Raw genomic sequence first — 57,671 nt, 5'->3', positions numbered from 1 at the left:
GTGGGGAGGGCCGCCCCATCCGTTGGCCCCCTCATCCGTTGGTCAGGACTGGTGGCGCTTCTTGCGGAGGGCCGCGAGATTGTCGTAACCGATCTTCGCGTGCTTCAGCGACTGCCCCAGGTCGGTGGCGCTCGGGGCGTTGTCCTGCTCGACCATCGGGTTGTGGTAGTTGCGCGCGCCGACGCGTGAGAAGAACGTGGTGTAGTCGATGACACCGGTGCCGAACGGCACCATGTCGTACCCCATGCCGTTCGTGGTGTTGACGGTGCCGTCCTTGGCGTGGAAGAGCGGGTAGCGCCTGTTGTGGCGGGTGACGAGCCCCGCGGGATCGAAGACGTTCTCCTGCGTGGAGCTGTCGTGGGCCGGGTACGTATGGAACTTGTACTGGGCCACGTGCGCCCAGAAGATGTCCATCTCCAGCCAGACCACCTTCGGGTCGGTGATCGTGAGGAAGTACTCCAGCTTGCGGATGCCGGAGCTGCGGGTGGGATGGCCCTGCGCGTCCAGCGGACCGCCGTCGAGCAGGAAGCCGTACGCCGCGTCGTGGTTGTGGGTGTACAGCTTGATGCCCTCACGGCGGGCGATCTCGCCGAGTGCGTTCCACTTGTCCGCGGCCACGTCCCAGTCGGCGCGGTAGGCGCTGCCGGTGGGGTCGCCACCGGTGCCCATGTGCGCCATGCCGAGGATGTTGGCGATCTCCAGGTGCTTCTTGAAGGTGTCCAGGTCGGCGGTCGTGAAGGGCCAGGACGGCGGTATGAAGCCGTGGTTGCCCTGTGCCCGCAGCCCGTACTCGTCGAGCCAGGAGCGCAGCAGCTTGGCGCCCTCCACGGACTCCAGGTTCGCTCCGCCCGGGGCGTTGGCGTGCTGCCCGTATCCGGCGAACTCCACCTGTCGGTATCCGAATCGCGAGAGCTGCTGGAAGACCTCACGGAATCCGGAGGGCAGATCGGTGGCGAGCGGGTCGCGGCCCGTCGCGTCACGGACGGTGTAGAGGATGATGCCGCGCTTGTCCGCGGGGACGAGGACGTCGCCGCCGTGGTCGTGGCCTCTGTCCCGGTCCTGGGCCAGGGCCGGTGAGGCGCCGAGGACGGGGGCGGCGATCGCCGCGGTCGCGGCGGCCGTGCAGGTGCTGAGGAAGCGGCGACGGCTGACGCCGAGAGTGCGACGCAGGGCGTCGCCGGTTACGGATTCGTCGTTGAACGCGGTCACGGTTTCTCTCTTTCGGATCGGTGTTCAGCGGTGGCGGGTGCCGGGAGGTCTGCTGCTCGTGCCCGGGTCGGAGGCCTGCCGAACGCTCGTCGGGCGCGTTGTCAGTGGCGCGTGTTTCACTTTCTGTAGTCGCTCGTCACGGCTTGTCAGGCCTCGTCAGGTGAGGCCGGCCAGGTCGAGCAGCAGGGATTTCACTTCGGTCGCCGCGACGCGGCCGGTGACTGCGCGGGGGGTGGAGCAGATGATGAGCGGACCTTCGTCGTCGCTCAGGGGGAGGCGGCCGTGGCTGCCGCGAATAGGTGAGGGGTCCAGGGGCACGACCGCCATGCGGTAGCGCATGCCGAGCTTCTTGCGGGCCAGAGCCGTGGCCGCCTTCACCTTGACGTAGGGGTCGAGTGGATCCATGAAAAGTTCGACCGGGTCGTAGCCGGGTTTGCGGTGGATCTCGACGAGCTGCGCGAAGTCGGGCGCGTGGGCGTCGTCGAGCCAGTAGTAGTACGTGAACCAGGCGTCCGGCTCCGCGACGGCGACGAGTTCGCCGGAGCGCGGATGGTCGAGGTGATGGGTCCTCTTGCCCTCGTCGTCGAGGAGTTGCTCGATGCCGGGCAGGTCGGCGAGCGCCGCCTTCGTGGTCTCCAGGTCCTCGGGCCGTCGCACATAGACGTGGGCGATCTGGTGGTCGGCGACCGCGAAGGCACGGGAGGCCATCGGATCGAGGTACTCCATGCCGTCCTGCGTGTGCACTTCGAGGAGTCCGGCGCGGCGCAGGGCGCGGTTGATGTCGACGGGGCGGTCCGCGCGCGTGATGCCGTACTCGGACAGCGCGACGACGGTACGGCCTTCGGCCCTGGCGTCGTCGAGGAGGGGAGCCATGGCCGTGTCCAGGTCCGCGGCCGCCTGGAGGGAGCGCGGGTCGTCGGGGCCGAAGCGCTGCAGGTCGTAGTCGAGGTGAGGGAGGTAGCAGAGGGTCAGGTCCGGCCGGCGGGTGCGGTTGATGTGGCGGGTCGCGTCGATGATCCAGCGGCTGGAGACGAGGTCGGCACCGGGACCCCAGAAGTGGAAGAGGGGGAACGTGCCCAATTCCTCGGTGAGTTCGTCGTGCAGGGCCGGGGGCCGGGTGTAGCAGTCGGGTTCCTTGCGGCCGTCGGCGTAGTAGACGGGACGGGGAGTGACGGTGATGTCGGTGTCGGCGCCCATGGCGTACCACCAGCAGATATTGGCGACCGTGTAGCCGGGGTGCGCGCGCCGCGCGGCGTCCCACAGCTTGTCTCCGGACACCAGGCCGTTGTGCTGACGCCACAGGAGTACGTCGCCGAGCTCGCGGAAGTACCAGCCGTTGCCGACGATGCCGTGCTCGGCGGGATGGGTGCCGGTGAGGAAGGTGGACTGGGCCGCGCAGGTGACGGCGGGCAGGACGGTGCCGAGCGGCGCACGGGAGCCGGACTGGCCGAGGGCCTTGAGGTGCGGCATGTGGGCGAGGAGACGGGGGGTGAGGCCTACGACGTCCAGGACGAGGAGAGGGGCGGGACGGGGTTGCTCGCCGGAGTGCTCGGGTTGGGCTGTCGGGGCCGGTGGCTGGGTCACGGCAGCTCCTTGAGGCCGAGGTCGGTCAACAGATCGCGCGCGAGGGTGAGTTCGGCGGCGATGCCGTCGGCGAGCTGGGCGCGGGCGCGGGGGCGCAGCTCGGGCGGGAGCGCCTGCCAGGTGTAGGTCTCGACCTCCAGGTGGCGGGTGAGCGGGTGCGGGCCGCCGACGAGGTGGGCGAGCGCGGCCCGGAGTACGGGGAGTGTGGAGGTGAGAGGCGCGGCGGGGGCCGCGTGCAGTGGGACGTGGAAGTGGGCGCGCCATGGGGAGGCGTCGGGCAGGGCGTCGCCCGCCAGCGCTTCGCCGAGATCGTCGGTGCCACGCAGGCCGGCGGATGTCCGGTTGCGGGTCTGGTGCAGGAAGCGGGGTTCGTCGAAGGCGGCGAGGGCGGTGCGGACTTCGGGGAGATGGGGGTGTTCGGCGTGCAGGGCGGCTGAGAGCTGCGATTTGACGACGGGGACGCGGGCTTGCGCGAGCGCGTCCAGGGCGTGGTGCGGGTCTTCGAAGGAGGTGGCGAGGTGGCAGGTGTCGACACAGACACCGATGCGGTCGTGGCCGATCGCGGTGAGCGGGGCGAGGGCGTCGGTGGTGGTCTCGACGATGCAGCCGGGTTCGGGCTCGAGGCCGACGCGGATGGAGCGGCCGGTGAGTTCGTGCAGGGCGTCCAGGCGTTCGGCCAGCGTGCTCAGCGCGGTGTGGGCGGTCGCCGCCCGCTCGCCGTCGTACGCCGTGCGCCAGGCAAGGGGCAGGGTGGAGATGCTGCCCTCGGTGACGTCGTCGGGAAGGAGCTGGGCGAGGACGCGCGCCAGGGAGGTCGTGTGGGCGAGCCGCTCCGGGTCTGCCCAGTCCGGCTTGTAGACGCGGTACTTGACCTCTTCGGCGCCGAAGCCTTCGTACGGGAAGCCGTTGAGGGTGACCACCTCGAGGCCACGGCGGTCGAGTTCGGTGCGCAGGCCGCGCAGCGCGGACGGGTCGCCGACCAGGGTGCGGGCGGCGTCCTTGGCGAGCCACAGTCCGATGCCGAGGCGGTCTCGCCCCAGGCGTCGGCGGACGGGTTCGCAGTGGTCACGGAGCTGGGCGAGGACGCCGTCGAGGGTCTCGGCCGGGTGGACGTTGGTGCAATAGGCGAGGTGGACGGTGGAGCCGTCGGGGTGGCGGAAACGCATGGCTCACTCCCCGCCGCGGAGGATGGTGTTGCCTTCGTGGGTCGCGTCGGTGCCGGTCATGTCGAGAGACAGCCGTCCGCTGAGCCCGTAGAAGGCCACGGGGTTGCGCCACAGCACCCGGTCGACCTCGTCGTCGGTGAACCCGGCCTTCAGCAGGGCCTCGCCCACCAGGCGGGTCTTGAGGGGATCGCTCCTCCCCCAGTCCGCGGCCGAGTTGACGAGCAGCTGATCGGGCCCGTACTCCCGCAGGACCGCGACCATCCGCTCCTCGTCCATCTTGGTGTCCGGATAGACGGAGAAGCCCAGCCAGCAGCCGCTGTCCTTGGCCTCCTTGACGGTGGTCTCGTTGAGGTGGTCGACGAGGACACGCTCCGGGGACAGGGCGGACTCGCGGACGGCGTCCAGGGTGCGGCGCAGACCGGCCAGTTTGTCGCGGTGCGGGGTGTGGACGAGCGCGGGCAGCCCGTGATCGGCGGCGAGCTGAAGCTGGGCGGCGAGCGCGGTGTCCTCGGCGGGGGTCATCGAGTCGAAGCCGATCTCGCCCACGGCCACGACCTGGTCCTTGACGAGATAGCGGGGCAACTCGTCGAGGACCGGGACGCAGCGGGGGTCGTTCGCTTCCTTGGGATTGAGGGCGAGCGTGCAGTGGTGGGCGATGCCGTACTGGGCGGCGCGGAAGGGTTCCCAGCCGAGAAGCGAGTCGAAGTAGTCGAGGAAGGATGCGGGTGAGGTGCGGGGCTGGCCGAGCCAGAAGGAGGGCTCGACGACGGCGCGGACGCCCGCGGCGTGCATGGCCTCGTAGTCGTCGGTGGTCCGTGACGTCATATGGATGTGGGGGTCGAAGATGCGCATCAGGACTCCTTGCCGGAGGTGCCGGAGGTGCCGGACGTACCGGATGTGCCGGATGTGCCGGGGGCGCCGGGGCTTCGGGACGTGCCGGGGCTGCCGGACGTGCCGGTGGGGGTGACCGTGGGCTCGGTCAGGGCCAGGACGCGGTACAGGTCCTCGGGTACGGAACGGCCCGCGGCGGCGCGTTCGTCGGCGTAGTCGCCGAGCATGCGGGCGAGCTCGGCGTCGGCGTGGGCGCGCCCGGGCAGGTCGGCCACCTCGTCGACGGGGACGCCGGTGAACAGGCACTTCAGGACGGCGTGGCGCCAGTTGTGGGGGTCCAGGTGCAGGGCCGCGTACGGGCCGACGGCTGCCGCGACGAGTCGGGTGTCGTTGGTGCGCAGGGCGTCCTCGACGAGAGGCAGCGCGTCGGGTCCTGGCACAAGGTGGGGCAGGGCGTGCAGGACGGCTCGCCGTTCGGCGGCGGTGCCCTGGCGGTAGACGCGAGTGAGGGCGTCCTGATCGGCGCGGGCGGCGTGCAGGAGGAGTACGCGGGCGGCGTCGGCGTACTCGGGCCCGCACCGGCGCCCGGCCTCGGTGATCCGCAACTCCCAGACGGAGATGGGGCCGTGGGTGCCCGGGTGGGCCGCCGCCTCGTCGAGGGCCTGGTCGAGCCAGGCGCGAGCCGCTCCGCCGAGATGGGTGTTCAGGCGGGCACGCAGGGCGGCGAGGCCGGGCTGGGCGCGATGACCGGCCTGGCGCCGGGTGCCATGGACGTCGTGGCTGCCCTGGCTGTGCTGAGCTCGGTGCGGGTGGTTCACGGGGTTCTCCCTTCGGGGCCCTCGGGGATCGCCCGGGCCGCGCGGTGGAGGAACGGAAGGGACTGTGCGGCGAAGTGGGGGCCCGCATGGGAGTGGCGGGGCAGTTCGACGACGGTCAGGGCCTGGTAGCCGGTGGCGGCCAGGGCTTCGAGTACGGGCGGGAAGTCGATCTCCCCGTCCCCGAACGGGAGGTGTTCATGGATGCCGCGGCGCATGTCCTCGATCTGGACGTGCCGCAGCCAGGGGGCGGCGGCGCGTACGCAATCGGCGGGAGGCAGGGGTTCGAGGCACTGGCAGTGGCCGATGTCGAGGGTGAGTCCGAGCACGACCGGGTCGCCGAGTGTTCGGCGCAGGCGGTGGAAGTCGGCGAGGGTGGCGAGCAGGTGGCCGGGTTCGGGTTCGACGGCGAGGGGGACGCCGGCGCGGGTGGCGGCGTCCAGCACGGGGCCGAGCGCCTCGGCCAGCCGCTTCCACGCGGTGTCCTCGTCCGTGCCGGCCGGGGTGACTCCGCTGAAGCAGTGCACGGCGTGGGCGCCGAGGTCGGCGGCGACCTGGACGGCCCGGAGGAGCAGGCCGACGCGGCGCGCGCGGTCGTCCGGGGCGGGGTCGAGGAGCGAAGGGCCGTGTTTGCGGCGCGGGTCGAGGACATAGCGGGCACCGGTCTCGACCGTGACACCCAGACCGAGCGCCGCCAGCCTGCCGGCCACCTTCCCGGTGCGGGCGGCCAGGTCCGGGGCGAGCGGATCCAGGTGCATGTGGTCGAGGGTCAGGCCTACGCCGTCGTAGCCGAGGTCGGCGAGCAGTGCCAGGGCATCGTCGAGTCGGAGGTCGGTGAGGCCGTTGGTGCCGTAGCCGAAGCGGAGGGGCCGGGGGGCCGGGGCGGGGCGCGTGTGGGCGGCTGTGCGGGGGCTCGGGATCATGTGACGCTCACCTTCCCCGCGAACGTGCGGGCGGCTGGGGCGAGCGCGGCGGTCAGCAGGGCGGTGACGGGGGCGCCCGCGCGGGCGGCGAGGGTGGCCTGGAGAGGGATCATGGCGCGGATTCCGCCGCCGACGGCCCGTTGGGTGAGCGGAGGTGAGGGGTTCAGGACGGCGTGGAAGAGCGGGTGGGCGGAGGTCGCCGCGTAGGCGAGGGTGAGGGCTGCGCCCAGCGTGTCCGTCACGGGGTGCGGGAAGGGGCCGGGGACAGAAGCGGCACCGCGTGCTGGGCCGAGTCTCACGCCGGTGCCGACGCCCGCCTTGCCTGTACCCGTGCCCGCGCCCATGCCCGTCGCGGCATCAACATGCCCTGATTGCACCGCTGTTGGGACGTCGGCAGCGCGCCGGCCCGTGTCTGCCCGACCGTTCGACAGCCCCCAGGCCAGCGCACCCGTTGTGGCCAGCGCGGCCAGCGGTGCCACCGGCGAACCGCCCTGCGTCTCGCCGCGGGACACCGTCGTCACCGCGAGGGTGTGGGCGGCCAGGGTGAGGGCGGAGGGGAGGGCACGGCGGGCGGTGCGAGAGCCGGCCCTCGCACCGAGGGTCACGTCCTGGCCCGGCGCGGCCCGTCCGGTGGCCGCCGGGCCCAGGTGCCGGTCCCGACTGCGAGCGGTACCTGCGGTGGCCGCGGCGCCGAGGAGTACGTCAAGGCCGCGCGCGGTGGCCATCGCGACAGGTCCGGCGGGGGTTCGTTTGAGCGTGAGGTCGTACGCCCAGACGGTGGCAGCGAGGGGCGCGGCGACCGCGAGGGAGGAACGGCCCGCGCGGGCCGCCAGGGCGAGGCCCGCTGCGGTCAGGGCTCCGGCCGCAGCGAGTGCCGCGGCCGGGTGTATGCGGCCGGAGGGCAGCGGGCGATGCGGGCGTTCCACGGCGTCCTCGGCTCGGTCGGCCCAGTCGTTCAGGGCCATGCCCGCCTCGTACAGGCAGAGGGAGGAACCGATGGCGAGCAGCGTGCTGGAGTTCGGGCGGGCGCCTACGGCGGCGGCCCCCGCGAGGGCGTCTCCGGGGACGGTGAACAGGGCGGGCAGACGCAGAAGCTCAGCCCAGGCCCAGGCTTTCGCCCGCGCCCTCGGACCCAACCCGGCCGACGCGCCCGCCCTGACCGACCCGGCCGACCCAGTCGCCCCGGCCGACACGGCCGACACGGCCGACACGGCCGACACGGCCGACACGGCCGACACGGCCGACACGCTCACCCCAGCCAACCCGGCTGACCCACCAGCCCCGGCCGACGCGCTCGCCCCGGCCACCCCGACCAGCGCGCTCCTCTTGGCCAACCCGGCCAGCGCGCTCCCCTTGGCCAACCCGGCCACCGCGCTCGCCACAGTCGACGCAGCCGACGAGCCCGCCGCAACCGCCCCAGTCCTCCACAACCTCACCTGCCCTCCCCAACGAGTCCCCGAAGGCGTCCTGCGAACCCCGCGAGTGCCGCGTACTGCTCGCCCAGGGCCGAGGGGCCCTCCCCCATCGGGTCCTTGAAGTAGAAGCCGAGTTCGCTCAGCGGGCCGGTGAGGCCGGTCTCGTGGGCGCGGGTCGCCAGGCGGGCGAGGTCGAGGACGAGTGGGGCCGCGAGTGCGGAGTCGCAGCCCTGCCAGGTGGTCTGGAGGATCATGCGCGTGCCGAGGAAGCCGTCGAAGGCGATGTGATCCCAGGCGGTCTTCCAGTCGCCCAGGGAAGGGACGTCGTCGATGTGGGTCTCGCCCTCGGGGGCCGCGCCCAGGGTGTCCGCGAGTACGCGCTCCTTGCCGGCGTTCTTCGCCGCGGCGGCTGCCGGGTCGGCGAGGGCTGCTCCGTCGCCGCCGCCCAGGAGATTGGTACCGGACCAGGCACGAACCGTCAGCGCGCGCTGGGCGAACATCGGGCCGAGCACCGACCGGAGCAGCGTCTGGCCGGTCTTGCCGTCGCGCCCCGCGTAGGGCAGCCCGCTGGACTCGGCCAAGGTCGCGAGGGCCGGATGGTGCAGTCCCGTGGAGGGGGTGAAGTTCACGTACGGACAGCCCGCCCGCAGCGCCGCAGCCGCGTACAGCGAGCTGGGGGGCAGCGCGGTCCCGGCGGGAGCCGGCTCCGTGGAGGCCACGTTCACCACCACCGCCCGGGTCAGGCCACAGCGGCGTACGAGGTCCCGTATGTCCGTGGCGAAGGCGTCCACGAGGTCGGCCTGGTCGCGGGTGTCGCCGGGGACGGGCCCACCCGGGCGGATCTCCCGGTCGGCTGCCTCCAGTTCGGCCGCGATCGCAGACGGGAGGCCGTGCGAGAGCACGCCAGCGGCGACCAGGGCCTCCGCCCGCTTCGGGAGCGGGCAGCCCACCGTGTCGTGGCCGCCGAAGACGAGGGACGACAGCGCGGGCAGGCCGCAGTCGGCGAAGAGGTCGGTCTCGGTGACCATGCCCGTGGGGGCGTGCAGCCCGGCGGTGACGGCCGCGCAGCCCGCGATGACGGTGGTGGCGACGGAGCCGCGTGCTCCGATCAGCCACACCCCCACCCGGGAATCGGAAAGGGACGCGGACATGGGCAGCCTCCTTGTCGTACGTCAGTCAGGAGATTCATCAGCCGGGAGTTGCACCAGCCGGGAGACACGTCTCCCGGGAGGGGCGAGACGGCGGGCGGGAGTACGGCGCCTCCCGCCCGCCGCCGCTCAGTCGCCCGGCGAAGCCCGGTACGCCATGGGCTTCGAGGGCAGTTCCTTGATCCGCACGTCACGGAAGGACACCTGGTCGTCGGCTCCGTGGTTCTGGATGCCGACGTGCCCGTCGCGCAGGCTCCGTGCCGGATCGGTGTTGGTGAAATCGTTGATCTTCACGCCGTTGAGCCAGACGCGGAGCCGTTCGCCCTCCACGCGGATCTCGTACGTGTTCCACTCCCCCGGCGGGTTCAGCGCGCGGTCGCGCTTGTCGATGTCGGCGGACTGGAAGCTGTACACGGCTCCCGTGGTGCGATCGGGGGTGTCGGTCGCGTCGATCTGGATCTCGTAGCCGTTGTTCACGGCCGACCAGGGGTCGTCGGAGGCCGGGAAGCCCACGAAGACACCGGAGTTGTCGTCCCCGGCCACCTTCCAGTCCAGCTTCAGCGAGTACGAGCCGAAGCCCGCAGCGGAGCCGGAGTCCACAGCGGAGCCGGAACCCGCAGCAGAACCGGAGTCCACAGCGGAGCCGGAACCGGCGTACCAGAGCATCCCCAGACCGCCGTTCGACGTCAGTGTGCCGTCGTCCGACAGCGAGAACGAACCCGGTCCCGCCTGTTTCCACGCCGCCAGCGACTCGGCCGTGCCGTCGAAGAGCGGCCGGTAGCCGTTCTCCGGACGGCAGTCGGCCTGTGCGTCACCGATGGCGTACCGGATGCCGCCCAACAGGTGCTTGCGGAATGCCGGTTCGGCGTAGGACTCCTTGGTGTGACCGCCCCCGGTGTAGAAGGCGCGGCCGCCCCGGTACTCCTGGCACCAGGCGATCGGATGGTCGCCGCTCATCGTGCCGCCGGTGTACGACGACTCGTCGAGCGAGGCCAGGACGTGGGCCCGGTCCCGCGGATTGGAGCGGTAGTTGTACCACTCGTCCGTGCGGTCCCAGGCCTTCGGCAGCTCCGAGGTCGCCGGGTGCGCCCGGTCCTCGACGTCGACCGTCGCGGGCTGGATCGCGGGGTGCGACTGGAAGTACGCGCCCGCGAGCCCGCCGTAGAAGGCCCAGCCGTACTCGGTGTCGGCGGCCGCGTGGATGCCCACATAGCCGCCGCCCCGCTTGATGTACCGCTCGAAGGCGGTCTGTTGGGTGTCGTCGAGGACGTCACCGGTGGTGGAAAGGAACACCACGGCGTCGTAGCGGGCGAGGTTCTTCGTGGTGAAAGCGCCCGCGTCCTCGGTGGCGTCGACCGCGAAACCGCCGGTCGCCCCCAACTCACGTACGGCCGCGATCCCTTCCGGGATCGAGTCGTGCCGGAAGCCGGCGGTCTTGGAGAAGACCAGGACCCGGCTCTCGTCGGCTCCCTTGGAGGCCGCCGGTCCCGACACACAGCCGATCAGCAGAGCGGCCGCGGCGCCCACCGTCAGCATCTGCGCTGATGTGCGCATGCCCGTCACACCTCCCGTCAGCTCGTCGTGAAGGTGAAGTCGTCCACGTCGTAGAGCGCGCCGGTGCCGCTCCCCTTGAAGACGAGGTAGAGCGTGGTCGTGCCGCGCGGCGCACCGGAGAGATCCGCGCTCACGTCCTGGAAGGTCTCCCAGCCCCCGGTCACCGGCACGGTCGCGGTGCCCAGCAGCCGGCCGGTCGAGGAGCCCGCGCGGACCTCGAGGGTGCCGCCCGATCCGGCGGACGCGATGCGCGCCGTGATCTTCGTGGCATTGCTCAGGACGTACGGCTCGAACGAGATCCAGTCGCCGTTGTTTATGTCGCCGACCGTCTTGCCGCCGTGCGCGGTGGCCTTCGTCTGGACCGTGATGCCCGAGGCGTTGCCGTAGTGCTCGGCCTGGCGGTGCCTGGGCTGGGCGACGTGCTGGTCGTGGCTGGTCAGCGCGGCCTGGCCGCCGCCACCGCCGTCGGTGTACTCGGCGTCGAAGACTCCGAAGATGTTCGCGTCCTCGTCATGACCGCTGCCCGCCCCGGTGTTGATGGTGCCTGAGCAGCCGTTGGCGGAGGTCAGCAGGTGGCCGTGGCTGTCGTGGCCGAGGATGAAGTTGACCTTCACCTTCGAGCAGTCGATCGTCGGGTCCTCCGGGTCGGTCACCTTCACCTTGAAGGGCACGGTGTCCCCGAAGCTGAACAACTGGCCGTCCCGCGGAAGTTCGAGCGTCACCTTCGGGGCGGTGTTGCCGACCACGACCTGCACGCCGGCGCTGCCGGTGCGCCCGCTCGCGTCCTTGGCCGTCACGGTCGCCGTGTAGGTGCCGTTCTTCTTGTACTTGTACGTCGGGTTCGCCGCTGTCGACTTGCCGCCGTCGCCGAAGTCCCAGCTGTAGGTGAGGGCGTCACCGTCGGCGTCGGAGGAGCCGACGGAGGAGAAGCGGACCTTGAGCGGGGCCTGTCCCGAGGTGTGGTCGGCCGCGGCCTGGGCGACGGGGGAATGGCCGTCGGTGGCGTTCTCGATGCGGTAGAGGCCCGAGTTCTCGTCGCCGCCGAACCAGGCGGTGCCGTAGTCGAGGACGTACAGCGCTCCGTCCGGTCCGAACGCCATGTCCATCACCTGGGTGCCCGTCCACGGAACGGAGTTGATGGACTGCACGGTGCCGCTGCCGTCCGACACGATCCGCTTGATCCAGCGGCGGCCGAACTCTCCGGCGAAGAAGTTCCCGTCGTACGCCTGCGGGAACTTCACCGGCGAGTCGAGGGAGGCGTCGTAGTGGTAGACCGGGCCGCCCATCGGGGACTCCGAGCCGCTGCCGAACTCCGGGACGGACGCGCCGTCGTACGGGATCCAGGCGGGCTGAGCCGGCGGCAGGTCGGTGAGACCGGTGTTGTGCGGTGAGTTGTTCTTGGGCGCGTTGCAGTCGAAGCTCGCGCCGGAGGTCTTGGTGGCGAAGTCGTAGTCCACGTATGCGTCGTTCTTGCCCGTGCAGTACGGCCAGCCGAAGTTGCCGGCGCCGGTCACACGGGCGAACTCGACCTGGCCGCCGGGGCCGCGCGCCGGGTCGGCCGCGCCCGCGTCCGGGCCGTAGTCACCGACGTAGACGATGCCCGTCGCCTTGTCGACGCTGAAGCGGAACGGGTTGCGGAAGCCCATCGCGTAGATCTCGGGGCGGGTCTTGTCCGTGCCGGGCGGGAAGAGGTTGCCGTCGGGTATGGAGTACGAGCCGTCGGCGTTCACCTTGATGCGCAGGATCTTGCCACGCAGGTCATTGGTGTTGCCGGCCGAACGCTGGGCGTCGAAGGCCGGGTTGCGGTCGGCGCGCTCGTCGATGGGGGTGAAGCCGTCCGACTGGAAGGGGTTGGAGTCGTCCCCGGTGGAGAGGTAGAGGTTCCCCGCCGCGTCGAAGTCGATGTCGCCGCCGACGTGGCAGCAGATGCCACGCGAGGTCTGTACGTCGAGGATCTTCTTCTCGCTGGCGTTGTCCAGCGTGCCGTCGGCCTTGAGAACGAACCGCGAGAGGCGGTTGACGCCGTCGAAGGGCGCGAAGTCGGCGGCGGTGCCGGTCTCCGGGGCGTCGCCCGCCGGGGTGTTCAGGGGCGGCGCGTAGTAGAGGTAGATGTAGCGGTTGGTGGTGAAGTCGGGGTCGATGCCTACGCCTTGCAGGCCTTCCTCGTCGTGCGAGTACACGTCGAGCTTGCCCGCGATCCTGGTGTTGCCCGCCGCATCGGTGAGGCGGAGTTCGCCGTCGCGCGAGGTGTGCAGAACCGAGCGGTCGGGAAGCACGGCGAGCGACATGGGCTCGCCGACCTCGGGCTCGCCCTTGGCGAGAGTGACTTGCTGGAAGTCCTCTGCCGCAACCGCGCTCTTCGGCTCGGTGACGGCTGCGCCGGCCTGAGGTGCGGTGAGGGTGAGGGAAGCGGCCGCGAGCAGCGCGCCGCTCAGCAGGGCGAGTGCCCCGCGCAGTCTTGGACGTCTCGAGTGGCTCGTGTTCTTCCTGTTGCTGGCGTTCGGGTGCACGAAATGCCTCCATGAAGGGGCTGGTCGTACTGGGCGGGTGCGATACGCCGGGGTGCGCCGTCACCCCGGAAGCGATGAACTCTCCGACGGGGCCTGGTCGTTGCCGCCGAATGCCGCGTCGAACGAAGCCGACGGCGGCTCGAAGTCGTATGCCTTGAGGCGGGTCAGGGCCTCGGGTGCGCCCTGCAGCCGGTCCATGCCGGCGTCCTCCCACTCGACCGAGATGGGGCCCGCGTAGTCGATGGACCGCAGCATGCGGAAGACGTCTTCCCAGGGGACGTCGCCGTGGCCCGCGGAGACGAAGTCCCAGCCGCGACGCGGATCGCCCCAGGGCAGGTGCGAGCCGAGGCGGCCGTTGCGTCCGTCGAGCCGCTTGCGGGCTTCCTTGCAGTCCACGTGGTAGATCCGGTCACGGAAGTCGTAGAGGAAGCCGACCGGGTCGAGGTCCTGCCACACGAAGTGCGACGGGTCGAAGTTGAGGCCGAAGGCCGGGCGGTGGCCGACTGCCGCCAGTGCCTTGTGCGTGGTCCAGTAGTCGTACGCGATCTCGCTGGGGTGGACCTCGTGCGCGAACCGCACGCCCTGCGCGTCGAAGACGTCCAGGATCGGATTCCAGCGCGTCGCGAAGTCCTCGTAGCCGCGCTCGATCATCGACTCGGGGGCGGGCGGGAACATCGCCACCAGGTGCCAGATCGCCGAGCCGGTGAAACCGATGACGGTGTCGACGCCGAAGGCCGCCGCCGCGCGGGCGGTGTCGGCGATCTCGGCGGCGGCCCGCTGCCGTACGCCCTCGGGCTCGCCGTCGCCCCAGATCCGGGCGGGCAGGATGGCCTGGTGGCGCTCGTCGATGATGGCGTCGCAGACGGCCTGGCCGACGAGGTGGTTGGAGATCGCCCAGCACTTGAGGCCGTACTTGTCGAGGAGTGCGTGCCTGGAGTCGATGTACGCCGGGTCGGCGAGCGCCTTGTCGACCTCGAAGTGGTCGCCCCAGCAGGCGAGTTCGAGTCCGTCGTAGCCGAAGTCGCGGGCGAGGCGGCAGACCTCTTCGAGGGGCAGGTCGGCCCACTGGCCGGTGAAGAGCGTGAAGTTGCGCGGCATTCCCATGGCCTCCTCAGACCGCGATGGGTGTGTAGACGGAGTTCTTCTCGGCGCTCTCCTCCACCGCCGCCAGCACGCGCTGCACCTGCAGCCCGTCGCCGAAGGACGGCACCGGTGGGCGGCCGGCCGCGATGGCGTGCACGAGGTCGCGGGCCTGGTGCACGAACGTGTGCTCGTAGCCGAGGCCGTGGCCCGGCGGCCACCAGGCCTCCAGGTAGGGGTGGTCGGGCTCGGTGACGAGGATGCGTCGGAAGCCCGCGTGCGCGCCGGGTTCGGTGTGGTCGTGGTACGAGAGCTCGTTGAGCCGCTCCAGGTCGAAGGCCAACGAGCCGCGCTCGCCGTTGAGTTCGATGCGCAGGGAGTTCTTGCGCCCGGTCGCGAAGCGGGAGGCCTCGAAGGAGGCGAGGGCGCCGGAGGCGAAGCGGGCGCTGAAGAGCGCCGCGTCGTCGACGGTGACGACGCCCGAGCCAGGGCGGGAGCCGGAACCGGAAGCAGAACCGGAGCCCGAGCCGGAGCCGGTGTCCGTGCCGCCCGTCTCCGACACGGCGGACAGCCCGCTCGACGCACCACCGGGCAGCGGCCGCTCCCGTACGAACGTCTCGGTGAGCGCCGAAACCCCGACGAGCGGCTCCCCCGCCAGATACTGCGCGAGGTCGACGATGTGCGCGCCGAGGTCGCCGAGCGCGCCCGACCCCGCGAATTCCTTGCGCAGGCGCCAGGTCAGCGGGAACTGCGGGTCGACCAGCCAGTCCTGAAGGTACGTCACTCGGACGTGCCGCAGGGTGCCCAGGCGTCCCTCGGCGACCATCCGCCGGGCGAGCGACGTGGCGGGCACCCGCCGGTAGTTGAATCCGACCATGGCCAACTGGCCGCGTGCGAAGGCCTCTTCGGCCGCTGTCGCCATCACGAAGGCCTCCTCGACCGTGTTCGCGAGGGGCTTCTCGCACAGCACGTGCTTGCCCGCGGCCAGAGCGGCGACCGCGATCTCCGCGTGACTGTCGCCGGGGGTGCAGATGTCGACGAGGTCGACGTCGTCGCGGGCGATCAGGGCGCGCCAGTCGGTCTCGGCCGCCGCCCAGCCGTGCCGGTCCGCCATCGCTCGCACGGCCTGTCCGTCACGGCCGCAGACGGCGGCGAGGACCGGACGGCGCGGCAGGTCGAAGACGTGGCCCACGGTGCGCCAGCCCTGTGAGTGGGCGGCGCCCATGAAGGCGTAACCGACCATGCCCACGCCCAATGGCGGCTTCTCGGCCTCGTCGCCCTGGTGCGGCTGTCCCATGCGGATGTCCTCCTCGTCGTCTTGGCGCGGTGGGGGGTGGGGCCTGCACCCGGGGGACCTGGTCCGATGGAAGCTGGTCCGCCGGACAGGCCCCTGGGGCAGGGCGCATCACTTGAAGCCGGTGGCCATGTACTGCTGGACGTTGTCCTTGTCGACGACGGCCGAGTAGAGGGTGAGCGACGCCGGGATCTCGAACTCGGCGAGGCCGCCGATGCCCTTGCCCTGGCCGAGCGCGCGGGCGAGATCGATCGCCGAGGCGGCCATGGTCGGCGGGTACAGGACGGTTGCCTTCAGGACGCTGTTGTCCGCGTCGATGGCCTGGAAGGCGGAGAGCGCGCCGGCCCCGCCGACCATCAGGAAGTCGTCGCGTCCGGCCTGCTTGATGGCGCGCAGGGCTCCCACGCCCTGGTCGTCGTCGTGGTTCCACAGTGCGTCGAACTTCGACTGGGCCTGCAGGAGCTGGGCCATCTTGGCCTGGCCGGACTCGACGGTGAACTCGGCGGCCTGGCGGGCGACCTTCTTGATGTTCGGGTAGTTCTTCAGGGCCGCGTCGAAGCCCTGGGTACGCTGCTTGGTGAGCTCCAGGTTGTCGAGCCCGGCGAGTTCGATGACGCGGGCGTTCTTCTTGTCCTTGAGCTTCTCGCCGATGTAGTGGCCGGCGCTGAGGCCCATGCCGTAGTTGTCCCCGCCGATCCAACAGCGGTACGCCTGCGGCGAGTTGAAGATGCGGTCCAGGTTGACCACGGGAATTCCCGCCCGCATCGCCTTGAGCCCGACCTGGGTGAGCGCCGCCCCGTCGGCGGGCAGGACGACGAGGACGTCGACCTTCTTGTTGATCAGCGTCTCGATCTGGCCGATCTGCGCGGCCGTGTCGTTGGAGCCCTCGGTGATCTCCAGGGTGACGTCCGAGTACTTCTTGGCCCGGCTCTTGGCGTTGTCGTTGATCGCGTTGAGCCAGCCGTGGTCGGCCTGCGGGCCGGCGAAGCCGATGGTGACGTGCTTGCCGGGTTTGTCGTCGGCGGCCGGCCGGCTGTTCGCGGCCGTCTTCTCGTCCTTGGTGTCATTGCTGGTGCAGCCGACGAGGAGGGCACCGGCCGAGACGGCGGCGGTCCCGAAGAGCAGTCCTCTGCGGCTCGTGAGGCTCGTGGGTTCTGGCATGGCGGTGGACCCTTCCCGTGTCAGGTCGTGCTTGCTGTGCGCCGCTGGACCAGGACCGCGGCGACGATGATCGCGCCCTTGGCGATCTGCTGGACGTCGCTCTGGAGGTTGTTCAGCGCGAAGATGTTGGTGATCGTCGTGAAGATCAGGACACCGAGCACCGAGCCGGTGATGGTGCCGCGCCCCCCGCTGAGCAGGGTGCCGCCGATGATCGCGGCCGCGATGGCGTCGAGTTCGTACAGGTTGCCGTTGGTGTTCTGACCCGAGCCGGACAGGATGATCAGCAGGAAGGCGGCGATGCCGCAGCACAGTCCGGAGAGCAGGTAGAGGTACAGCCGCTGGCGTCGTACGTCGATGCCGGCGAGCCGTGCCGCTTCCGCGTTGCCGCCGACGGCGACCGTGCGCCGCCCGAAGGTGGTGCGGTTGAGGATCAGCCAGCCGATGATGGTGACGACGGCGAAGACGAGTACCAGGGGCGGTATGCCGAGCACGTACGAGTCGCGCTCGCCGAGTTTCAGGATCCCGTCGATGGTGACGATCTGCGTCTTACCGTCCGTGATCTGGAGGGCCAGGCCGCGCGCCGAGGCGAGCATGGCGAGCGTCGCGATGAAGGGGACCATCCCGCCGTACGCGATGAGCAGTCCGTTGACCAGGCCGCAGCCCACGCCGACGAGCACCGCGGTGAACAGGACGCCCGCGAAGCCGTACTCCTGTGTGGCGACGGTGGTGGCCCACACCGAGGAGAGCGCGACGATCGCGCCGACCGACAGATCGATGCCGCCGGAGGTGATGACGAAGGTCATGCCGACGGTGACGACGCCGATCACCGAGGCCTGGGTGAGGACGAGTTGGAGGTTGCGGGTGTCGAGGAACTCGTCGGGCTTGGTGATGCCGCCGATGACGATCAGGGCGGCGAGCACGCCGAGGAGCGAGAGGGTGCGGACGTCTGCGCGGGCCGCGAGCGTCCGCCACGGGGCGTGTTCCTTGAACGGCGACACCTTGGGGGTGTCACCCCTGGGCGGAGATACGTGCTGCGTCACGACGCCGGGCTCCCTTCACTGGCCACCGGGCTTCCTTCACCGGCCGCGGCGCTTCGTTCACCGGCCACGGGGCTTCCTTCCATGACGAGGTCGAGTACGCGGTGTTCGTCGAGCTCCTGGGCGGGTGCCGTGTGGACGACGCGCCCCTCGCGGAGCACCAGGACGCGGTCGGCGAGCCCGAGCACCTCGGGCACTTCGCTGGAGACCAGCAGTACGGCGAGGCCCTCGTCGGCGAGCCGCCGGATGACCGCGTACAGCTCGGCGCGGGCGCCGACGTCGACCCCGCGGGTCGGTTCGTCGAGGAGCAGGACACGGCAGCCGCGCAGCAGCCAGCGCGCCAGGACGGCCTTCTGCTGGTTGCCGCCCGAGAGCGTCCGGACGGGCACCGACGGGTTGTCGGGGCGCAGGGACAGCTCGCGGGTCGCCGCCCGCGCCGCACCGCGTTCGGCACGTCGGTCGATCCAGCCCCCGTGCGCGAATCGGGACATGGAGGACACCGACACATTGCGGGTGACGGACTCCAGCATCAGCAGGGCCTGCGCCTTGCGCTCCTCCGGGGCGAGCCCGAGTCCGGCACGGACGGCGGCACGTACGCTGCCGGGGCGCAACGCCCGTCCGTCGACGCCGACTCGACCGGCCGTCGGCTTCCGCGCGCCGTAGATCGTCTCCAGGATCTCGGAGCGCCCGGAGCCGACGAGCCCCGCCAGGCCGACGATCTCGCCGGGGCGCAGGTCGAGGTCGAGTGGCGCGAACTCCCCCGCACGGGCCAGACCCTCGACCTTGAGCACGGGCTCACCGGCTGGCCGTGACCGGGGCCGGTCCGGAAAGACGTACTCGACATTGCGCCCCGTCATCAGCGCCACGACCTCGCGCGTCGGCGTGGACTTCGCGGGCAGTCCGCCCGCCACCGCGCGCCCGTCCTTGAGCACGGTGACGCGGTCGCCGATGCGGCGGATCTCCTCGAGGCGGTGCGAGATGTAGACGACGGCGACGCCGTCCGCGGTCAGATCGCCCACGATGCGGAAGAGATTGTCGACCTCGTCGGGGTCGAGGGCCGCGGACGGCTCGTCCATGACGATCAGGCGTACGTCGTGGGAGAGCGCCCGGGCCATGGAGACGATCTGCTGCTGGGCCGCGGACAGCTCCCCGACGAGCCGCGCCGGATCGATCTCCGGATGCCCAAGTCGCTTGAGCAGAGCGGCAGTTGATGACCGGGCCGCCCTCCCCCGTACGACGAAACCGGCGGCCGTGGGTTCATGTCCGAGATGGACGTTCTCGGCCACCGACAGTCCCTCCACCAGGTCGAGCTCCTGGTAGATGGTGGCGATACCGAGGCGCATGGCGGCGATCGGTGACCTCAGGGTGACATGTTCGCCGCGCCAGCCGATAGTGCCCTCGCCGGGCTGGTGGGCGCCGGCCAGGACCTTGATGAGCGTGGACTTTCCGGCGCCGTTCTGGCCGAGCAGGCAGTGCACTTCGCCGGCCTGGACGTCGAGGTCGACGCCGTCGAGGGCCCGGACTCCGGGGAAGGACTTGGTGATGCCGGACATGGTGAGCAGCGGTGGTTCAGGTGCCATGACGGTTCCCCTTGGCGGGCGTGCGGGCCGGTTGCAGGGCAGGGCGCTTACACGAGCAAGCATGTTCAGGGCGCGGCAGAGCAGGGCACTGTGCTGGTGATCTACGGATGACGTGGTTACGCGGGTGAGAATAGGTGGTCGCTGATCAGCCGGGCTCCGCCGATCACGCCGGCGGTCGGGCCCAACTCCCCCAGAACGATGGGCAGGTTGCCGGTCGCCAGAGGCAGCGACTGGCGGTAGACCTGGGTGCGGATCGCGGCGAGCAGCGTGTGACCGAGGCCGGTGACACCGCCGCCGATCACCACCAGGCCGGGGTTGAAGAACGACACGAGTCCGGCGATGACCTGACCCGTCCGGTTGCCGCCCTCGCGGATCAGATCGAGCGCTGTGGCGTCTCCCGCGGCGGCCGCGGCGGCGACGTCGACGGCGCTCAGGGCGCCATTCGTCTCCAGACGCGTGGCGAGTTCCGCCGAGCGGCCCTGCTGGGCCGCCTCCATGGCGTCGCGCGCCAGTGCGGCGCCGCTGAAGTGGGCCTCCAGGCAGCCCCGGTTGCCACAGGCGCACGGACGTCCGTCGGGCACGGCCTGGATGTGCCCGATGTCGCCCGCGCTGCCCGTCGTACCGCGGTGGACCTCACCGCCGACGACGATGCCGCAGCCGATGCCCGTGCCGATCTTGACGCAGAGGAAGTCGCCCACGGAGCGTGCGACGCCCGCGTGCTGCTCCCCCATGGCCATCAGGTTCACGTCGTTGTCGACCATGACCGGGCAGCCGAGTTCCTGGCTGAGCGCCTCACGGACCGGGAAGCCGTCCCAGCCGGGCATGATCGGCGGGGCGACCGGGACGCCCTCGGGAAAGCGTACGGGTCCCGGTACGCCGATTCCGGCGCCGTCGAACCCTTCCGCGAGCCCCGAAGCCCTCAACTTGGCAGCCATGGCCAGGACTTGCTCGAAGACGGCGACCGGCCCCTCGCGTACGTCCATGGGCTGGTTGATGTGCCCCAGGACTTCCAGTTCCGCGTTGGTCACGGCCACGTCGATCGAGGTGGCGCCGATGTCGACGCCGAGGAAGCGCAGGGCGGGTGCGAGCCGGATGTTGTGGGAGCGGCGGCCGCCGCGGGAGGCGGCGAGTCCGTCGGCCACCACGAGCCCGGTCTCCAGCAGTCGGTCCACCTCGACGGCCAGCTTCGACCGCGACAGGTCGACCTGATCGCCCAGCTGGGCCCGGGAGTTGGGGCCGCCGTCACGCAACAGGCGCAGCAGTCGGGCCTGGTGCGCGTTCGCGGGTCGTGCCGTCATACGTCTCACGAGCCCCTCCCCGCCTCAATCGGCCTGCGTCCGTCAACTTCCGGCCACTGCACCGGACTTGCTTTCGAGGGGAACGTAGCAGCGGCTGCACGGAGTGGGAAGAAGTCGCGCGCGAATTGCCGCCAACTTTCTCCACTCACAGGACAAAGAGAGGTCCGCACATCGCGAGCGAGGTCACCTGCATACGATCTGCGCAGCGATCGGTTTCGGGGGGAACTCATGAGCACGGCAGAGGACGAGGCAAGACTCACGACCGCGGAAGAGGCAGCACACACGAACGCGGACACAACGCGGAACGCGGCCGCGGAAGAGGCAGCACACACGAACGCGGACACAACAGGGAACCCGGCCGCGGAAGAGGCAGCACACACGAACGCGGACACAACAGGGAACCCGGCCGCGGAAGAGGCAGCACACACGAACGCGGACACAACGCGGAACCCGGCCGCGGAAGAGGCAGCACACACGACCGCGGACACAACGCGGAACCCGGCCGTGGAAGAGGCAGCACGCACGACCGCGGAAGAGGCGGGACGCAGAGTCAGCACCCTGGAGCTCTTCTTCGACCTGGTCTTCGTCTTCACGCTCACCCAGCTCACCGTGTTGCTCGCCGCCGACCTGTCCTTCGCGACGGCGGCACGCGTCGCGCTGATCTTCGTGGTGCTGTTCTGGATGTACGGCGCCTACGCGTATCTCACCAACCAGGTGCCGCCCGACCGGCCTTCGCGGCGGCTCCTCCTGATGCTGGGCATGAGCGCGTTCCTGGTGTGCGCCCTCGCCATCCCGCACGCCTTCGACGACGGCGGAGTCGTCTTCGGCCTCGGCTTCCTGGCCGTGGTGCTCGTGCACAGCGCCCTCTACACCCGTAGCCACGGCCGCGATGTGATCTGGTACGCGGTGCCGAACTCCCTGGCCGCGCTGTCGATCACGGCGGCGGGGCTGTTCGACGGACTCGCCGCCGATGGACTGTGGCTGCTCGCGCTGGTGCTGCAGTTCGTGACGCCCTTCCTGGCGGAGCACGGTCCGCGGCGCCGGGACGGGCGTGAAGCCGCCTTTCTGCGCACGCAGTTGGGCGCTCTCGACCCGGCGCACTTCGTGGAGCGACACGGGCTGCTGCTGATCGTCGCGTTCGGCGAGTCGGTCATCGCGATCGGTATCGGCATCGGTGATCTGCCGCTGACGGCGGACCTGTTCGGCGGGGCCTTCCTCGCGCTCGCGCTGGCGATCGCCCTGTGGTGGACGTACTTCGTGCGCGACGAGCACGGTGCGGAGACCGTATTCTCGGCGACCCCGCCGGACCGACGCTGGCGCCTGGCGATGAACGCGTACTACTACGCCTTCCTGCCCATGCTGCTCGGCATCGCCTGTCTCGCGGCGGGCGTGAAGAAGACCCTCGGACATCTCACCGAGCAGCTGCACACCGGCCCCGCCCTCGCGCTCGCCGGCGGAGTCGCCCTCTTCCTCGCCGGTGACGTGGCGTTCCGCGCCGTGCTGCGGCTGTTCCCGGTGAGCTTCCGCGCGGCCGCGGTGCCCGTCACCCTGGCCGCCGCGCTGCTCGGCATCCACCTGTCGGCGGTCGCCGAACTCCTCGCGCTGGTAGGTGTGTTGGTGGCAATGCTGGGGGCGGAGGCGCGATGGTCGCCGTGCGGGGCCGGCGCGGAGGCTCCGGAGAGTCCCGATTCCCGGGCGGCCCTCGCCTGATCCGCTACCGGGTTTCATTCGCAGTGCGTCGGGCTTCAGCCCGGTGGTGAAGCGAATCCCGTGACAGCGACGCGGAACGTCGCGGCTTCTGTCCTGCGGAGCGGGACGAGGCGGTGATTGCGGCGGGTGGCACGGAGGGCCACTGCCTCGTGTCGGGCACGGTCGGTCAGGTCGGCCGGTTTTGTTGCTCGATGTACTGGCTGACGATGCTGAGGGGTGCGCCGCCGACGGTGCCGGCGAAGTAGGAACCCGCCCAGAGTTTGTTGGCCCGCCAGTAGTGTCGGGTGAGGGCGTCGAACTGGTGCAGGCGCCGGGAGGAAACGCCCTTGAGGGAATTGACGAGTTTGGTCACGGCGACCTTGGGCGGGAAGTTCACCAGCCGATGGACGTGGTTGTCCTCGCCGTTGAACTCCACGAGCTCGCACTCGAAGTCCTCGCGCACGGCTCGCATGATCTCCTCCATGCGCCGAAGATGAACGTCCTTGAACACCTTGTGCCGAAACTTAGTCACGAAAACCAAGTGGACGTGGCACACGAATGCACACTGTCTACCAGTGTGAATCTTCTCCATGTCAGCCATAGCCCAAGTGCATAGGATGCTCGTCATGCAGCTTCGGTACAGCTTTCGCCTGTACCCGGAGTCCAGCCAACGCACCGCGCTGGCACGGGCGTTCGGGTGCGCCCGTGTCGTGTTCAACGACGCGGTACGCGCCCGTGAACAGGCGCGCGTGGCCAAGGAGCCTTTCCCGACCGCTGCCGTCCTGTCTCACACACTGATTACCCGGGCCAAGGACACTCCAGAACGTTCCTGGCTGGGCGAGGTCTCCGCGGTTGTCCTGCAACAGGCGCTGCGGGACGCCGAGGCCGCGTACAAGAACTTCTTCGCCTCTCTCACGGGCGAGCGCAAGGGCAAGAAGGTGGGTGCGCCCCGGTTCAAGTCCCGCAAGGACCGAAGGCAGGCGATCCGGTTCACCGCGAACGCCCGCTGGAAGATCACCGACAACGGGCGGCTGTCGCTGCCGAAGATCGGGGAGATCAAGGCCAAGTGGTCGCGGGAACTGCCCGTGACGCCATCGAGTGTGACGGTGATCAAGGATGCGGCCGGAAGGTACTTCGCCAGCTTCGTCATCGACACCGACCCCGAAACCGACCAGGAGCGCTGGAACGAGCCGGAGCCGGATGCCGCGATCGGGGTCGACCTGGGCCTGGCCCACTTCGCCGTCCTCTCGGACGGCACGAAGATTGATTCCCCGCGGTTTCTGCGCCGCGCGGAGAAGAAGCTGAAGAAGACGCAGCGGGAGCTGTCGCGCAAGCAGAAAGGATCGAGGAACCGGGAGAAGGCTCGCCTCAAGATTGCCCGTGTCCATGCTCAAGTGGCTGACGCGCGCAAGGAGTTCCACCATCAGTTGTCCACGAAGTTGATCCGCGAGAACCAAGCGGTCGCGGTGGAGGACCTCGCGGTGTCCGGACTCGCGCGCACGAGGCTGGCCAGGAGCGTGCACGATGCGGGCTGGTCCCAGTTCGTGGCCATGCTCGACTACAAGGCGCAGCGTTACGGGCGCACCTTTGTGAAGGTCGGTCGGTTCGAGCCCACCAGCCAGGTGTGCTCCGCCTGCGGGCACCGGGACGGACCCAAGCCCCTGGACGTGCGGGAATGGACCTGCCCCGCCTGCGGCACCCAGCACGACCGGGACCACAACGCCGCAAAGAACGTGAAGACGGCCGCTGGACTGGCGGCATCAGCCTGCGGAGCGCCGATAAGACCAGAACCTGTTCTGGCACAGCGCGATGAAACAGGAAGTCACGGAATCCCGCCCGAAAACCGCGCCGCATAGCGGTGCAGCAACGAGTGGGACGGCCAGAATCTCCCTCCTTCAGGAGGGAGTACAAGTCAATTCTCCCGCTCGTGGTACATCTTCCGCGTGTGTTCCGTGTGGGCGCGCATGACCGCCGTGGCGCGCTGCTCGTCACGGTCCGCGATCGCCGCGATCAGCTCACGGTGCTCGATCCAGGACTGATGACCGCGCTGCCGGGCGACCGGTGTGTAGTACCAGCGGACCCGTCGGTCGACCTGCGCGGCCAGCTCGGCGAGCACCGTGTTGCCCGCGAGCTCCATGACCTTGGCGTGGAGCCGGGCGTTCATCGCGACCGCGCCGTCCACGTCGTCGGCGGCCACCGCACGCTCGCCCTCCTCGCAGAGCGCCTCGAGCGAGGTGATGGCTTCGGTACCCGCGTTGGCGGCGGCGAGCCGGGCGGCCTCGGCCTCCAGGAGCGTGCGGACCGTCAGGAGCTGGTCCGCCTCCTCTTCGGTCGGTTCGTGCACGAACGCGCCCTGGGCGGGCCGCAGATCGACCCAGCCCTCGGTGCTGAGACGCTGCAGTGCCTCGCGCACGGGCTGCCGGGACACCCCGAGGTGCCCGGCGAGTTCGCTCTCGACGAGGTGCTGGCCCGGCTGGAGGGCGCGGGTGGTGATGAGTTCGAGCAGCGCCTCGTAGACGCGGTCGCGCAGCGGGCCGGGCCGTTCGAGCTTGGGCACGGCACCCTGCGGCAGTCCTGTCGTCGACAACATGGCGGTCCCTCCTGGGCAGCGCCGTCGCTGCAATATGAAAGCCAATTATGAATTGTCTTTCGCCTACAGTCTACGGCGCACAAACGCCAGCAGGCACAGGAGTTGGGCTCGTCACATCAGGGCGGGCAAAGGGGCCTGCAAGCGGGCATCCCAGGACGCTTGCCAGGGAGCGTACGAGCAGATCACGGGCAGCGGACAACCTGTCCCGCGTATGACAGATTCCCGCCGAAGCCGAAGAGGAGGACAGGGTCGCCCGTGGAGATCTCCCCGCGCTCGACGAGCTTGGAGAGGGCCAGCGGGATGCTCGCGGCGGAGGTGTTCCCGGAGTCGGTGACGTCCCGCGCGACGACGGCGTTGACCGCGCCGATCTTCATGGCGAGGGGCTCGATGATGCGCAGGTTCGCCTGGTGCAGGACGACCGCGGCGAGGTCCTCGGGGGCGAGTCCGGCGCGCTCGCAGGCCTTGCGGGCGATGGGCGGGAGCTGGGTGGTGGCCCAGCGGTAGACGCTCTGCCCCTCCTGGGCGAACCGCGCGGGCGTGCCCTCGATCCGTACGGCGTGCCCCATCTCGGGCACCGAGCCCCACAGCACGGGGCCGATCCCCGGCTCGCCGGAGGCTTCGACCACCGCGGCCCCGGCCCCGTCGCCGACGAGCACACAGGTCGTACGGTCGCTCCAGTCCGTCACGTCGGACATCTTGTCGGCGCCGATGACCAGCGCCCGGCGCGCGGCACCGGCCCGCACGGCGTGGTCGGCGGTGGCCAGGGCGTGCGTGAAGCCCGCGCAGACGACGTTGACGTCCATGGCGGCCGGCGACGGGATCCCGAGGCGGGCGGCGACCCGCGCGGCCATGTTCGGGGAGCGGTCGACGGCCGTGGACGTGGCGACCAGCACGAGGTCGATGTCGCCCGGCGTCAGGCCCGCGGCCGCGAGCGCCTTGGCGGCGGCGTGCGCGGCCAGCTCGTCGACCGGCTCGTCGGGCCCCGCGATGTGGCGCGTGCGGATGCCCACCCGGCTCCTGATCCACTCGTCGCTGGTGTCGACCAGGCCCGCCAGGTCCTCGTTGGTGAGTACCTTGGCGGGCTGGTAATGGCCGACGGCGGCGATCCGTGAGCCGTTCATGAGTGGTCCCCCTCGTTGCCTTGGGTAGCGGGATCCACCAGTCTGATCAGTGACTCACGGGTACGACGGCAGGTGATGCCACAGGAATGGGACGCCAGGCTTGTCGGCTTCTGTCAGACCCTCGGACGCCCGAACACCTCCAGCACACATGCCCGGGCCTCAGCCCGTGAACAGCTGCTCGGCCTTCAGTACCAGCTCGTACAGGCCATAGCAGAGAGGCGCGCCCACCCACAGCCAGGCGAACGCGATCAGACCTCGCCTACTGGGCGGACTGCTCTCGCTGGACATCATCGACGGCCTCCCTCGGTGCGGGAATGTGGTGCCGGACATGGACGGGTCGTACCAGCTCGTTGGCGACGAAGCCGACCGCGAGCAGGCCGATCATGATCAGGAAGGAGAGGCCGTAGAGGGAGGAGCCGTGCTTGCCCGCCGACTCCTGGTGGTCGGCGATCCAGTTGACGATCAGCGGACCGAGGACGCCCGCCGTGGACCAGGCGGAGAGCAGTCGGCCGTGGATCGCACCGACCTGGTAACTGCCGAAGAGGTCCTTCAGGTACGCGGGAATCGTCGCGAATCCGCCACCGTAGAACGAGAGGATCACCAGCGCGCAGATGATGAACAGGGGCTTCGAGGAATCGCCGAACCAGGCGATGAGCGCGTACATCAGGGCGCCCACCCCGAGATAGACCCGGTAGATGTTCTTGCGCCCGATCAGGTCGGACGTCGACGACCAGCCGATCCGACCGGCCATGTTGGCCGCCGACAGCAGCGCGACGAATCCGGCGGCCGCGGAGACGGACACCGGTGTGGAGGTGTCCGCGAAGAAGTCCGTGATCATCGGCGCGGCCTTCTCCAGGATGCCGATGCCCGCGGTCACGTTCATGCAGAGCACGACCCACAGGCACCAGAACTGCGGGGTGCGGACGGCGTTCCGGGCGGAGACCTGCACACCGTCGAGCGCGCTCGGCGCGGACGCGACCGGCTTCTCGCCGCGCGGCACCCGGACCAGCAGCACACCGAGCGACATGAAGACGGCGTACGTCAGCCCGTGCACGAGGAAGGCGAGCGCGATGCCGGAGGAGTCGGAACCGAACGACTTCAGCATCTGCGTGGACCACGGCGAGGCGATCAGAGCGCCGCCACCGAAGCCCATGATCGCGATGCCGGTGGCCATGCCGGGCCTGTCCGGGAACCACTTGATCAGAGTGGAGACGGGTGAGATGTAGCCGATGCCGAGGCCGATCCCGCCGACGAAGCCGTAGCCGAGGACGATCAGCCAATACTGCTCGGTGGCGGCGCCCAGGGCGGCGATCAGGAAGCCGGAGGAGAAGCAGACGAGGGCGACCGTCATCGCCCAGCGGGGTCCGTTTCGCTCGACGAGCGTGCCGCCGAACGCGGCCGAGAGACCGAGCATGACGATACCGAGCTGGAAGGGCAGCGCGCTCTGGGTTCCGCTGAGGCCGAGCGCGGATTCGAGCGGCGGCTTGAAGACACTCCAGGCGTAGACCTGGCCGATGGAGAGGTGGACCGACAGAGCGGCAGGCGGGACGAGCCAGCGGCTCCAGCCGGGCGGTGCGACAGGGGGACTCATGATCCCGGACGATAGGAAGCGGTTGCCCGATGGGGAACCCGCGCGACCGAAACTGGTCGACCGTATGCGATGAGCGGTACCCCTGGCGCGACGAACGGTCGGCGGAGCCCGGCGAACGGTCTCCTGAACGCCGCGCGAAAGACCCCCCGAGTGCGACCCAACCCTTGCTGGAAGTCATTCCATCCTGTAGACAATATTTCGTCGACAGAGTTCGACAGTTCCTCGGTACCCTCGACCGAACGGAGCGCCACACAGTGAAAGTCGCCGTTCTCGGCGCCGGTGCGATCGGCGCCTACGTCGGCGCCGCGCTGCACCGCGCAGGCGCCGATGTGCACCTCGTCGCCCGTGGACCGCATCTGGCGGCCATGAGGCAGCACGGAGTCAGAGTCCTCAGCCCGCGCGGAGACTTCACCGCGCGCGCCCGCGCCACCGACGACCCGGCCCAGATCGGTCCGGTCGACTACGTCTTCCTGGGCCTGAAGGCCAACTCGTACGCGGCGTGCGGGCCGCTGATCGAGCCATTGCTGCACGACGCCACGGCGGTCATCGCCGCCCAGAACGGCATCCCCTGGTGGTACTTCCACCGGCACGGCGGCCCGCACGACGGCCACCGCATCGAGAGCGTGGATCCGGACGGCGCGGTCAGTGCGGTGCTCGCGCCCGAACGGGCCATCGGATGCGTGGTCTATGCCGCGACCGAGCTGGAAGGACCGGGCGTCGTACGCCATCTCGAAGGCACCCGGTTCTCCATCGGCGAGCCCGACCGCTCCCTGTCCGCGCGCTGTCAGGCGTTCAGCGGGGCCATGCAGGCGGGCGGGCTCAAGTGTCCGGTCGAGCAGGACCTGCGCAACGACATCTGGCTCAAACTGCTCGGCAACATCTCCTTCAACCCGATCAGCGCGCTGGCCCGCGCGACGATGCTGCAGATGTGCCTGCACGGCGGCACGCGCAAGGTCATCGAGATCATGATGACCGAGACGCTCGCGGTCGCCGAGGCCCTCGGCTGCAAGGTGGGCGTCTCCATCGAGCGGCGCCTGGCCGGCGCCGAGCGCGTCGGCGACCACCGCACCTCCACGCTCCAGGACCTGGAGCGCGGCAAACCGCTCGAACTCGACGTGCTGCTCGCGGCCGTCGTGGAGCTGGCGGAGATCACCGAGGTCCCGGTGTCGACGCTCCGAACCGTCCACGCCATCTCGGATCTGCTCGCGCTGCGGACCGCGGCATGAGCGGGCACACTCCGGAGGCCTACGCCCGCCTCACACAGCCCCTGGTACGGGACTCGCGCGACGAGCCCTTCCGGCAAGCCGACTGGGACGAGGCGCTGACCCGTGTCGCCCAGGGGCTGAGCCGGGCGCGCGGCGCCTTCGGAATGTTCTCCCGCGCGCATGCGACGAGTGAGATGAACTACGTGGCAGGGAAGTTCGCGCGTGCCGTCATGGGCAAGAAGCACGTGGACATCCGCGACCGGCTCGTGCTGGACGCCGGCACCGAGATCCCGATGGCCCACGCGATCGGCCGGGAGATCATCCGGGCGGGCCTCGCCGACCACGCCTCCATCGAACGGGCGACGACCGGCTTCGAGGAGTACCGGCAACTCGTCGAGCCCTGGACCCCCTCGCTCGCCGAGAAGGTGACGGGCGTACCGGCCCCCGCCATACGGGAGTTGGCGCGCGCGTACGCCCGCGGCGAGCGCGCCCTGCCGCGCTGGACGCCGGGCGGCACCGAGCACCACGAACGCACGGACACCGTGGGCGCGCTGAGCAATCTGTCCCTGCTGACCGGGCACGACCACGGGCCGGGCACGACGGAGATGTTCGAGGTCATGGAGGAGAACTCACTCAAGGCCGTCTACTGCATCGGGGAGGACCCGGTGCAGTCGGCGGCCGACAGCGAGCAGGCCATACGGCGGCTGCGCGCCCTCGACTTCCTCGTCGTGCAGGACACCTTCCTGACGAGGACGGCGGAGTCGGCGGACGTCGTGCTGCCCGGGACCGGCGGGTGGGCGGAGACGGACGGAACAGCCCACCGCGGCGAGCGCCGAGTCCAGCGGGTCGGCACGACGGTCACCCCGCCGGGCGAGGCTCGCGACGACATCGCCATCATCCGCGACCTCGCCACGCACCTCGGCCATGAATGGCAGTACGCGGACGCCGAGGCCGTCCACCACGGGCCGCGTCCGACGTCGCCGGGCGAGCGGGATCTGCGCACGCCCTTCCGACTGGTCCGGCACGATCCACCGGTCGACCTGACGGACGAGCGTTACCCGATCCGGCTCACCACGGGACGCCGCCTCGACCCGTACAACACCGGTGCGCACAGCGGCAGTTCCCCGTCGCGGCGCGGCGAGTGCGTCGAGCTGTGCCCGCAGGACGCGGAGCACTACGGCGTGGTCGTCGGCGAGGAGGTGCAGGTCTGCTCACGGCGCGGCTCGGTCGTTGCGCCCGTGTGGGTGGACACGGCGCTGCGGCCCGGGCTGGCGTTCACGACCATGTACCTCCCGAACGGGGTGGACACCGACCGGAAGAACAACGGGGCGAACTGTCCGATCGTGGAGACGGTGGAGTTCCGGGCATCGGCGATCCGGATCGAGAAGCTGCCCGTCGCGGCGGTGCGGAGCTGAGGCCGGACATGGACCCCCGCGTTTGCCGCGGAGTGGGCTGCGACCTCACCCCGCACGTGCAGGACAATGAGATCGTGAAGGTCACCTCGCCGCACGACGACCCGGTGACCGACGGCAACCTCCGCATCAAGGGCCGATTCGGCCACCAGCACGTACAGAACCGGGGCTGATCAGGACATGGGACGAGTCACGGAACGACGCAAGGTGATTCGCATCCGGGACGGGGCCGTGAACACCCGCCCGGACACGCTCGTCGCCGAGGAACCACTGGAAATCCGCCTCAACGGCAAACCCCTCGCCATCACCATGCGCACACCGGGCGACGACTTCGCGCTCGCCGCGGGCTTCCTGGTCAGCGAAGGGGTACTGGGCGAGGCCGACGAGCTGCAGAACATCGTGTACTGCGCGGGCGCCACCGGTGGGGGCACCTCCCGCTCGAGCGGAGCCGAGAGTGGGGGAGGCTCCAACACGTACAACGTCGTCGACGTGCGGACGGCGCCCGGCGTCGTCATCCCCGACATCACGCTCGAACGCAACGTGTACACCTCGTCCTCCTGCGGCCTGTGCGGCAAGGCGAGCCTGGACGCGGTCCGTACGACGGCCCGCTGGACGATCGACGACACGGCGGGCGACACCACTCCCCCGGTGCGGCTCGAACCCGAGCTCCTTGCCAGCCTCCCCGACCGGCTGCGGGCGGCTCAGCGGGTCTTCGACCGGACCGGGGGCCTGCACGCGGCGGCACTGTTCACGGAGGAGGGCGAGCTCCTCGACATACGGGAGGACGTGGGCCGGCACAACGCGGTCGACAAGCTGGTCGGCCGCGCCCTGCAGAACGGCACGCTCCCCCTCTCCCGGACGGTCCTGCTGGTCTCCGGGCGGGCCTCCTTCGAGCTGGCACAGAAGGCGGTCATGGCGGGCATTCCGATGCTCGCGGCGGTCTCCGCCCCGTCGTCCCTGGCGGTCGACCTGGCCGCGGAGACAGGCCTGACCCTGGTCGGCTTCCTGCGCGGGGCCTCCATGAACGTGTACGCGGGCGAGCACCGCATCGCCCTGCGGGCCGCGGCCACCCAGGGCTGACCGGCTCCCCGCGACACGTCGGCGGGGCCCCGAACGGCGGGGAGCGCCCCCTGCGCCGACGGGGCCCCGCCTCGGCCCCATCCCGGCCCTGTCGCGCGGGGGCCAGGCCCCCTCATCCCGCCGGTGGCTCCGTGCCGGAGATCCGCGTCGACAAGCCCATGAACTGATCCCGCTCGGCCGCCGAGAGCGGCGCCAGCAGGGTGTCGTTCGCCCGGCGGGCCGCGGTTTCGCAGCGCTCCAGCAGGCGTGCGCCGTCCTCGGTGAGGGACACCGCGTTCTTGCGGCGGTCCTTCGGATCCGGCTCGCGGACGACCAGACCCGCGGACTGAAGATCATTGAAAATCCCGACCAAATCCTTGAAGTCCCTGTCGTACGGAAAGTCACCGAGGCGGGCGAGCCGATCCCGCTCGGCGGCGAGGTCGCCGGGGAGGTCGCCGTCGGTGCGGGCGTCACCCGTTTCCGGGCGGGCGACCGCGTCACCGGGCTCTGCTTCGGGCACGGGTACGCCGACTGCGCGCCCCTGCTCGAAGCCATGGCCACGCCCGTTCCCGAGAGCGCGGGCGCCGGACCCCTCCGAGGCCGTGGACAACCTCATCGACCGGGTGCGCGTGCCCGCCGGATCGCCCGGATCTCCCGGCACGAAGGGCGAGCGGGCACGGGCGGCAAGACGGGTGCCACCGGGGAGCGCGCGCCGCGGGGCAAGCCGCGTGACCCAGGACCGTCCGGCGCGCCCGGCGCCTCGGGAGCGCCGGGTGCGGACGGCTCCCCCGGCCCGACAGGGCCGCCCGGTCCCAAGGGTGAGCAGGGCTACCAGGGCCAACCGGGGCCCTCCGGCATGTCGGGCGTGAAGGGCGACAGGGGAGACAAGGGAGATCCCGGTCCGGCCGGCCCCAAGGGCGACCGGGTCCAGCTGTCCGGACGGCTATGCGCTCCAGACGCCCGCGGACGACCCCGACGCCCTGGTCTGCCGCAGGAGTGGAGCGGTCCCGGCGCCAACTCCCCAGCCGACGGCCGTACTTCCGCTGCTGCCGCCCCCGCGGCGCCGAAGGAATCCGACATGAACACGACCGGTGCACGCTTCTTGTGGGGTGCCTGAGAGCCCAAGTAGCGTCTGCGACGCGAACGTTGGACGTGGGATGTCCAGAGTATCCGGATTGCCCAGCCGCATGAAGGGCAGGTCGCACCATGCCGTCAAGCCTCCGCGCGCATCTGAGACTCACTCCTCAACGACGTCTCAGATCCACCCTCACAGCCGTTCTCACCGCCGCTCTCACCACCGCCGCGCTGCTCGCGCTGCCGAGCCCGGCGGGAGCCGAACAGGCTTTGGCCAAAGGCGAGTTCGAGCAGCAGGTGCTCTTCAATGCCTCCCAGGATCCCGGCTACGCCTGCTTCCGCATTCCGGCCGTCGTGAAGACGACCGAGGGCACACTGCTGGCGTTCGCCGAGGGGCGCGTCCTCAACTGCGGGGACGCGGCCGACATCGACATCGTGGTCAAGCGCTCCACCGACGGCGGCCGCACCTGGGGCCCCCTCCAGGTCGTCAACGACGGCGGCGGCGACACGCACGGCAACCCCGCGCCCATCGTGGACCGCGAGACCGGCCGCATCCTGCTGGCCGAGACGTACAACACGGGCCGCACGGACAGCGCGAGTTGCTCCGTGCCCTGCGACCGCACCCCGCACCTGCAGTACAGCGACGACGACGGCCTCACCTGGTCGCAGCCGCGCGACCTGAGCGACGAGATCCTCCCGGCCACCTGGAATTCCTGGTATGCCACCGGGCCCGTGCACGGCATCCAGCTGACCCGGGGCCGACACGCGGGACGGCTCGTCTTCGGCGTCAACACCGAGACGTGGAACGGCAGTCGGGTCACCGCGAACAACGCCGCGCTCATCACCAGTGACGACGGTGGCGACCACTGGGACATCGGCGCGACCGACTCCTGGCCGATCACCGACGACGGCACCTTCCGCCAGAAGCCGTCCGAGATGGCGCTCACCGAACGCACCGACGGCTCCGTCCTCGTCAGCGGGCGCGAGCAGGACGGCACCGACCTCGGCCACCGCACGCAGGCCGTCAGCCGCGACGGGGGCGACAGCTTCGTGACGCCCTTCCGCGACCTCCCCGACCTCTACGCGCCGCAGGTCCAGGGCTCCACCCTGCGCCTCGGCGACCGGATTCTGCTGTCCTGCCCCGGCGACCCCGACCGCCGCCGGACGATGGTGATCCGCTCCTCGTACGACGGCGGGCGCACCTGGGACAGCGTGGACCGCGGCACGGTCGTCACCACCGACTGGTCCGGCTACTCGGACATGGTCCGCGTCGACGGCGACACGGTGGGTCTGATGTACGAGGGCGGCGCGGTCGACGCGCGCGACGAGATCCGCTTCGCCCGGTTCACCGAGGACTGGCTCAAGCCACGCCGTGGCCCGGACCCGACGACTGCCGACCTCGCTCCGGGCACCAAGCGGGCAGCGGTCCTCGGCGGCGCCCAGGAGACGGACGGCGTGTTGGGCGGCGCGCTCGCCTTCGACGGCGCCGACGACGCCGTACGACTGCCGTATCAGGACCGACTGCCGCTCGGGACGAAGGACTTCACGGCCTCCCTGTGGTTCCGCTACACCGCCACCTCCGGTGAGCAGCCGCTGCTGTGGATGGGCGGGATCGGGACGACACAACCGCAGGTGTGGCTGCGCGGCGAACCCGCGTCCCACCGGATCACCGGGCTGATCACCACGAGGAACGGCGCGTCGGCCCCGACAACGGCGTCCGTGCGCACCACGAGCGCGTACAACGACGGCCAGTGGCACCATCTGGCGCTGCGCAGAGGCGGCGGGCAGCTCACGCTGTTCGTCGACGGTACGACGGTCAGCACCGCAGACGTGCCCGGATCGGTCAGCCGCAACTCGCCGTTCGGGGTGCACATCGGCCAACGGATGGACAGCCGGGCGTTCTTCACCGGCGCGATCGACGACGTATGGGTCTACGACCGGGCGTTGAGCGATGACGAGCTGGCGGCGGCGCCCGAGCAGACCTCGCAGAAGGTGACCCGGGACACCGTCCTGTGGCTGCCCATGGACCATGTGAGCGCAGACCACTAACGTCCCGTCCGTGCCCGACGACGCACGAGCACGACGGCAGAACGGGACCGGGCTGGGCATCCTGCTGGCCCTGGTCTGCGCGGCCGTGCTGCTCACCGCCCTCCCGGATCACGACCGGGAGGGCGGCGGCGCGTGCACGGCTCGTACGGTCAGGTCCTGGACCGCGAACGCGAAGGTCACCGGCGAGTTCGCCCGGTACGGCGACGACGCCGGCCGCACCGACGACTGGACCGGAGGCGACGGCACCCACTCGGTGCGGCTGCCGGACGGGCGGGTGCTGTGGCTGTTCTCGGACACCTATCTGGGCCTGGTGCACGGGCCGCCGAACCCGGTCGGAGAGTCGTACGCCTGGCGCGACACGAGCGCGCCCCTCGTGCGCAACTCGGCCGTCGTGATGTCCCGCGAGGGCCGCCTGGGGACGACACTTCCCGCCCCCGTATTCCCGGACCCGGGGCCGCAGCAATGGCGCTGGCCGGTGGCGGCCCGCGTCGAGCCCCGCTCCCCCGGCTCCTCGGAGAACGTCGTACGCGTCCTGCTGTGGACCCGTACCACGGGCCAGGCCCCCTGGATCTACGGCGTGCCCACCTCGACCGAGGTCGCCACGCTCTCGCTGCCGGACCTGCGCCTCGAAGGCATCACCACGGTCCTGGACCAGCGTTCCGTCCCGGACGCCTCCCAACGGGTGCTGTTCGGTACTTCCGCGCTCGACGCGGGTGACTGGACGTACGTCTTCGGCGGCGACGACGGGCAGGCCGCCTCGCGCCCCGCCTCGAAGGCGTACGTCGCGCGGGTGCCGCGCGGCAGGCTCGCCGAGCCGGGGGCCTGGGAATACTGGGACGGCTCCGGGTGGACGGTGCGAGCGCGTCCGGCGCCGGTGCTCGGGGACGGGCAGCGCACGGGCGTGGGCAGCGCGTTCACGGTGGTGCGCGACGGCGGCACGTACGTGCTGTTCACGATGGCGACCGGCACCGCGGGCCTGACGACGATCACCTCGTACTGGGCGTGCTCGCCGACCGGCCCCTGGCACGGGCCCACCCGCAGCTTCAGCCCGTCGCTGCCCCGAGGTGACGTGGCGGCGTACAACCCGCAGGCGCACCCGGAGCTGAGCGACGGGGACCGGATCGTGCTCAGCTACGACGTCAACTGGCTGGACGCGACGGGCACCGCCGCGCAGGCGAACCTCAGTCGGAACGTGTCCCTGTACCGACCGAGATACGTGACCCTGCAACTGGGGGAACCGAGGTCGTAGCCGTCTCGGCGGCCTCGGGGTCGCGGGCACGGCGCCGGGCGATCACCGCGCACACCATGAGCTGCATCTGGTGGAAGAGCATCAGCGGCAGCACGGCGAGCGAGGCGTGCGCGCCGAACAGCACGCTGGCCATGGGAAGTCCGGAGGCGAGGGACTTCTTCGACCCGGCGAACTGGATCGCGATCCGGTCCCCCCGGTCGAAGCGCAGGACCTTGGCGCCGTACCAGGTGAACGCGAGCATCAAGGAGAGCAGCGCGGCCTCGACGATCAGGAGTCCGCCGAGCCTGACGGGGCTCACCTGGTGCCAGATGCCCTGCACCATGCCCTCGCTGAACGCGGTGTAGACGACGAGCAGTATGGAACCGCGGTCGACGTATCCGAGGACCTTCTTGTGCCGCGTGACGAATCCGCCGATCCAGCGGCGCAGCACCTGCCCGGCGACGAAGGGCACCAGCAGCTGCAGCACGATCTTGACGAGCGCGTCCGTGGAGAAGCCGCCGGCGCTGTTGCCCAGCAGGGACGCCGCGAGCAGCGGGGTGATCACGATGCCCGCGAGCGAGGAGAAGGAGCCCGCGCAGATCGCGGCGGGCACGTTGCCCCGAGCTATCGAGGTGAACGCGATCGACGACTGGATGGTCGAAGGGACGAGCGTGAGGAAGAGGAGGCCCGTGTACAGGTTGTGCGTCAGGAAGACCGGCTCGAGGCCGCGAGCCGCGAGGCCGAGCAGCGGGAAGATCACAAAGGTGCAGGCCAGGACCGTGCCGTGGAGCCGCCAGTGCCTGAGCCCTTCGACCGCCTCACGGGTGGACAGGCGCGCCCCGTAGAGGAAGAACAGGAAGGCGATGGCGGCCGTGGACGCGCCCGAGGCGACGTCGGCGCCCGTACCCCGCGCCGGGAAGAGGGCAGCGAGGCCCACCGTCCCGAGCAACAGCAGGATGTACGGATCGATCGGCATCCAACTCGGCCACTGCAGGCGTTTCAACGGTGCTCCACTGCTCGGTTCTGTGTGTCGTCGTACGAGGTCGGGTCGTGCCCTCTCCATCGTCCTCCTCCGACCCGCGATCGGGAATCCGTCATACCGCTCTGACTGTCATTGCGACTCGCGATAACGTAACCCCATGTACGACCCGGCCCAGCTGCGTACCTTCCTCGCGGTGGCCCAAACTCTGAGCTTCACCCAGGCCGCACGGCGCCTCGGGCTGCGGCAGTCCACGGTCAGCCAGCACGTACGCCGTCTCGAGGACACCGCCGGGCGGCAGCTGTTCGCCCGGGACACGCACTCCGTGGAACTCACGGAGGACGGCGAGGCCATGCTCGGCTTCGCGCGCCGGATCCTGGAGGTACAGGAGCAGGCGACGGCGTTCTTCACCGGGACGCGGCTGCGTGGCCGGCTGCGGTTCGGCGCGTCCGAGGACTTCGTCCTCACCCGGCTGCCGGAGATCCTGGAGGGCTTCCGGTACGACCATCCCGAGGTGGACCTGGAGCTGACGGTCGAGCTGTCCGGCACGCTCCACGAGCAGCTCGCGGCGGGCCGGCTCGACCTGGTGCTGGCGAAACGGCGGCCCGAGGATCCGCGCGGCGAGCTCGTCTGGCACGACCGCCTGGTGTGGATCGGTGCGGAACGGCTGCGCCTGGACCCCGACCGGCCGGTCCCCCTGATCGTCTACCCGTCCCCGGGTATCACCCGCGCCCTGGCCATGGAAGCCCTGGAACGCCAGGGCCGCCCGTGGCGCATCGCCTGCACCAGCGGCAGCCTCAACGGCCTCATCGCGGCCGCCCGCGCGGGCCTGGGCGTGATGGCCCACTCCCGCGGACTCCTCCCGCCGGGGCTGGTCCGCGTACCGGAGCGGGCGGGGCTGCCGGAACTCGGCGAGGTCGACTTCGTCCTGGTGCACGGACGGCGCCGGACGTCCGCGCAGGAGGCTGCGGACGCGCTGGCGGCGGCGATCCTGAGCGGCGGGGTCCGGTTGCACCCGGGCCCGACGGGTGCGCGAAGCTGAGGCGTTTCTCTCGGCATGGGACACCGGGCTGTCCCGCGCCGCCTCGGCACGCCCTCCACAAGGGAGGTCCTGATGCCTCGACCTCCACAAGGGAGGTCCTGATGCCTCGACCTCCACAACGGAGGTCGTGATGCTGCGACGCCGGGCGACGGGGCAACGCCCGGTGCGGTGAGAGCGGGAAGGAAGCAAAGGGGCAGGATGGGGTCATGAGCGAGATCCGCACTCCCCGTCTTCTCCTGCGCCGCTGGCTGGATGACGACCTCGTCCCCCTGTCCGAGATCCACGCCGACCCGGCGGTGATGCGGTGGATCGGTGACGGCAGCCCGCGCTCCCTGGAAGAGACCGCCGAGGACATCGAGGCGTGGGAGGAGGAGTGGGACGAGGAGGGTTTCGGGATCTTCGCCGTCGAGCTCCTCGGATCCGGAGAGCTGGCCGGAGCGGTGGGCCTGTACGTTCCCGACTCCCCGCCCGAGGTCGCCGGCCAGGTGGCGATCGCCTGGCGGCTGGGGCGGGCGTTCTGGGGGCAGGGGTACGCGTCGGAGGCGGCGCAGGCCACGCTCGAGTTCGCTCTCCAGGACCGCGGTCTCGACCGGGTCGTCGCCGTATGCCGGACGAGTGACACCGCGTCCGCGAACGTCCTGGGCAAACTCGGTATGCGGGCGGAAAGCACGGCGCAGGACCCGCGGACCGGGCACGATCTGCGGGTGTACGGGATCGATCTCACGGAGTTCCAGGCCTAGGGTTCTCCCGCACGTTCCGTCGGCGCCTGCGCGAGCGCGGCAGCGCGCCGGGCACAGGGCCTGAGCGGCCTCGGGAAGAAGCGGGTGCGTTTCCGCGTCGTCCGGTGCGGTGCATCGGCGTGCTGCCGCGCCGCCCTCGTACTGGATGTACTTGGGCGATGTGGCAGTGCGGCGAGGTGCCGGGCGGCGTGGGGGCGTGCCTCACTTCCCCGAGGCCGCTCAGCGTGTCGGCCTCGCGTAGGTGAGCTGCTTGACACGGCGCAGGAAAGGCGTCGTCTCGACGTGCTGCACGCCTTCGAGGCGGCCGAGTCCCTCGCTCAGGTAGGCGTAGAGGCCCGCCGTGTCGCGTGCGACGGCGGTGACGACGATGTTGGAGGAGCCCGCTGTCGCGGAGGCGAAGGCGACCTCGTCGTGGGTCGCGAGGGCCTGTCCGACGGAGTGGAGCGCGGCCGGGGCGGCCGTGACCCACAGGCAACCGGCGAGCGGGTAGCCGAGGATCTCGGAGTGGTACTCGACGTCGATGTACACGGCCCCTGAGGCGATCAGCCCGGCCAGCCGGCGTTTGACGGCGGACTCGGAGCGACCGGTGACCCGTTGGAGCTCGGGATAGGTGGCGCGTCCGTCCCGTTCGAGGGCGATGACCAGCGGCTCGTCCTCGGGGTCGATGCGGGCGGGGCCGGTGCTGTCGGGCGCCTCGGGGCGCAGCGCGGCGAGCTGATCGTCCGTCAGTACGGTGAACTTGCCGAGCCATCCTTGGGGCCCGCCGAAGAAGCGGTGCAGCAGCTGGTGAGCGCGGATCTCCATGATGCTCGGGGTGCGCGGGAGCTTGCCGAGCAGCAGGTCGTCGTGGTCACCGGGGCTGCGGGGGCGCGTCATGCACAGCACCTCGGTACCGCCCGAGGCGAGCCCGATCCACGCGGTGTCGGGGCGCTTGGCCAGCCCCTCCGCGATGGCCTCGGCGCTGTCGGGCGCGCAGCGCAGCCGCAGCATCCATTGGTCCTGGCCGAGCCGCTGGGCGTCGCGGACGGCGACGACGCGCAGCCCGCCCTCGGCGCACAGCCTGCGGTAGCGCCGCGCGATCGTCTGGTCGGAGACGCCCAGCACCGCCGCGATCCGGCTGAAGGGCGCGCGGCCGTCCAGCTCCAGCGCCGCCAGCAGCTGCAGATCGAGCTCGTCGAAGGTGTGGGATTTCATCTTCATGGGGCCTGCCCTTGTCGGATTCCGTCGATCAGGCGTCGGCATCCGCCGCGATCATCCGGCGCGACCTCATCGTACGGAGGCATACGCATCCGTGGCACAAGGAGTTGAGGACATGCGTACATGGGGGCCGCTCACGGCGGTGTGCCTGGGCACGTTCATGTTGTTGCTGGACGTCACGATCGGGGTCGTCGCGCTGCCGGACATGGCGCGGGCACTGCACGCGTCGTTGAGTGATCTGCAGTGGGTGATCGACGGGTACGCGCTCGCGCTCGCCGCACTGCTGCTGGGAGTTGGGGCCGCGGCCGACATCCTCGGCCGGCGCCGGGTGCATGTGGCGGGCGTCGTGCTGTTCGCGGTGGCGTCGCTGCTGTGCGGGCTGGCGTCCGGGCCCGGGATGCTGGTCGCGGCGCGCGGACTGCAGGGCGTGGGCGCGGCGGCGATGTTCGCGACGACACTTCCTCTGCTCGGCTCGGTCCACCAGGGGCGACAGCGATCGGTGGCGCTCGGGGTGTGGGGCGCGGTCAGCGGCAGTGCGGCCGCGGTCGGGCCGGTACTCGGCGGGCTGCTCACCGAGGGGCCCGGCTGGCGGTGGATCTTCTTTGTGAACCTGCCGGTGAGCGTGGCGTCGGTGTGGCTCACACTGAAGGTGGTGCCCGAGTCGCGCGGTCCGCGCGGCATGCACATCGACTGGGCGGGCACGGCGGCGTTCGCGTGCTTCGCGGGGGCGACGACGTACGGGGTGGTGCGGGCCGGGTCCGACGGCTGGACGTCGGCGGTCACGACGGGCGCGTTCGCGCTCGCGGCACTCTCGCTGGTCGGGTTCGTCCTCGTCGAGCACCGGGTGGCCCATCCGCTGCTCGATCTGTCGCTCCTGCGCAAGCCCGCGTTCGTGGGCGTGATGGTGGGCGCGCTCGCCTTCAACGGGGCGGCGTTCGGTGTCATCCCGTATCTGTCGATCTGGATGCAGACGGTGCTGGACATGAGCCCGGTGCGCGGTGGGCTCACACTGCTGCCGATGACGGGCGCCTCGGTGGGGGTCGCGATCCTGGCCGGGAAGCTGTTGCACGGGGTTCCGGCGCGGCTGACGATGGGCGGCGGGCTGCTGCTGATCGGCTCGGGAGTGTTCTGCCAGGCCGTGCTGGACGCGGCCGCGAGCTGGACTGCGCTGGTGCCGGGCCTGGTGCTGGTGGGGATCGGCACCGGGTTCGTCTCCCCCGCGATCGCGGGCGCCGCGCTCGCCGCGGTGCCACCGGAGCGGGCGGGTATGGCGGGCGGCGCGGTCAACACGGTCCGCCAGCTCGGCTACGCGCTCGGGGTCGCCGTCTTCGGCACGGTGCTGACCTCCCGCATGCAGGACACGCTGTCGCACGACGCGGCGCACACGCTGGCGGGCGGCGGCGCCGGGGCGCTGCGGGGCACTCTGTCCCAGCACACGCTGCGGGCCGCCTTCGCCTCGGGGCTCAACACAGCGTCAGTGGTAGCGGGTGTGACGGGATTGATCGCCGGCGCGCTGGTACTGATGCTGGTGCGGACACCGCGTCCTGCGGCGAGCGCGGCCGTGGCACCGGCCGAGACGGTGACGGCGTCTCGGCGGTGACGCCGCGAGGGTGCCGAGCCGGCCCCGGGTCGACCGGGACCGATTCGGCACCCTTTGCGCAGGGACTCCCGGGGCGGCACGGATCCCGGAAGCGGATGCTCCATGTCCGGTATCCGGGGGGTCGCGCACCGTCATCGGGTCGTACAGATTCCGTGGAGATTACGGGCCGGAAACCTACGGAACCGTAAGCGATTCTGTCCGGCCCTTCCCCTTGTGCGGGCATTTCCCCGACTGACCAGTGCATACACCGCGGCCCCCGGCGGGCCGACCCCCCTCCCGCGCGACGGCCCGGTGAGGTAGCTTTCACGGCGCTGTGCGGAGCGCCACTAGGAGCGGGATTGCGCGAGTTCACCAACCCTCCGTTGGCGTCGGCGCCGCCGGTGGGCGGCCTGGCCGACGTCGTCTTCGACCATGCCCTGGAGGACCCGCTGCACATCGCTCTCGGCCGCAAGGACGAGCAGGGACAGTGGCGCGACGTGACGTCCGCCGAGTTCCGCGACGAGGTGCTCGCGCTCGCCAAGGGCCTGCTCGCCCACGGGATCCGCTTCGGGGACCGGGTCGCGATCATGTGCCGTACGCGCTACGAGTGGACGCTCTTCGACTTCGCCCTGTGGACGATCGGCGCCCAGGTCGTGCCCATCTACCCCACCTCCTCCGCCGAACAGGTCTTCTGGATGCTGTACGACGCCGAGGTGTCGGCCGTCATGGTGGAGCACGAGGACCACGCGATGACGATCGCCACGGTCGTCGACCGGCTGCCGCAGCTGCACCAGCTGTGGCAGCTCGACGTGGGCGCCGTGCAGGAGCTGTACGAGGCCGGCGCGCACATCGACGACGAGGTGGTCCACCGGCACCGGCGCGCCGTCACGCCCGAGTCGACCGCGACGATCATCTACACCTCAGGCACCACCGGCCGCCCCAAGGGATGCGTGATCTCCCACGCCAACTTCATGTTCGAGGCGGACACCGTCATCGAGCGCTGGGAGCCCGTCTTCCACTCCAAGCGGGGCGACGAGGCGGCCACGCTGTTGTTCCTGCCGCTCGCACATGTCTTCGGGCGGATGGTGCAGGTCGCCGCCTTCCGCGGGAAGGTCAAGTTCGGGCACCAGCCGCAGCTGAACGCGGCGGCCCTGCTGCCCGACCTGGCCGCGTTCCAGCCGACCTTCTTCCTGGCGGTGCCGTACATCTTCGAGAAGGTCTTCAACGCGGCCCGCCGCAAGGCCGAGAAGGACGGCAAGTCGGGCCCCTTCGAGAAGGCCGTCGAGGTCGCCGTGCGCTACGCGGACGCCGTCGAGTCGAAGGCCTGGGGCATCGGGCCCGGCCCCTCCGCGAGCTTGCGCATGCAGCACCAGTTCTTCGACAAGGTCGTCTACTCCAAGGTGCGCGCCGCGATGGGCGGCCGGGTCAAGCACGCGATGTCGGGCGGCTCGGGGATGGACCGGCGGCTCGGGCTGTTCTTCGCGGGCGCCGGCGTCTCCATCTACGAGGGATACGGACTCACCGAGTCCACGGCGGCCGCGACCGCCAACCCACCCGAGCGCACCCGGTTCGGCACCGTCGGCCAGGCGATCCCCGGCACGACCGTGCACATCGCGGACGACGGCGAGATCTGGCTGCACGGCGGCAACGTCTTCCAGGGCTACCTCAACAACCAGAAGGCCACCGACGCCGCCCTGCACGACGGCTGGCTCGCCACGGGTGACCTCGGTTCCCTCGACGAGGACGGCTATCTCACCATCACCGGGCGCAAGAAGGAGATCCTGGTGACGTCCGGCGGCAAGAGCGTCTCGCCGGGGATCCTGGAGGAGCGGGTGCGCGATCATCCGCTGGTCGCCCAGTGCATCCTCGTCGGCAACGACCGGCCGTACATCGCGGCACTCGTCACCCTCGACTCCGAAGCCGTCGAACACTGGCTCCAGATGCGCGGCAAGCCGCAGCTGTCCCCCGCCCAGCTGGTGCGCGACCCCGACCTGGAGACCGAGGTGCGGCGCGCGGTGGTCGCCGCGAACACGCTGGTCTCGCAGGCCGAGTCGATCCGTACGTTCCGGATACTGGCCCACCAGTTCACCGAGGAGCACGGGCTGCTGACGCCTTCGCTGAAGCTGAAGCGGAGGGCGATCGAGAAGGCGTACTCGACAGAGGTCGAGGCGTTGTACCGGGCCTGAGCCATACCTGACGGCTCATCACTTACCGACGCGTCAGATATTGACGGTTCGTCAGATTCAACGGGACTTTCGGTCACCCGACGGAGGGGGACCGACGTGTCGCGACCGATCCGCACCATCACCGCCGCCGTGGCCGCGCTGCTGCTCGCCACGAGCGCCTGCAACTCGGCGGCCGACGGGAGGAGTTCGGACAAGGCGGGAAGTTCCGTAGGTGGCGACCGCCGTGGTCGCCATCGGGCTCTGGATCCTGATGCGCCGCACGCCCCTCGGGCTCAGACTCCGGGCGGCGGTGGACAACCGCTCGCTCGTGGAGCTGCGCGGCATGAGCGCGGACCGGCTGTCGTCGATCGCCTGGATGCTGTCGTCGGCGCTCGCCGGGCTCGCGGGAGTCCTCGCCACTCCTCTCCTCGGCTTGTCCGCACACGACTTCACGCTCTTCCTCTTCGTCTCGGCGACGGCCGCGGTCCTCGGCCGCTTCGCGTCCATTCCGCTGGCCTTCGCCGGCGGCCTGGGGCTCGGAGTGCTGCAGAACCTGGTCGCCGGCTATGCAACGTTCGCCGAGCGGATCACCGGTTTCCGTACGGCCGTTCCGTTCCTGATTCTCTTCGCCGGGCTGCTGGTGCTGACGCGGCGGCAGCGGACGGCCGGCACGGCGGCGGCCGTCGACGCGCCGCCGGTCGACTACTTGGCGGGCCGGTCGTGGGTACGGCGCTGGGGCCCCTGGACGGCCGCCGGGCTGCTGCTCGCCCTCGCCTTCTACACGGTCACGACCCCCTTCTGGAGCGGCATTCTCGCCCAAGGGCTCGCCCTCTCCCTGGTGTTCGTCTCGTTCACGGTGGTGACGGGGCTCGGCGCGATGGTGTCGCTGGCACAGGCGACGTTCGTGACCGGCGCGGCCCTGGTGGCGGGGCTGCTGATGAGCCATGGCTGGCCGTTCGTGGCGGCCACGGCGGTCGAAACCTGCGCGGCCGCCGTGCTGGGCGCGCTGGTGGCGCTCCCGGCGCTGCGGCTCGGCGGGCGTTCGCTCGCCCTCGCGACCCTCGCGCTGGCCTTTCTCGCCGACCAGGTCCTGTTCCAGATGGGCCGGCTGAGGAACGGCGACACGGGCTGGGCGATCCCGCGACCGGTCTTCGGACCGGTGGACCTGGGCGACGACCGCGCGATGGGCGTGGCGATGATCGTGCTCGTCGCGCTGGTCGTCGCGGCGCTCAGCGCGCTGCGGGACTCGCCGTCCGGGCGCGCGATGCTCGCGGTCCGCTCGGCTCCGGCGGCGGCGATGGCCTCGGGCTTGTCGGTGATCCGCACCAAGCTCATGCTGTTCACACTGTCGGCGGGGCTCGCGGGCTTCGGCGGCGTGATGTACGCGTCGTACAGCACCCGCATCACCGCGACCGACTTCACCGCGATGACCGGGCTGATCTGGCTCGCGGTCGTGGTGGCGGCCGGGGTGCGCCGCCCCCAGTACGCCGTGGTCGCGGGCCTCGTCTACGCCGTCGTACCGCATCTGCTGTCGGACTACGTCACCCGGTCCGTCCATCTGCCGGTGATCCTGTTCGGCCTGGCGGGGCTGGCGCTGGCCAATGACCCGGACGGCTACGCGGCGGCCGTCTCGACCCGCCTGCACCGCAGGCGCGCGACGACCCAACCACCTGCGACGGTCACGGCGCCCTCGGCGTCGTCCCTCGAAGCCGCCCTCGAACTGCGCGCCGTACACGCCGGATACGACGACGCCGCCGTCCTGCGCGGCGTCGACCTCGCCGTCCGCCCCGGCGAGATCCTGGCCCTCCTCGGCCCGAACGGCGCCGGCAAGTCCACCACCTGCCGCGTCGCCGCCGGACTCCTGGCCCCGCTCACCGGCCGGGTGTACGTCGCCGGGCGCGACGCCTCGCGCGAGCGGGCCGTCGGACGGTCACGGGCGGGGATCGTGCTGGCGCCCGAGGGACGCGGGATCTTCCCGTCCCTCACCATCGAGGAGAACCTCGCCCTGCATCTGCCCGCGAGGGACGAACGCGACGCCGTGTACGCGCGCTTCCCCGGCCTCGCGGCGCGCCGCGGCGTCCTCGCCGGCTCGCTGTCCGGCGGCGAACAGCAGATGCTCGCGCTGGCGCCGCTGCTTCAGCGCCCGCCGAAGGTGCTCATCGCGGACGAGCCCTCGCTCGGCCTCGCCCCGCGCGTGGTCGACGAGGTGTTCCGGCTGCTGACCGAGCTCAAGGAGGCGGGGACCGCGCTGCTGCTCGTCGAGGAGAAGGCCGCCGAAGTCCTCGGGGTCGCGGACACGGTCGCGTATCTCGCTCAAGGGCGGGTGACCTGGTGCGGTCCACGCGCCGAGGTGGAGGCGGACCGGCTGACGGAGGCGTACCTGGGGATCGCGGCCTCGCCCCGGGGGACGCCCCGGTCATCGGCCAAGGGGGTGCCCCAGTCATGAACGCACCCGTGCTCGAAGCCGCCGGCATCGGCGTCCGCTTCGGCGGCGTCCACGCCCTCGCCGGAGTGGACCTCGCGCTGCGCCCCGGCGAGGTGCGCGGACTCATCGGCCCCAACGGCGCCGGAAAGACCACCCTCTTCGACGCCCTGTCGGGCATCCGCCGGCCCGACGAGGGCCGCGTTCTCCTCGACGGGACCGACATCACGCGCCGCTCCCCCGTCTGGCGCGCCCGCCACGGTATGCGCCGTACCTTCCAGCGGCAGCAGCTGTTCGGCCAGCTCACCGTGGCCGACAACCTGGTGGTGGCCCAGGAGTGGCGGGGCGGCGGGGGCGGCCTCGCGGCGGATCTGCTGGCGGCGCCCACTCGGCGTCCCTACGAGAGGGAACGCAGGGAACGGGCGGACGCGGTGCTCAGGAGCTGCGGCCTGGAGCAGCTCGGGGGCGGCTACGCGGGAGCCCTGCCCGTCGGCCGGGCCCGGATGGTCGAACTGGCGCGCGCGGTCGCGGACCCGCCCAGGGCGCTGTTGCTGGACGAGCCCGCAAGTGGGATGACAGATGATGAGATCCGACATCTGTTGTCTGTCATCCGTCATCTGTCCGTCGAAGAGGGTTGCGCCGTCCTCCTCGTCGAACACAACGTCGCCTTCGTCATGGAACTCTGCGCCCGCGTCCTCGTTCTCGACCTCGGCCACGTCCTCGCCGAGGGCACGCCCGCCGAGATACACGCCGACCCGAAGGTCAGGGACGCGTACCTCGGCGCCGCGCCCGCCGACTAGTGCCGCGTCAGCCAGGGTTTGCCCGTCAAGGAGCGGCGTCCGGTGCGTGCTCTGGGGGTCCCCCCGGCCGAAGGCTGGGGGAGTGCCGGCCGGAAGTCCTCGTACTGGACGTACTTGGGCTTTCGGCCGGTGCGGCGAGTGGGGGCACCTCCCACGCCCTTGAGGCAGTGGGGGAGCGTGCCGGACGTCACGACGGGGCGAACCTCGGCTGACGCGGCACTAGTTGATGCTCACCCGGAAGATCTTGTCCGAGCCGTCCGCCGCACCTCCGTTGTTGTCGCAGTTGGTGGTCGAGAGCCAGAGCTGGTCGGCGCCGGGAACCTTGGTGACCGTGCGCAGACGACCGTACGTACCCACGTAGTAGGCGGTCGCCGTACCGACGTTCGCCGTGTCGCCGTTGATCGGGATGCGCCACAGGCGCTCACCGCGCAGAGACGCCATGTAGATGACATTGCGGACGATGGCGATGCCGCTGGGTGAGGCCTCGGAGACGTTCCAGGTCTTCTTGGGGTTGGTCATCCCGGAGACGCTGCATGTGCCCTCGCAGGTCGGCCAGCCGTAGTTGGCGCCCGGCTTGATGAGGTTCAGCTCGTCCTTGGAGCTGTTGCCGAACTCGGCTTCCCACAGGCGTCCGTTGCGGTCGAAGGCCAGGCCCTGCGGATTGCGGTGCCCGTAGCTGTACACGTAGTTGCCGAACGGGTTGCCGGGGGCCGCCTTGCCGTCCGTCGTCATGCGCAGGATCTTGCCGTTCAACGACGTCTTGTCCTGGGCCAGTTCGGGCGTCTGGGCCTCTCCGGTCGAGACGTACAGATAGCCGTCGGGGCCGAAGGCGAGCCGCCCGCCGTTGTGGTAGCGGTTCTTCTTGATGCCCTGGAGCAGGATCGTGTAGCCGGTCAGCGAGCTGCCGTTGTACGTCATGCGGACGACCCGGTTGCCCTCGGACGCCGTGTGCATGAAGTAGACGTAGTGGTTGGTCTCCCACTTCGGATCGATCGCCACACCCAGCAGGCCGCCCTCGCCGTTCGTCGTCACCGCGTTGGGCACGGTCCCGACCTGCGTCTTGGTGCCGTCCTTCGTGACCTTCCAGAGGCGGAAGTCGTCCCGCTCGGTGACCAGGGCACTCTGGCCGTCGGGCATCCAGTACGTGCCCCACGGGATCGTCCAGCCGCTGGAGACCGTCCCGATCGAGGACGGGACACCGCCGTCCGTGGCGCAGGCCTTCGTCGTTAAGGTGACGGTGTTGCTCTGCGGGGAGACGTTGCCTGCCGCGTCGCGCGCCACCACGTTCAGGGTGTACGGGCTGTTGCAGGCGAGTCCGGTCAGCGTGGTGGATGTACCCGTGGCGCTCCTGTAGACCGTCGCCCCGCTGCGGACGTCGTACGCCACGACCGCCTTGTCGTCCGTCGAGGCGCCCCAGCTCAGGTCGGCGGTGTTCGCGGTGACGTTGGAGACCGTGAGCGTTCCGGGTTCGGTGGGTGGGGTGGTGTCGGAGCTGGGCCTGGTCGTGCAGTCCACGACGGGACTGGCCTGCGAGGTGTTACCGGCCGCGTCCCGTGCGATGACTGTCAGGTTGTAGGTGGTGTTGGGGCTGAGACCGGTGAGAGCCTTCGAGGTCGTGGAGCCCACGGCCTCGCTGATCTTGTTTCCGTGCTCGTAGATGTCGTACGCGCTCACCCCGACGTTGTCCGTCGAGGCGCCCCAGGAGAGGGTGAGGCCGTCCTCGCCGATCGCCGAACAGCTCGGCTGCCCGGGCCTGCTGGGAGCCTGGGTGTCGGCCGCCGTGCCGATGCTGATCCGGTCCAGGTTGGGTCCCCCGTTGCCGGTGGTGGCAGTTGCGCGGATCTTGTTGGAGCCCGCGCCCAGTGGGAGGTTGACGGTCTTGGTCGCCCAGGTGTTCCAGTCGGCCGTGGCCGGGAAGGAGACACCGGAGGCGACGACCGTGCCGCCCACGGAGATGTCCATCGGGCGGTCGGTGTCGGTGCCGTTGGCGTACCGGAGCGCCAGCGACGACGTTCCCGCCGAGGCCGCGCTCACCGTGAACTCCACGTACGAGCCCGTGATGTTGGTGTAGTCGACGAACCCGGTGCCGGTGTAGCCGGTGTGGTTGGAGGCCACGGTGCCCTGGGAGATGGCGGCGTCCTCGGCCTGGTAGTCGGTGGCCGCCTGCGCCGACGAGCCGGTGAGGCCGGCGAGCGGGACAGCGAGGGCCAGGGAGAGACACCAGGGCAGTGCTCTTGTGAGTTTCATGGTTCGTCCCCTCAGCCCGTGTACTGGGCGAAGACCTTGAGGTAGTCGTAGGGCTGCTGCGACACTCCGCTGCACGCGTCTCCGTCGGAACCCGAGCCGCAGGCCCGGTCGCGGTTCACGGACCAGTAGGTGAGGCGCGCGATGTGGTGCTGCCGGGCGTAGGCGAGCATGGTCTTGAAGTCGGACACACGGACCAGTTCGCCGGAGTCGTCGGTCTTGCCGTTCATCGACGAGAGCCCGATGTGCGCGTACGCCGTGGAATCGCTGTATCCGTACGCCGACTTGACCCGCGCCTTGAGCCCTTCCATGGCCTGCTTGGTCAGGGTGCCCATATTGCTGCTGCCGCCGCCGAAGTCGAACGGCATGACGCACCACACGTCGTTCGCCAGCCCGGAGTTGGCGCCCCGCTTGATCATGTCGACGCCGGTCGAGTCCGGACCGCTGGTCGTGGTGCCGAAGGTGATGACGGTCTTCAGTCCGGGGTTGTTGGCCCTGACGATCTTCAGCGCGTCGATCACACGCTGGCGGACCGTGGCGTTGGACCACTCGGTGTTCTCGATGTCGATGTCGATGACCTTGAGGTGGTACGCGGCGATGACCTTCTGGTAGGCGCCCGCGAGCGCCGAGGCGCTGGAGCACTTCTCCCCGAGCTTCGCCCCGCTCCAGCCCCCGACGGAGACCACCACGTCACCGCCGGCAGCCCGGATCGCGTTGATCTCCGACTGGTCGTTGCCGCCGGTCAGCGGGCGTGAGCCGTCCCACTTCGGGTTGCAGGAGCCGTCGGAGAGGATGAAGGCGAGGGTGAACCACTTGACGCCGGTCGCCGACATCACGGAGGTGGGGTTCTGCGGACTGCCCCAGCCGAGGTACTCGTAGGGCGCGACGGCCGGGCCCGGGGAGGCGAGCGGTCTCGCGGTGACCGCGTGCGCGGCCGGGGGCGCGCCGAACAGCAGCGGCAGCAGCAGCCCGAGCAGGGCCGCCAGGATCACGCCGGAACGGCGTGGGGGCGCTTCGGTGTGCACGTGGATCTTCCTCCTGAGGTGAGGTGGAACGCAGCGGGGACGTGGAAGTGGTGCGTTAGGAAAGCTTCCTAATGGTCAGTGGGCAGTGGTCTTCCGAGGACGGAAGACCTTGCCCCTTCTGCCGTTCGGCCGTGGTCGCAGATGCCCGGTCAGCGGTCAGCGCACCGGCGCCACCCGGATCAGCCGGGTCTCGCCGGGGCGGAGCGTGGCGCTGTACGAGTTCGCGATGGTGCCCTTGTGGGAGCCGGACCACAGGTCGGTGACGTCACCGGAGCCCGTGAAGCCGACCTGCGACCAGTTCACACTGACCGTGGAGTTGCCGGACGTACCGGTGTTGAAGAGCGCCACGACATACCTGCCGTCGCTCTCCTTCTTTCTCCAGACCTGCTTCACGCCGCTGGTGACGATCCGCTCGGCCGCGACGCCGTCCTGGTCGACGCCGATGATCCGGTCATTCGTCAGCATCGCCTTGTCGACGGAGTCGACGTGCGTGAGGTCGGTGCCGAGCAGCAGCGGCGCGGCCGCCATCGCCCACAGGGTGAAGTGGGAGCGGCGTTGATCGGCGGTGAGTCCTGCCTGGTCGCCGTTGCCGATCTCCAGTGAGTCCAGGTCGTTCCAACCGCCAGGTCCCGCGTACTGCTGCCAGTTGGCCGCCGAGGTGAAACGGGCGGATATGTGGGACCAGTCGGTCAGCGGATAGCCGCTGCCGTTCGGGCCCGAGCCGCAGTAGCACTCGACATCGCCCTGAGTGCGCCAGCTGTTCGCCAGCGAGCGCCAGGTGGAGGCGTTCGCGATCGGGAGGTTGTTGGAGAGCGCGAAGTTGATCGGTCGGCCGGTGGCCCGCAGCGCCTTGTCCCAGGCCTGGACGTCGGGGACGTCGGCGCTGCCCACCCCGTCGATCTTCAGGTAGTCGACTCCCCAGGAGGCGAACTGCTTCGCCCACGAGTTCACGAACTCCTGAGCGCCCGGCTTCCCGTAGTCGATGTAGTACATGTTCTTGCAGTTGTAGTTCTTCTCGGTCTTCGACGTGTCCGCGATATCGGCCGCGTGATACGAAGTCCCCTCGATCGGTGTGTTCTTGGTGACCGCGTTCTTGGCGATACCCGGTGTCACATAGAAGCCGAACTTCAGTCCCTTGGAGTGGATGTAGTCGGCCAGCGCCTTGATTCCGGAGGGGAATTTGGCCGTGTCGACGGTCCAGCGGCCATAGGAGTCGACAACGAATCCGTTCGCGTCGCACTTCTGCCAGAAATCGTCGAGATTGACGTACACAAAGCCGTGGTTCCCCAGTCCGCTCGCAACCAAGGCGTCGGCCTGCGCCTTGATCTTCGCCTCGGTGGGCCGGCGTCGGACGAAGCTCCAGCTGCTCCAGCCCATCGCGGGGCGGAGGGACTGGCCGTTGTCCGAGTAGGGCCCGACCGTGGCCCCTGCCGCCGATGGGTACGAGGAGCCGGCCGTGGTCGACGGTGTGGCGTACGCCGTCCCGATCCACGCCTCGTCGATCCGCAACCGCTTGTAGCGGTTCGAGTCGGTGGACGCGGCCCAGGTGGAGTCGACTTCGAGACGTACGTAGCGGGCATTGGCCGCCGTCAGGTCGATCCCCTGGATTCCGCGGCGACTTGGCAGTTGCCCGGTCTTCACGGCACTTCCCCAGCTGGAGCCGTCGTTGCTGAGGAACACCTTGTACGCCTTGATCCGCGCCGACTGTTCGGTGTCGGAGCGCGCGTGGGCGACGGAGTCCTCACGCTGGTTCAGGCCGATGTACTGGACCTTCTTCGCCGAGCCGAGGTCGAAGGTGAGGTTGACCGGCAGAGCCTTGTTGCTGTCCCAATACGTGAGGTAGTTGCCGTCCGAGGCGGCCGAGCCCTCGTGCCCGCTCGCCGAGGAGCTCGCGCTGACCGTGACCCCGGACAGGATGCCCAGCCGCCCCGCGGTGGTGACCTTGAAGACGGTGTCGTACGGGTCCCAGTTCCCGAGGCCGCTCAACGTGAGCACACCCCCGGACTGCGACCACGAAACCGCCGCTCCCGTACGGAGATTGGTGACGGCCGCGATCCGGTAACCGTTGTCGCGGATGCGCAGCGTACTGGTGGACGGCGGGGTCAGCACGTGCACGTACTGGAGGTTGGGCTCGCTCTTGCTGATCGTCGTCACGCCGTGGGCACCGCCGTTCCAGAAGCCGGGCTTCAGGCCGCCGTACATGTAGCCGCCGCCCTCGGTGCCGTGCAGGGACTGCCAGATGGGGTCGAGGTAGGAGTCGGCGAAATTGTTGAAGGCGGCCTGGTTGCTCGGAAACCTGCCGTTGACCTGAGCGGTCTCGGCCATCAGCGCCTTCACGGACGATCCCGTGTTCGTGATCAGCCGACCGAGCGTGAGCATCTTGTCGACGGAGGGGTTCGAGCCGTCGTACCACCATGCTCCGCTCGACGGCAGCTTGAAGTCGGCCTCGGTCAGGCGGGGTTGGGCCGTGTAGACAGCCTGGGGGTAGTCGTACGCCGGTGTCATCCCCGTCTTCTGCTCATTGCTGATCATGTCCATGATCGGCGTGTCTTCGTTGTTGTTGCTCAGCGTGTAGTTCGGGCGCTTCTGCTGGATCTGCGCGTAGAGGTTGTGGCTCTCCCAGTACGCGTTGTCGTTGTCGATCCAGAAGCCGCCGAGGTCGGGATAGCGGTCCATGACCTCGAAGAAGTTGTCGTACGAGAAGCGGCCGAAACCGTCGCGGGTGGTGAGGTCGACGTTCGTGCCCTTGTAGGCGGAGTACGCGGCCGAGTCGAGCCATTCGTGGCCGCCCTCGTTGTGCCACTGGGGGTCGTCGGTCATGTAGAGGATGACCTTGAGGCCCTTGGCCTTGGCCGCGGTGATCAGTTCGCCGAGGAAGTCGCGGTGGGTGGAGCAGCTGCCGGGGATCTTCGACGGCCAGGGGCGGGCGTAGCCGAGCCTGCTGTGGAAGGTGGCGAGGACGAGGTACTGGGTGTGCAGCTTCTGGGCCTCCTTCACCCAGTAGTCGGGGGTCCAGCCGCCGCTGGTGACGTCGTTCTCCCAGGCGGTGCAGCCGGTGTGGGCGGGGGCGGTGCGTTCACCCCAGTGCAGAAAGAGGCCACCGACGGAGCCGCGGAGGAATGCCTGGCGGGGGTTCTCCAGGTCGAGCGGCTTCACGGCCACGCTCTCCCCATCCGTGCTCTTCACAGCCACGGTCTTCGCGGCCGCGGTCCTGACGGCCGTACCGCAGCTCTCGCTCGACCCGGCACCGGAGACGCGCAGAGCCCCACCCGACGTGTTGTGACTGCCCGTCAGGCAGTACCCCGTGACACTCTGGAACCCCATGTCGTGCGGCGAGTTGCTCCCGCGCTGTGCCGTGAAGCGGTTGAACCTGATCCCGCTCGCCGAGTTGGCGATGACGGCAGGACGTCCGTCGTTCGCCGCGAACTTCACCGAGCTGTTCGTGAAAGTCACGTCGTCCGCGTTGTGGAGGTACCAGCCGTACGCGGGGCGCGTGCCGATGGCCTTCGGGTTGTAGTCGTTAGGGTCGTTGCTCGGCACGGCGGTGGACATGGTCCCGTTGCCGCCGGGCACGGTGATGTCGACGTCGGTGAAGGTGACTCCGTTGATCCGGTGGCCGCTCTCGCCCCACAGGGTCGGACTGAAGGACGGGCTCGACCCGGTCGCCTTGATGTTGTCGTAGGTGATGTCGCTGATGGAGCCGATGCCCGGACTGTTCCCGCAGCGCTTCCGGGTGCCGATCTTCTGCATGATCGGTGAGTGGACGTTCGTCATCGTGATGTCGCGGTAGTGGACGTCCGAGATCTTCGCGCCGTCCATCGAGACCATGCCGAGCCCGGATTTGTCGGAGCCCTCGATGCGGATCTTCGCGAACCGGTAGTCGGAGAAGTCGCCGCAGGTCTCGGAGCCGAACATCAACGCGTTGCAGCACACCGCCGACAGATAGGAATCGCTCACCCGCACATGGCCGTTGGGCAGCTTGGCGCCGAGCGCGTAGTCGCTCTTGAAGACGAGCGCGTCGTCGTTGGCCTTGATGTTGGCGTTCGTGACGGTGACATTCGTCGTGCTGATGATGTTCCAGCCGTCACGGTCGCTCGCGGTGTCGATGGTCAGGTGGTCCGAAGTGACGTTCGTACAGCCGTTGATGAGGGCCGCGAAGTGGCCGCCGCGGCGCAGGGTGAGACCGTCGCCGATGCGAAGGCCGTTGCAGCGGGTCAGGGACAGGATCTTGTCGGCCTCGCCGGACTCGGGGTTGCCGGTGATGAGGTTGCCGAGGCCGTCGATGACGCCCCCGCCCACGAAGCCGATGTCGGTGAGCCGGTCGCCGTAGATCATCGCGTTGTGGAAGTGGCTGTGCCCGTAGTCCTGGTAGGCGTCGTTGGGGTTGTCCTCGGGCGGGTCGTACGTGTCCGCGCTGGAACCCTGGATCGTCGCGCCCGTGTCGACCTGGAGCGTGACCTCGCTCTTCATGTGGATGGTGTTCTTCGACTTGTACTTGCCCGCGGGGAAGCGGACCGTGCCGCCGCCCGCGGAATTGGCCGCCGTGATGGCCTTGTCGATGGCGGGGGTGTCATTGGTGGAGCCGTCGCCCTTGGCTCCGTAGTCGCGTACGTCGAAGACGCCGGCCCGGGTCGTCGGTGCGGCCGCGAGGGCCTGTGGGTGTGTCAGGCCGAGAACGACGGCGAAGGCGAAGAAGAGCGTCGTCACCCAGTGTGTGCGTTTCATGTGACGGCTCCTCACACCAGTTGGCAGCCGCGGAGGTTGGTCAGCAGCAGGTAGCAGTCCTGCAGGGACCCTGAGGTGTCGCCGAGGGAGCGGTAGATGCCCCACTTGGGCCGCACCCGGTCGGCGAGGAAGGTGTCGACTCCCGACTTCGACCTGTCGATGACCGTGGTCGAACCGTTCTTGAGGATCCAGCGGACCGAGCCCGCCGAGCCGTTGCCGACCTTGATCCGGAAGTCGACGTCGATCCATTTGTTGTGCAGCGGTTCCAGGTCCGTACGGCCGACGAGAATGTCGTCGATCGCCAGCTTCAGCTCGATGGTCTGCACGCCGTTCACCCGCCGCAGCGACTGCACGACGATCGGCGAGGTGCCGTTACCGGGCTGCTTCATCTGCATGATGTGGGTGAAGGTGGTCGTCGCCTTCAGCGAGCTCGGGATGTACATCGAGTACGTGACCCGCCAGGTCTGGCCCTCGGTCCACTTCAGATAGTTGCTGCCGCTGCCGTTGCGCAGTCCGGTGACCTCCTGGCGCTGCCGGTCGGTCGACGTGTCCCGGTCGACCTTGTGCATGGTGAAGTGCCAGTTGTCGCCGGTCGCGTAGATGTGTGGCTGTCCGGCCGGGTGCGAGTCGGCGCGGTCGTCCTCGACGGTCTCGAAAGCGCCGAGTCCGTTGCCGCTCGCCGAGGGGGCCCATTTCTGCTGCCAGGAGGCGGCGTGCGCCGCTGTCGCGCTCGACAGGCCGACCGCGCCGCCGAGTGCGGCGCCGAGCAACCCTCTTCTAGACGTGCTCATGACACTACTCACCTCGCAACTGTTCGTTCATGATCAGAAAGGCGCCGAGTCCGTGGAAGTCGTTCGTGGCCCGGGTGCGGGCGACGTAGTACGCGTAGTCGCCGACGCTCGTGCCGATCGAGATGTCGGTGAGACGGGTGCGACCGTCGGAGCCGGTCGAGATCTTGGCCAGGACGCCTCGGTAGCCGCGCTGGGCGACCATGGCGTAGTGCGCGTCGAGGTAGCCCTGTTGGACACCGCGCGAGAGGGCGTAGGTGAACATGCTGGAGCAGGAGGTCTCGGTCCAGTTGTCGCTCCTGTCGCCCTTGTCGATCACCTGGTACCAGCGCCCGGTCGCCGGGTCCTGGTACTTCTCCAGGCCGACCGCCAACTTCCTGAGGATGCTCACGAGTTGATCCCGCCGAGGATGGTTGACGGGGATCGCGTCCAGCACGTTGACGATCGCCATCGAGTACCAGCCGACCGCCCGGCACCAGTGCTCGGGCGCGAGCCCCGTCCGCGGATCGGCCCAGCTCGCGGTCTTCGACTCGTCGTAGGCGTGCTTCAGCAGACCGCTCGGGACCTGGAGATGGCTGCCGTAGACATACAGCTGCTGGGCCGCCTCGTCGTTCGCGTACGTCGTGTCCCCGAACTCCTTGCCGTACTCGACGAGGAAGGGGTTCACCATGTAGACGCCGTCGGCCCAGAGTTGATGGGCACGGCTGCTGGTGTCGGCGTGCCAGAAGCCGCCGTCGGCGGTGCGCGGGTACGTGGTGAGCCGGTCGCGGATCTTCCTCGCCGCCTTGCGGTAGCGGTCCTGACCCGTCTCGTGGTGCAGGATGGTCAGCAGTCGGCCGGCCTGCATGCTGTCGAGGCTGTTGAAGCTCGGGTCGATCGTCCCGTCGCTCTTCACGAAGCGGTCGACGTAGCTCTTGATGTACGAGAGACAGCGGGCGTCGTGCGTGCGCCGATAGGTGAGGTACTGGCCGTAGAGGTAGAGACCGACCGGGTACGACCAGCCGCCGATCGTGCTGGGCGAGTAGCGCGCCATGGTCGAGTCGATCAGGGCGACCGACCAGTCGGGCGCGGCTACCGGGGACCGGTCCGGGGTGGCGATCCGCGCGCCCTCGGGCGCGGCGATCTGCTGAGGTCCGGCAATGGCGGCCTGGGGCGCGGTCGCGGATACCGTCATCAGGCCCGCGGTGGCGAGCGCGCCCGCAAGCAACGCCGCTCGCAGTCGTCGTCTCATGATCCTCCCTCTCGGTAGGCATAGGCAGAGGTCGTACGCGGGCTTTCGTCGACGAGCGTGCGTACGAGGTGGTGGTCGGGGGCGTGACGGCAGGCCGGGTCGGTGCGCGTGGCATCACCGGTGAGCGCGTGCGCCTGGCAGCGACAGCCGCCGAAGTCGGTGGTGCGCAGGGCGCAGGTGCGGCAGGGGTCCCGCATCCAGCCCTCGCCGCGGAAGGCGTTGAAGGCCTTCGACTCACGCCAGATCCAGTCGAGCGGGTGATCCCGCACGTTCGGCGGGTCGCGGTCGGGGAGGCTCGCCGCGGCCGGGCACGGAAGTACGGTGCCGTCCGGAGCGACGGTGAGGGAGACGGCTCCCCAGCCGCCCATGCACGGTTTCGCGGTGCCGTCGAGGTAGTCGGGAGCGACCCAGATCAACTCCAGGGCGCCGATGAGTTGTTCACGGCGGCGGGTCACGGTGGCGCGGGCCCGTTCGACCTGGTCGCGGGTCGGCAGCAGGGCCGTGCGGTTGCGTAACGCCCAGCCGTAGAACTGGGTGTTGGCGAGCTCGATCCGCTCGGCGCCCCAGTCGAGGCCGAGACTGATCAGATGGTCGAGGGCATCGATGTTGGCACGGTGGAGCACGACATTGAGGCCGAGCGGGAGTCCGGCCGCGCGCACCAGGCGCGCGGCGCGTTCCTTGGCGGCGAACGAGCGTGAGCCCGCGATGAGTTCGGCGGCATGGGGATCCGCGTGCTGCACGGAGAGCTGGACACAGCGAAGTCCGGCGTCCCGCAGTTCCGCGAGCCGCCGCTCGTGCAGGCCCACGCCGCTGGTGACGAGCTGGGTGTAGAGCCCAGCGGTGTCGGCCGCCTCGACGACCTGGGTGAGGTCCCGTCGCAGCAACGGTTCGCCGCCGGAGAGATGGGTCTGGACGACGCCCAGGTCGGCGGCCTGGCGCAGTACGTCGGCCCATTGCTCGGCGTTCAGCTCTCTTGACCGACTGATCAGTTCGACGGGGTTGGAGCAATACGCGCAGCGCAGCGGACAGCCGTGGGTGAGTTCGGCGAGCAGGGCCCAGGGGGGAGCCACGGTCACTGGAGCCAGCCCTCCTTTCGCAACGCCGCGAGGAA

Annotated in this window: 44 protein-coding genes and 1 pseudogene (1 of these 45 running past the window's edge); 14 read left to right on the top strand and 31 right to left on the bottom strand. The window is 70.1% G+C overall.

Annotation, left to right across the window (positions count from 1 at the left end; all coding sequences use genetic code 11):
• Positions 1 to 42 precede the first annotated feature (42 nt).
• From OG390_RS42480 to OG390_RS42405, 16 genes are all read right to left on the bottom strand, one after another.
• Positions 43 to 1,209, bottom strand: coding sequence for a sugar phosphate isomerase/epimerase family protein (locus tag OG390_RS42480; RefSeq protein ID WP_406175442.1), 1,167 nt, complete (start codon positions 1,207 to 1,209; stop codon positions 43 to 45).
• A gap of 156 nt (positions 1,210 to 1,365) precedes the next feature.
• Positions 1,366 to 2,793, bottom strand: coding sequence for a nucleotide pyrophosphatase/phosphodiesterase family protein (locus tag OG390_RS42475; protein ID WP_406175440.1), 1,428 nt, complete (start codon positions 2,791 to 2,793; stop codon positions 1,366 to 1,368).
• On the bottom strand, positions 2,790 to 3,959 hold the full coding sequence (gene eboE, locus OG390_RS42470; RefSeq protein ID WP_406175438.1) for a metabolite traffic protein EboE: 1,170 nt from the start codon (positions 3,957 to 3,959) through the stop codon (positions 2,790 to 2,792). The genes OG390_RS42475 and eboE overlap by 4 nt, the downstream gene beginning before the upstream one ends.
• Before the next feature lie 3 nt (positions 3,960 to 3,962).
• A complete protein-coding gene (locus tag OG390_RS42465; protein WP_406175436.1) occupies positions 3,963 to 4,811 on the bottom strand; it encodes a TatD family hydrolase in 849 nt (282 codons plus the stop codon).
• Complete coding sequence (locus tag OG390_RS42460) at positions 4,811 to 5,608, bottom strand: EboA domain-containing protein (protein ID WP_406175434.1); 798 nt, start codon at positions 5,606 to 5,608, stop codon at positions 4,811 to 4,813. The genes OG390_RS42465 and OG390_RS42460 overlap by 1 nt, the downstream gene beginning before the upstream one ends.
• Positions 5,605 to 6,528 (bottom strand): sugar phosphate isomerase/epimerase family protein, encoded by a 924-nt coding sequence (locus OG390_RS42455; protein ID WP_406175432.1) that lies wholly within the window; start codon positions 6,526 to 6,528, stop codon positions 5,605 to 5,607. Before OG390_RS42455 ends, OG390_RS42460 begins: the two co-directional genes overlap by 4 nt.
• A complete protein-coding gene (locus OG390_RS42450; RefSeq protein WP_406175430.1) occupies positions 6,525 to 7,766 on the bottom strand; it encodes an SCO3242 family prenyltransferase in 1,242 nt (413 codons plus the stop codon). The genes OG390_RS42455 and OG390_RS42450 overlap by 4 nt, the downstream gene beginning before the upstream one ends.
• Positions 7,767 to 7,960: 194 nt before the next feature.
• Positions 7,961 to 9,094: an inositol-3-phosphate synthase gene (locus OG390_RS42445; protein WP_406175428.1), complete on the bottom strand. Its 1,134-nt coding sequence runs from the start codon at positions 9,092 to 9,094 to the stop codon at positions 7,961 to 7,963.
• Positions 9,095 to 9,220: 126 nt separating this feature from the next.
• Positions 9,221 to 10,645 carry a ThuA domain-containing protein gene (locus tag OG390_RS42440; RefSeq protein ID WP_406175426.1) on the bottom strand — a complete coding sequence of 475 codons (1,425 nt, stop codon included), beginning with the start codon at positions 10,643 to 10,645 and terminating at the stop codon, positions 9,221 to 9,223.
• Between the two features lie 17 nt (positions 10,646 to 10,662).
• On the bottom strand, positions 10,663 to 13,155 hold the full coding sequence (locus OG390_RS42435; protein WP_406175424.1) for a PQQ-dependent sugar dehydrogenase: 2,493 nt from the start codon (positions 13,153 to 13,155) through the stop codon (positions 10,663 to 10,665).
• Between the two features lie 60 nt (positions 13,156 to 13,215).
• Positions 13,216 to 14,253, bottom strand: a complete 1,038-nt coding sequence (locus tag OG390_RS42430) for a sugar phosphate isomerase/epimerase family protein (RefSeq protein ID WP_406175422.1) — start codon at positions 14,251 to 14,253, stop codon at positions 13,216 to 13,218.
• A 13-nt stretch (positions 14,254 to 14,266) separates the two neighbouring features.
• The gene (locus OG390_RS42425; RefSeq protein ID WP_406175420.1) at positions 14,267 to 15,532 is read right to left on the bottom strand and encodes a Gfo/Idh/MocA family protein; all 1,266 of its coding nucleotides are present in this window, start codon (positions 15,530 to 15,532) and stop codon (positions 14,267 to 14,269) included.
• Between the two features lie 108 nt (positions 15,533 to 15,640).
• Positions 15,641 to 16,690, bottom strand: coding sequence for a substrate-binding domain-containing protein (locus OG390_RS42420; protein WP_406175418.1), 1,050 nt, complete (start codon positions 16,688 to 16,690; stop codon positions 15,641 to 15,643).
• A 20-nt stretch (positions 16,691 to 16,710) separates the two neighbouring features.
• Complete coding sequence (locus OG390_RS42415) at positions 16,711 to 17,730, bottom strand: ABC transporter permease (RefSeq protein ID WP_406175417.1); 1,020 nt, start codon at positions 17,728 to 17,730, stop codon at positions 16,711 to 16,713.
• Complete coding sequence (locus tag OG390_RS42410; RefSeq protein WP_406175415.1) at positions 17,727 to 19,307, bottom strand: sugar ABC transporter ATP-binding protein; 1,581 nt, start codon at positions 19,305 to 19,307, stop codon at positions 17,727 to 17,729. The genes OG390_RS42415 and OG390_RS42410 overlap by 4 nt, the downstream gene beginning before the upstream one ends.
• A 116-nt stretch (positions 19,308 to 19,423) precedes the next feature.
• The gene (locus OG390_RS42405) at positions 19,424 to 20,605 is read right to left on the bottom strand and encodes an ROK family protein (RefSeq protein WP_406178198.1); all 1,182 of its coding nucleotides are present in this window, start codon (positions 20,603 to 20,605) and stop codon (positions 19,424 to 19,426) included.
• 504 nt (positions 20,606 to 21,109) lie between these two features.
• Here OG390_RS42405 and OG390_RS42400 point away from each other — a divergent pair.
• Positions 21,110 to 22,315, top strand: a complete 1,206-nt coding sequence (locus OG390_RS42400) for a low temperature requirement protein A (RefSeq protein WP_406175413.1) — start codon at positions 21,110 to 21,112, stop codon at positions 22,313 to 22,315.
• 166 nt (positions 22,316 to 22,481) lie between these two features.
• On the opposite strand, the gene tnpA is transcribed toward OG390_RS42400, so the two are convergent.
• Positions 22,482 to 22,895 (bottom strand): IS200/IS605 family transposase, encoded by a 414-nt coding sequence (tnpA, locus tag OG390_RS42395; RefSeq protein WP_406175411.1) that lies wholly within the window; start codon positions 22,893 to 22,895, stop codon positions 22,482 to 22,484.
• 25 nt (positions 22,896 to 22,920) lie between these two features.
• On the opposite strand from tnpA, the gene OG390_RS42390 reads away from it, so the two are divergent.
• Complete coding sequence (locus tag OG390_RS42390; RefSeq protein ID WP_406175409.1) at positions 22,921 to 24,150, top strand: RNA-guided endonuclease InsQ/TnpB family protein; 1,230 nt, start codon at positions 22,921 to 22,923, stop codon at positions 24,148 to 24,150.
• Positions 24,151 to 24,206: 56 nt separating this feature from the next.
• Here the strand turns inward: OG390_RS42390 and OG390_RS42385 are convergent, their stop codons facing one another.
• The 4 genes from OG390_RS42385 to OG390_RS42370 form a co-directional block, all read right to left on the bottom strand.
• Complete coding sequence (locus OG390_RS42385) at positions 24,207 to 24,884, bottom strand: GntR family transcriptional regulator (protein ID WP_406175408.1); 678 nt, start codon at positions 24,882 to 24,884, stop codon at positions 24,207 to 24,209.
• 182 nt (positions 24,885 to 25,066) lie between these two features.
• The gene (locus OG390_RS42380) at positions 25,067 to 26,005 is read right to left on the bottom strand and encodes a beta-ketoacyl-ACP synthase III (protein WP_406175406.1); all 939 of its coding nucleotides are present in this window, start codon (positions 26,003 to 26,005) and stop codon (positions 25,067 to 25,069) included.
• Positions 26,006 to 26,164: 159 nt separating this feature from the next.
• Positions 26,165 to 26,296, bottom strand: coding sequence for a hypothetical protein (locus OG390_RS42375; RefSeq protein WP_406178402.1), 132 nt, complete (start codon positions 26,294 to 26,296; stop codon positions 26,165 to 26,167).
• On the bottom strand, positions 26,265 to 27,596 hold the full coding sequence (locus OG390_RS42370; RefSeq protein ID WP_406175404.1) for an OFA family MFS transporter: 1,332 nt from the start codon (positions 27,594 to 27,596) through the stop codon (positions 26,265 to 26,267). Before OG390_RS42370 ends, OG390_RS42375 begins: the two co-directional genes overlap by 32 nt.
• A 254-nt stretch (positions 27,597 to 27,850) precedes the next feature.
• Here OG390_RS42370 and OG390_RS42365 point away from each other — a divergent pair, with 254 nt between their 5' ends.
• From OG390_RS42365 to fdhD, 4 genes and pseudogenes are all read left to right on the top strand, one after another.
• Complete coding sequence (locus tag OG390_RS42365; RefSeq protein WP_406175402.1) at positions 27,851 to 28,822, top strand: 2-dehydropantoate 2-reductase; 972 nt, start codon at positions 27,851 to 27,853, stop codon at positions 28,820 to 28,822.
• On the top strand, positions 28,819 to 30,216 hold the full coding sequence (locus tag OG390_RS42360; RefSeq protein WP_406175401.1) for a molybdopterin oxidoreductase family protein: 1,398 nt from the start codon (positions 28,819 to 28,821) through the stop codon (positions 30,214 to 30,216). Before OG390_RS42365 ends, OG390_RS42360 begins: the two co-directional genes overlap by 4 nt.
• 29 nt (positions 30,217 to 30,245) lie before the next feature.
• Positions 30,246 to 30,386: pseudogene (locus OG390_RS42355) on the top strand (Fe-S-binding domain-containing protein); the annotation flags it as partial.
• 7 nt (positions 30,387 to 30,393) lie between these two features.
• Positions 30,394 to 31,293: a formate dehydrogenase accessory sulfurtransferase FdhD gene (gene fdhD, locus OG390_RS42350; protein WP_406175400.1), complete on the top strand. Its 900-nt coding sequence runs from the start codon at positions 30,394 to 30,396 to the stop codon at positions 31,291 to 31,293.
• Between the two features lie 112 nt (positions 31,294 to 31,405).
• Here fdhD and OG390_RS42345 read toward each other — a convergent pair whose 3' ends face one another.
• Positions 31,406 to 31,792: a MarR family winged helix-turn-helix transcriptional regulator gene (locus OG390_RS42345; protein ID WP_406175398.1), complete on the bottom strand. Its 387-nt coding sequence runs from the start codon at positions 31,790 to 31,792 to the stop codon at positions 31,406 to 31,408.
• Between the two features lie 686 nt (positions 31,793 to 32,478).
• Between OG390_RS42345 and OG390_RS42340 the strand changes: the two genes are divergently transcribed.
• Positions 32,479 to 34,395 carry an exo-alpha-sialidase gene (locus tag OG390_RS42340; RefSeq protein ID WP_406175396.1) on the top strand — a complete coding sequence of 639 codons (1,917 nt, stop codon included), beginning with the start codon at positions 32,479 to 32,481 and terminating at the stop codon, positions 34,393 to 34,395.
• 10 nt (positions 34,396 to 34,405) lie between these two features.
• Positions 34,406 to 35,644, top strand: coding sequence for a DUF4185 domain-containing protein (locus OG390_RS42335; RefSeq protein ID WP_406175394.1), 1,239 nt, complete (start codon positions 34,406 to 34,408; stop codon positions 35,642 to 35,644).
• Here OG390_RS42335 and OG390_RS42330 read toward each other — a convergent pair.
• Positions 35,577 to 36,626 (bottom strand): bile acid:sodium symporter family protein, encoded by a 1,050-nt coding sequence (locus OG390_RS42330; protein ID WP_406175393.1) that lies wholly within the window; start codon positions 36,624 to 36,626, stop codon positions 35,577 to 35,579. The two genes, OG390_RS42335 and OG390_RS42330, sit on opposite strands and share 68 nt — an antisense overlap.
• A gap of 136 nt (positions 36,627 to 36,762) precedes the next feature.
• On the opposite strand from OG390_RS42330, the gene OG390_RS42325 reads away from it, so the two are divergent.
• Together OG390_RS42325 and OG390_RS42320 are read left to right on the top strand one after the other, a co-directional pair.
• The gene (locus OG390_RS42325) at positions 36,763 to 37,644 is read left to right on the top strand and encodes a LysR substrate-binding domain-containing protein (protein WP_406175392.1); all 882 of its coding nucleotides are present in this window, start codon (positions 36,763 to 36,765) and stop codon (positions 37,642 to 37,644) included.
• A 206-nt stretch (positions 37,645 to 37,850) separates the two neighbouring features.
• The gene (locus OG390_RS42320; RefSeq protein WP_406175391.1) at positions 37,851 to 38,384 is read left to right on the top strand and encodes a GNAT family N-acetyltransferase; all 534 of its coding nucleotides are present in this window, start codon (positions 37,851 to 37,853) and stop codon (positions 38,382 to 38,384) included.
• 219 nt (positions 38,385 to 38,603) lie between these two features.
• Here the strand turns inward: OG390_RS42320 and OG390_RS42315 are convergent, their stop codons facing one another.
• Positions 38,604 to 39,584 carry an Lrp/AsnC family transcriptional regulator gene (locus OG390_RS42315; protein WP_406175390.1) on the bottom strand — a complete coding sequence of 327 codons (981 nt, stop codon included), beginning with the start codon at positions 39,582 to 39,584 and terminating at the stop codon, positions 38,604 to 38,606.
• A 112-nt stretch (positions 39,585 to 39,696) separates the two neighbouring features.
• Here OG390_RS42315 and OG390_RS42310 point away from each other — a divergent pair, with 112 nt between their 5' ends.
• The 4 genes from OG390_RS42310 (at position 39,697) to OG390_RS42295 (ending at position 46,547) form a co-directional block, all read left to right on the top strand.
• Positions 39,697 to 41,181 (top strand): MFS transporter, encoded by a 1,485-nt coding sequence (locus OG390_RS42310; RefSeq protein ID WP_406175389.1) that lies wholly within the window; start codon positions 39,697 to 39,699, stop codon positions 41,179 to 41,181.
• Between the two features lie 338 nt (positions 41,182 to 41,519).
• On the top strand, positions 41,520 to 43,346 hold the full coding sequence (locus OG390_RS42305) for an AMP-dependent synthetase/ligase (protein WP_406175388.1): 1,827 nt from the start codon (positions 41,520 to 41,522) through the stop codon (positions 43,344 to 43,346).
• Positions 43,347 to 43,557: 211 nt separating this feature from the next.
• The gene (locus OG390_RS42300) at positions 43,558 to 45,771 is read left to right on the top strand and encodes an ABC transporter permease subunit (protein WP_406175386.1); all 2,214 of its coding nucleotides are present in this window, start codon (positions 43,558 to 43,560) and stop codon (positions 45,769 to 45,771) included.
• Positions 45,768 to 46,547, top strand: a complete 780-nt coding sequence (locus OG390_RS42295; RefSeq protein WP_406175385.1) for an ABC transporter ATP-binding protein — start codon at positions 45,768 to 45,770, stop codon at positions 46,545 to 46,547. Before OG390_RS42300 ends, OG390_RS42295 begins: the two co-directional genes overlap by 4 nt.
• A 219-nt stretch (positions 46,548 to 46,766) precedes the next feature.
• Here OG390_RS42295 and OG390_RS42290 read toward each other — a convergent pair whose 3' ends face one another.
• The 7 genes from OG390_RS42290 to pqqD all read right to left on the bottom strand — a co-directional run.
• Entirely contained in the window at positions 46,767 to 48,794 is a 2,028-nt protein-coding gene (locus tag OG390_RS42290) for a PQQ-dependent sugar dehydrogenase (RefSeq protein ID WP_406175383.1), read from the bottom strand.
• Between the two features lie 11 nt (positions 48,795 to 48,805).
• Positions 48,806 to 49,816 (bottom strand): chitinase, encoded by a 1,011-nt coding sequence (locus OG390_RS42285; RefSeq protein WP_406175381.1) that lies wholly within the window; start codon positions 49,814 to 49,816, stop codon positions 48,806 to 48,808.
• A 156-nt stretch (positions 49,817 to 49,972) separates the two neighbouring features.
• Positions 49,973 to 54,541 carry a glycosyl hydrolase family 28 protein gene (locus OG390_RS42280; protein ID WP_406175380.1) on the bottom strand — a complete coding sequence of 1,523 codons (4,569 nt, stop codon included), beginning with the start codon at positions 54,539 to 54,541 and terminating at the stop codon, positions 49,973 to 49,975.
• 11 nt (positions 54,542 to 54,552) lie between these two features.
• Positions 54,553 to 55,332, bottom strand: a complete 780-nt coding sequence (locus OG390_RS42275) for a Tat pathway signal sequence domain protein (RefSeq protein WP_406175379.1) — start codon at positions 55,330 to 55,332, stop codon at positions 54,553 to 54,555.
• Positions 55,333 to 55,336: 4 nt separating this feature from the next.
• Entirely contained in the window at positions 55,337 to 56,563 is a 1,227-nt protein-coding gene (locus OG390_RS42270; protein ID WP_406178196.1) for a glycoside hydrolase family 105 protein, read from the bottom strand.
• Positions 56,557 to 57,636, bottom strand: coding sequence for a pyrroloquinoline quinone biosynthesis protein PqqE (pqqE, locus tag OG390_RS42265; protein WP_406175378.1), 1,080 nt, complete (start codon positions 57,634 to 57,636; stop codon positions 56,557 to 56,559). Before pqqE ends, OG390_RS42270 begins: the two co-directional genes overlap by 7 nt.
• Positions 57,633 to 57,671, bottom strand: the 3' portion of a protein-coding gene (gene pqqD, locus OG390_RS42260) for a pyrroloquinoline quinone biosynthesis peptide chaperone PqqD (protein WP_406175377.1). The gene runs 150 nt beyond the window's last position; 39 of the gene's 189 nt are visible here — the last part of the coding sequence; its start codon lies beyond the right edge, outside the window — the gene reads right to left on this strand; the stop codon is at positions 57,633 to 57,635. The genes pqqE and pqqD overlap by 4 nt, the downstream gene beginning before the upstream one ends.

The sequence above is a fragment of the Streptomyces sp. NBC_00996 genome, assembly GCF_045162675.1.
Classification (GTDB): domain Bacteria; phylum Actinomycetota; class Actinomycetes; order Streptomycetales; family Streptomycetaceae; genus Streptomyces.
Note: the sequence above shows the minus strand (reverse complement) of the source record. Positions and strands in the feature narration are given on the sequence as shown.

What these genes read in the sequence shown, in the direction of transcription:
- OG390_RS42275 (WP_406175379.1), bottom strand. Translation starts at nt 55,332, where the DNA reads ATGAGCACGTCTAGAAGAGGGTTGCTCGGCGCCGCACTCGGCGGCGCG.
- fdhD (WP_406175400.1), top strand. Translation starts at nt 30,394, where the DNA reads ATGGGACGAGTCACGGAACGACGCAAGGTGATTCGCATCCGGGACGGG.
- OG390_RS42370 (WP_406175404.1), bottom strand. Translation starts at nt 27,596, where the DNA reads ATGAGTCCCCCTGTCGCACCGCCCGGCTGGAGCCGCTGGCTCGTCCCG.
- OG390_RS42295 (WP_406175385.1), top strand. Translation starts at nt 45,768, where the DNA reads ATGAACGCACCCGTGCTCGAAGCCGCCGGCATCGGCGTCCGCTTCGGC.
- OG390_RS42325 (WP_406175392.1), top strand. Translation starts at nt 36,763, where the DNA reads ATGTACGACCCGGCCCAGCTGCGTACCTTCCTCGCGGTGGCCCAAACT.
- OG390_RS42310 (WP_406175389.1), top strand. Translation starts at nt 39,697, where the DNA reads ATGCGTACATGGGGGCCGCTCACGGCGGTGTGCCTGGGCACGTTCATG.
- OG390_RS42360 (WP_406175401.1), top strand. Translation starts at nt 28,819, where the DNA reads ATGAGCGGGCACACTCCGGAGGCCTACGCCCGCCTCACACAGCCCCTG.
- OG390_RS42420 (WP_406175418.1), bottom strand. Translation starts at nt 16,690, where the DNA reads ATGCCAGAACCCACGAGCCTCACGAGCCGCAGAGGACTGCTCTTCGGG.
- OG390_RS42465 (WP_406175436.1), bottom strand. Translation starts at nt 4,811, where the DNA reads ATGCGCATCTTCGACCCCCACATCCATATGACGTCACGGACCACCGAC.
- OG390_RS42315 (WP_406175390.1), bottom strand. Translation starts at nt 39,584, where the DNA reads ATGAAGATGAAATCCCACACCTTCGACGAGCTCGATCTGCAGCTGCTG.
- OG390_RS42445 (WP_406175428.1), bottom strand. Translation starts at nt 9,094, where the DNA reads ATGTCCGCGTCCCTTTCCGATTCCCGGGTGGGGGTGTGGCTGATCGGA.
- OG390_RS42440 (WP_406175426.1), bottom strand. Translation starts at nt 10,645, where the DNA reads ATGCGCACATCAGCGCAGATGCTGACGGTGGGCGCCGCGGCCGCTCTG.
- OG390_RS42375 (WP_406178402.1), bottom strand. Translation starts at nt 26,296, where the DNA reads ATGATGTCCAGCGAGAGCAGTCCGCCCAGTAGGCGAGGTCTGATCGCG.
- OG390_RS42280 (WP_406175380.1), bottom strand. Translation starts at nt 54,541, where the DNA reads ATGAAACGCACACACTGGGTGACGACGCTCTTCTTCGCCTTCGCCGTC.
- eboE (WP_406175438.1), bottom strand. Translation starts at nt 3,959, where the DNA reads ATGCGTTTCCGCCACCCCGACGGCTCCACCGTCCACCTCGCCTATTGC.
- tnpA (WP_406175411.1), bottom strand. Translation starts at nt 22,895, where the DNA reads ATGGCTGACATGGAGAAGATTCACACTGGTAGACAGTGTGCATTCGTG.
- OG390_RS42385 (WP_406175408.1), bottom strand. Translation starts at nt 24,884, where the DNA reads ATGTTGTCGACGACAGGACTGCCGCAGGGTGCCGTGCCCAAGCTCGAA.
- OG390_RS42290 (WP_406175383.1), bottom strand. Translation starts at nt 48,794, where the DNA reads ATGAAACTCACAAGAGCACTGCCCTGGTGTCTCTCCCTGGCCCTCGCT.
- OG390_RS42390 (WP_406175409.1), top strand. Translation starts at nt 22,921, where the DNA reads ATGCAGCTTCGGTACAGCTTTCGCCTGTACCCGGAGTCCAGCCAACGC.
- OG390_RS42410 (WP_406175415.1), bottom strand. Translation starts at nt 19,307, where the DNA reads ATGGCACCTGAACCACCGCTGCTCACCATGTCCGGCATCACCAAGTCC.
- OG390_RS42320 (WP_406175391.1), top strand. Translation starts at nt 37,851, where the DNA reads ATGAGCGAGATCCGCACTCCCCGTCTTCTCCTGCGCCGCTGGCTGGAT.
- OG390_RS42405 (WP_406178198.1), bottom strand. Translation starts at nt 20,605, where the DNA reads ATGACGGCACGACCCGCGAACGCGCACCAGGCCCGACTGCTGCGCCTG.
- OG390_RS42455 (WP_406175432.1), bottom strand. Translation starts at nt 6,528, where the DNA reads ATGATCCCGAGCCCCCGCACAGCCGCCCACACGCGCCCCGCCCCGGCC.
- OG390_RS42380 (WP_406175406.1), bottom strand. Translation starts at nt 26,005, where the DNA reads ATGAACGGCTCACGGATCGCCGCCGTCGGCCATTACCAGCCCGCCAAG.
- OG390_RS42340 (WP_406175396.1), top strand. Translation starts at nt 32,479, where the DNA reads ATGCCGTCAAGCCTCCGCGCGCATCTGAGACTCACTCCTCAACGACGT.
- OG390_RS42425 (WP_406175420.1), bottom strand. Translation starts at nt 15,532, where the DNA reads ATGGGACAGCCGCACCAGGGCGACGAGGCCGAGAAGCCGCCATTGGGC.
- OG390_RS42430 (WP_406175422.1), bottom strand. Translation starts at nt 14,253, where the DNA reads ATGCCGCGCAACTTCACGCTCTTCACCGGCCAGTGGGCCGACCTGCCC.